This is a genomic window from Streptomyces chryseus, assembly GCF_014650755.1.
Classification (GTDB): Bacteria; Actinomycetota; Actinomycetes; order Streptomycetales; family Streptomycetaceae; genus Streptomyces; species Streptomyces chryseus.
In genome coordinates this window covers 57,099-114,234 of sequence record NZ_BMVO01000016.1, presented here as the reverse complement: position 1 = coordinate 114,234, position 57,136 = coordinate 57,099, and the positions used below count along the sequence as shown (strand labels likewise).

The window sequence follows — 57,136 nt, the reverse complement described above, 5'->3', positions numbered from 1 at the left end:
ACCACACCCTCGCCCACCTGAAGCACTTCCGTCTTCACCACACCGAGCTTGCTCAGCGCGGAACGCGTGCTCTTGATCTCCTCCTCGGCGGTGTCGCCCTTGAGGGCGAGCATCTCCCCGTAGGGACGCAGCAGGGGAACCCCCCAGCCGGCCAGCCGGTCCAGCGGGGCGACCGCCCGCGCCGTCACCACATGAACCGGCGGCAGCTTCCCGAGCACTTCCTCCGCTCGGCCACGCACCACCGTCACGTGCTCAAGACCCAGCAGCTCGACGACCTCCTGAAGGAAGTTCGTACGCCGCAACAGCGGCTCCAGCAGCGTGATCTTCAGGTCCGGGCGCACCAGCGCCAACGGGATGCCCGGGAGCCCGGCCCCCGAACCCACATCGCAGACCGTGACACCTTCCGGGACCACCTCGGAGAGCACCGCGCAGTTCAGCAAGTGCCGTTCCCACAGCCGCGGCACCTCACGAGGACCGATCAGCCCTCGCTCGACGCCGGCGTCCGCGAGCAGTTCCGCGTACCGGACGGCCGCTGGAAAGAACTCGCCGAATACCGTCCGTGCCTCTTCAGGCGCCTGGGGAAGCTCTGCTTCCTCCGTCACGGGGACCGTCCTTCCGTACCGCGCTATCCGAACTGATGGGTGACTAACAGGCTGACAAAGATCGGCCCCGCCTGCGAACAGACGGGGCCGACAGACGACGGGGCCGGTCAGGCCGGGAGAACGACGACGAAGCGCTCCGGCTCTTCGCCCTCGGACTCGCTGCGCAGACCAGCGGCCGCGATCGCGTCGTGCACGACCTTGCGCTCGAACGGCGTCATCGGGTCGAGCTGCACCGGCGCACCGGTGCTCCTCACCTCGCCGGCCGCCTTGGCACCGAGCTCAGCGAGCTCCTCGCGCCGCCTGGCCCGGAAACCCGCGATGTCCAGCATCAGCCGGCTGCGGTCCCCGGTCTCACGGTGCACAGCCAGACGCGTCAGCTCTTGCAGAGCCTCCAGCACCTCACCGTCGCGGCCCACGAGCTTCTGCAGATCACGGCTGCCCGTGTCACTGATGATCGACACCGCGGCCCGGTCGGCCTCGACGTCCATGTCGATGTCCCCGTCGAGGTCGGTGATGTCGAGCAGACCCTCGAGGTAGTCGGCCGCGATCTCCCCTTCCTGCTCGAGGCGGGTCAGGGTGTCGCTACCCTCAGCGGCCACGGAGGTGGTGCCTTCCGTCACGGGATGGACTCCTTATTACTTCTTGGACGGGTGCTTGGGCCGCTGCTGGCCCTTGCGCTGCCCGGACTTGGCTTGGCGTGCGGAACCGGAAGAAGGCTTACCGGCCGTCTTCGGCTTGTCCTCCGGCTCTTCCTTCTGCAACGAGGTCTTCGCCGCGGACTCTGCGGCGGCGGCCTGGCGCTGCGCCTTGGTCAGCCGCTTGGGCTGCTGCCGCTTCGGGCCGGAGTCCGCCGTCGTGCCGCTCTCGGCCTCGACCTCGGGCTCACCCTTGGCCACCGTGCCGTCGGCCTGAACCGTCAGCCGCGCCATCCCCAGGCCCTTGACGAACCTGCGCTCGGCCTCGTTGCGCTCACGGCCCTTGGCCGCGATCTGCTTGATCACGTTGCGCTCACGCCGGCTGCGGACCTTGCCGTGCCTCACGATCGACTTCTGCATCCGCTCCAGCAGCTGCGCCTGCGCCTTGCTGCCCGGAGTGGGGTTCCCGTGGATCACGTACATCTGCTGGCCCATGGTCCACACGTTGGTGGTCAGCCAGTAGACGAGGACACCGACGGGGAAGTTGATGCCCATGACGGCGAACATGACCGGGAAGATGTACATCAGCATCTTCTGCTGCTGCATGAACGGCGTCTTGACCGACAGGTCGACGTTCTTCGTCATCAGCTGGCGCTGCGTGTAGAACTGCGACGCCGACATCAGGACGATCATGACCGCGGTGACGATGCGCACATCGGTCAGCGAAGCCTGGAGAGCGGCGACCTTCTCCTCGCTGTCCATGAACTTCGCCGCGATCGGGGCGCCGAAGATGTGGGCCTCACGGGCGCTGTCGACCAGGTTCTGATTGAGCACGCCGATCTCGTCACCCGAGGAGATCTTGCTCAGCACGTGGTACAGGGCGAAGAAGAACGGCGACTGCGCCAGGATGGGAAGGCACGAGGACAACGGGTTGGTACCCGTCTCCTTGTACAGCTTCATCATCTCTTCGGACTGACGCTGCTTGTCGTTCTTGTAGCGCTCCTGGATCTTCTTCATCTCAGGCTGGAGCGCCTGCATGCCACGCGTCGACTTGATCTGCTTGACGAACAGCGGGATCAGACAGATACGGATCAGCACCACCAGGGACACGATGGACAGACCCCAGGCCCAGCCCGTGTCAGGCCCGAAGATCGCCCCGTACATCGTGTGGAACTGGACGATGACCCAGGAAACTGGGGTGGTGATAAAGCTGAACAGACTGGCAATCGTGTCCACTAATCAGGCTCCTTGAGCATTGGGCGAGGTCTCTGCGGCCGGGTTGATCTCAGCGGCGGAGTGTTGCCCGCCCTTGCTGCCGCGGTCACCGCTCCACGCATTGCGCAGCACTTCGTGCCAACGCGGACGTGCGCGCGGCGGAACATGGTCCACACCACCCGGCGACCACGGATTGCACCGCAGAATGCGCCAGGCGGTCAGGGCCGTGCCCTTGACCGCACCGTGCCGGTCGATGGCCGTGAACCCGTAGTGGGAACACGACGGGTAGTACCGGCAGACAGGCCCGAGCAACGGACTGATCGTCCACTGGTACAGCTTGATCAGAGCCAGCAGCGGGTACTTCATCGCGCGCCCCCTCCCAGCAACCGCTCAAGCGCGGCATCCAGGTCTCGGGCCAGCTGTGCATGATCGGCATCGCCTGATCCGGGCAATGCCCGTACCACAACCAGGCTACCGGGGGGCAGCTCCGACAGACGGTCCCGGACCAGGTGGCGAAGCCTGCGCTTCACCAGGTTCCGTACGACAGCATTGCCAACGGCTTTGCTGACGACGAAACCCGCACGCGGCCGGGGAACGCTCTCCCCAGGCGCGTGCGGGTCCGTTGCACCGCTAGTTCGCAGGTGGACGACGAGGAGCGGGCGCCCGGCCCGGCGTCCTCGGCGTACCGCGGTCGCGAAGTCCTCGCGCCGCCTCAGCCGATTCTCGGTAGGCAGCACGTCATGACCTGTAGGTGATCAGGCGGAAAGGCGCGTGCGGCCCTTGGCCCGGCGAGTCGCCAGGATGGCGCGACCGGCACGCGTCCGCATGCGAAGACGGAAACCGTGGGTCTTGGCACGACGACGGTTGTTCGGCTGGAAGGTGCGCTTGCTCACTCGGGGGCTCCAGAAGTGGTGTGGTGGCGGGGCATCGCCTGGCTGTCACCGTGCGCCCACGAGGAAGCTCGCAACGCCCGTGTGCACCGCTTCACGATCACAGACCGTGATCTTTGCCCATCGGAGGCAGGCGGCAGCAGCCATCGACAACTCGACCTGGTCACGGTACGCGCGGCTACGCCATCCGGTCAAACCGACCCGTCACCAGGGTCGACTGTGCACAGGCTGTGGACAACAACTTGATGCACGCGACGACCCCCGACTACCGTGCATGAACTTGGATTCTTATCCGTTGTGTCCTTGCCTGTCCTTCCCATCCCGTCCCGAGAACCACACCTTCGTGGGACCTGTGAGAGAGCGTGCCCTGTGGCTGACGTACCTGCCGATCTTGCCGCAGTGTGGCCACGAGTGCTGGAGCATCTCCTCGGAGAGGGCCAGCAGGGCATCGAGCCCAAGGACAAACAGTGGATCGAGCGCTGCCAGCCGCTCGCCCTGGTCGCCGACACCGCGCTGCTCGCCGTGCCCAACGAATGGGGCAAGCGCGTCCTCGAAGGCCGGCTGGCGCCGCTGATCAGCGAGACGCTGAGCCGCGAGTGCGGCCGCCCGATCCGGATCGCGATCACCGTCGACGACTCCGCCGCGGAGCCCGCCCCCCAGCAGCAGCCCCCGCACGAGTCGCACGAGTCGTACGACTCCTACGGGCACCGGCCGCAGGCGGACGACCTGCCGACCGCCCGGCCGGCGTACCCCGACTACCGCCAGCCCCGCCAGGAGCAGGGCTCCTGGCCCCGCCCGCCGGACGACCACGGCTGGCAGCAGCCGCGGCTCGGCGGATTCCAGGAGCGCGACCCGTACGCCACACGCCCTCCCGAGCACGACTACCGGCAGCAGCCGCCCGGGCGCCAGCAGTACGAGCAGCCGCGCTACGACCAGCCGCGTCACGACCGCCCCGAGCGCCGCGACCACCAGGACCATCCGGCCCCGCACCGCGGCGGCCCCGGCTCCTCGATGCAGTCGGGCGGCGGCGCCCCCGGCCCCCTCGCGGCGCAGGCCTCCACTCCGGGCCCCGGCGAGCCGCACGCCCGCCTCAACCCGAAGTACCTCTTCGACACCTTCGTCATCGGCTCGTCGAACCGCTTCGCGCACGCGGCCGCCGTCGCGGTGGCCGAAGCGCCGGCGAAGGCGTACAACCCGCTGTTCATCTACGGGGAGTCCGGGCTCGGCAAGACGCACCTGCTGCACGCGATCGGGCACTACGCGCGGAGCCTCTACCCGGGCACCCGCGTGCGCTATGTGAGCTCCGAGGAGTTCACCAACGAGTTCATCAACTCCATCCGCGACGGCAAGGGCGACGCGTTCCGCAAGCGGTACCGCGACGTCGACATCCTGCTCGTCGACGACATCCAGTTCCTGGCGAGCAAGGAGTCGACGCAGGAGGAGTTCTTCCACACCTTCAATACGCTCCACAACGCGAACAAGCAGATCGTGCTGTCCTCGGACCGGCCGCCCAAGCAGCTGGTGACCCTGGAGGACCGGCTGCGCAATCGGTTCGAGTGGGGTCTGACCACCGACGTGCAGCCGCCGGAGCTGGAGACGCGCATCGCGATCCTCCGCAAGAAGGCGGTGCAGGAGCAGCTCAACGCCCCGCCGGAGGTACTGGAGTTCATCGCGTCCCGGATCTCGCGCAACATCCGCGAGCTGGAGGGCGCGCTGATCCGGGTGACGGCGTTCGCGTCGCTCAACCGGCAGCCGGTGGATCTCGGGCTCACCGAGATCGTGCTCAAGGACCTGATCCCCGGTGGCGAGGACGCGTCGCCCGAGATCACGGCGGGCGCCATCATGGCGGCCACCGCGGACTACTTCGGGCTGACGGTGGAGGACCTCTGCGGGTCGTCCCGCAGCCGTGTGCTCGTCACGGCGCGGCAGATCGCGATGTACCTGTGCCGTGAGCTCACGGATCTCTCGCTGCCGAAGATCGGCGCGCAGTTCGGTGGCCGCGACCACACGACGGTGATGCACGCCGACCGCAAGATCCGCGCTCTGATGGCGGAGCGGCGCTCCATCTACAACCAGGTCACGGAGCTCACGAACCGCATCAAGAACGGCTGACGCGAGGGCTCCGGCACCCCGCAGCACGCTCCGAAGGGCGCCCAGGGACGAACTCCCCGGGCGCCCTTCGGCGTTCCGTGCCTTCGCGGTGTTCGAATATCTGCCGGCGGGGGTCCGTTCTCCACAGAACAGGGCAGGATGTTCCGTCCACACCCTGGGGACTGGGAAGTTGTCCAGATTGGGTCCACAGGTGCGGTTCCTGAGACTTCATCGGCCCAGGTCAGGTGGTTGTGGATTTGTGGTCAAGCTTCGTCCACAGGGTGTGGACAGAAAAACTGTCCACAGGGCGGTCGGTCGCTTGTCCACCGGCGGCCCACAGGCTGGGGCACCTTGTGCACAGCTAATCCACACCTCTGTCCACTGTTCGGCAACGAAACACGCGCTCTCACCGGCGCGAGTGAAAGCCGTCACACCGAGGAGGTCGGTTGGGCTGTGGGGAACGTGGGTAAAGCTGGGGACAGCGCTGGGGAGAAGTGACCCCTGCCTGTGCACCGTGTGTGTGTAACTTTCCGGCGTCCACAGAAACGCCGAGTTGTCCACCGGCTCCACCCACAGGTGCGGTGGACAAAAAACTGGGTCTGACCTGCGCAAACGGGGTTATCCACCGTTTCCACAGGCCCTACTACTACTCCCACTAAGAGTTAGCCCGGAAATCGCTTGGAAGAGGGCCCTGTGCACAACTCGGCCCCGGAGCCGGCGACGCCTCTCGCCACGACTTGACCCCGAGCCGCACCGACTGTCGGTGCCGTGCGTCAGACTGGTCCCCGGCAACACAGCCAGACGACCCCAGACCACGACGGCCAGCAGGGCGAGCCAGCAACAAGCAGGAGGCGGTTCCGGTGAAGATCCGGGTTGAGCGCGATGTACTCGCGGAGGCGGTGGCCTGGACGGCTCGCAGCCTTCCGGCCCGTCCGCCGGTGCCCGTCCTCGCGGGCCTTCTTCTGAAGGCGGAGGACGGCGCGCTGAGCCTCTCCGGCTTCGACTACGAGGTGTCGGCGCGGGTCTCGGTCGAGGCGGACGTGGAGGAGGACGGCACCGTTCTCGTCTCCGGCCGGCTGCTCGCCGACATCTGCCGCGCCCTGCCGAACCGCCCGGTGGAGATTTCCACAGACGGTGTACGGGCGACCGTGGTCTGCGGCTCCTCGCGGTTCACCCTCCACACGCTTCCTGTGGAGGAGTACCCGGCGCTGCCGCAGATGCCGACCGCGACCGGCACGGTCCCGGGTGAGGTCTTCGCCTCCGCCGCCGCGCAGGTCGCCATCGCCGCGGGCCGTGACGACACGCTGCCGGTGCTGACCGGTGTGCGCATCGAGATCGAGGGCGACACGGTCACCCTGGCCTCCACCGACCGCTACCGCTTCGCGGTCCGCGAGTTCATGTGGAAGCCGGAGGACCCGGAGGCGTCGGCCGTCGCGCTGGTGCCCGCGAAGACGCTGCTGGACACCGCCAAGTCGCTGACCAGCGGTGACACGGTCACGATCGCGCTGTCGAGCTCCGGTGCGGGTGAGGGTCTGATCGGTTTCGAGGGCGCGGGCCGGCGTACGACGACCCGTCTGCTCGAGGGCGACCTGCCGAAGTACCGCACGCTCTTCCCGACCGAGTTCAACTCGATCGCCGTCATCGAGACCGCCCCGTTCGTCGAGGCCGTCAAGCGTGTGGCGCTGGTGGCCGAGCGGAACACCCCGGTGCGGCTGAGCTTCGAGCAGGGCGTGCTGATCCTGGAAGCGGGTTCGAGCGACGACGCACAGGCTGTGGAGCGGGTCGACGCGAACCTGGAGGGCGACGACATCTCGATCGCCTTCAACCCGACCTTCCTGCTCGACGGTCTGAGCGCGATCGACTCGCCGGTCGCCCAGCTGTCGTTCACGACGTCGACGAAGCCGGCGCTGCTCAGCGGCAGGCCCGCGGTCGATGCCGAGGCGGACGAGGCGTACAAGTACCTGATCATGCCGGTGCGGCTGTCGGGCTGACGGTCCCTGCGGGGCCCCGGGGGCCGGGCGTAGGCTCGGTCCCGGGTACGAATCGCCACAACGCTTAAGGAATCTCTGATGGAGCTCGGTCTCGTCGGCCTCGGCAAAATGGGCGGCAACATGCGTGAGCGCATCCGCCGCGCAGGCCACACCGTCATCGGTTACGACCGCAACCCGGACGTCGCCGATGTCCACAGCCTTGAGGAGCTTGTGGCCAAGCTCAAGGGCCCGCGTGTGGTGTGGGTGATGGTGCCGGCGGGTGCCGCGACGCAGTCCACGGTCGACGAGCTGGCCGAGCTGCTGGAGCCGGGTGACGTGGTCGTGGACGGCGGGAACTCGCGCTGGACGGACGACGAGAAGCACGCGGAGGAGCTGGGCCGCAAGGGCATCGGTTTCGTCGACTGCGGTGTCTCGGGTGGTGTCTGGGGCCTGGAGAACGGCTACGCGCTGATGTACGGCGGCGACGCCGAGAACGTCGCGAAGGTCCAGCCGGTGTTCGACGCGCTGAAGCCGGCGGGTGACTTCGGTTCGGTGCACGCGGGCAAGGTGGGTGCCGGGCACTTCGCGAAGATGGTTCACAACGGCATCGAGTACGCGATGATGCAGGCGTACGCCGAGGGCTGGGAGCTGCTGGAGAAGGTCGACTCCGTCACCGATGTGCGTGAGGTCTTCCGGTCCTGGCAGGAGGGGACGGTCATCCGTTCCTGGCTGCTGGACCTGGCAGTGAACGCGCTGGACGACGACGAGCACCTGGAAGGTCTGCGTGGGTTCGCCGCGGACTCGGGTGAGGGCCGCTGGACGGTGGAGGCGGCGATCGACAACGCGGTGCCGCTGCCCGCGATCACGGCGTCGCTGTTCGCGCGGTTCGCGTCGCGTCAGGACGACTCGCCGCAGATGAAGATGATCGCTGCTCTGCGCAACCAGTTCGGTGGTCACGCGGTCGAGTCGACGAAGAAGTAGTTCAGAGCTGGGAGAAGGTCGGCGTACGCCATGCACGTGACGCATTTGTCGTTGGCCGACTTCCGCTCGTACGCCCGGGTCGAGGTCCCTCTCGATCCGGGCGTTTCTGTCTTTGTGGGGCAGAACGGGCAGGGAAAGACCAATTTGGTCGAGGCGGTCGGTTATCTGGCGACGCTCGGCAGTCACCGGGTGGCTTCGGACGCTCCGCTGGTGCGGATGGGCGCGGAGCGGGCGGTGATCCGGGCCGCGGTGACGCAGGGCGAGCGGCAGCAGCTGGTGGAGCTGGAGCTGAATCCGGGGCGGGCGAATCGGGCGCGTATCAACAGGTCGTCGCAGGTCAGGCCGCGTGATGTGCTGGGGATCGTGCGGACGGTGCTGTTCGCGCCGGAGGATCTGGCTCTGGTGAAGGGTGATCCGGGTGAGCGGCGGCGGTTCCTCGACGAGCTGGTGACGGCGCGGTCGCCACGGATGGCGGGGGTGCGGTCGGACTACGAGCGGGTGCTGAAGCAGCGGAACACGTTGTTGAAGTCGGCGGCGATGGCGCGTCGGCACGGTGGCCGGTCGATGGACATGTCGACGCTTGACGTGTGGGACCAGCATCTGGCGCAGGTGGGTGCGGAGCTGTTGGCGCAGCGGCTGGATCTGATCGCGACGTTGCGGCCGATGACGGACAAGGCGTACGAGCAGTTGGCGCCGGGCGGGGGTCCGGTGGCGTTGGAGTACCGCAGTTCGGTCGGTGAGGGTGTGGGCGCGGGGCTGTCGCGTGAGGAGTTGTACGGGCTGTTGCTGGCGGCGTTGGCGCAGGCGCGGAAGCAGGAGATCGAGCGGGGTGTGACGCTGGTCGGTCCGCATCGGGATGATCTTGTGTTGAAGCTGGGGCAGTTGCCGGCCAAGGGTTATGCGAGTCATGGCGAGTCGTGGTCGTACGCGTTGTCGCTGCGGCTTGCTTCGTACGATCTTCTGCGTGCCGAGGGCAATGAGCCGGTGCTGGTGCTGGACGACGTGTTCGCGGAGCTGGACGCGCGGCGGCGGGAGCGGTTGGCGGAGCTGGTGGCGCCGGGTGAGCAGGTGCTGGTGACGGCGGCGGTGGACGACGACGTGCCGGGGGTGTTGTCGGGGGCGCGGTATGCGGTGTCCGGCGGCGAGGTGGTGCGGGTATGAGCGGGTTGGGCGAGGCCCGTGGGGCCCGTGGGGCTGGTGGGGCTGGTGGGTCGAGTGGTGCTGGTGGGATGAGCGGGGCCGGCGGGGGGTCGTCTCAGGAGCCGCTGCGGGTGCCCGGGCAGGGGTCGGCGCCGGAGGTGCCCCAGTCGACGGGGGTGGATCTGGCGCGGGTGGCGCTGCGTGCGGCGAAGGAGCAGGCGCGGGCGCGGGGTGCGGCGGCGCAGCAGCGGAGTCAGGCGCGGCGTGGTGGTGGGCTGCGGTCGGGTTCGGGTGCGGACGGTCGTGATCCGTTGGCGTTGGGGGCGGCGCTGGACCGGTTGAAGACGGAGCGCGGCTGGGAGATGCCGATGGCGGTCGGCGGTGTGATGGGCCGGTGGCCGGAGATCGTGGGTGGGGATCTGGCGAAGCACTGTGTGCCGCAGCGTTATGACGAGGACGAGCGGGTTCTCACGGTGAGTTGCGATTCGACGGCGTGGGCGACGCAGTTGCGGTTGATGCAGCGGGAGCTGTTGAAGCGGCTGAACGCGGATCTGGGCCGGGACACGGTGCGGGTGATCAAGATTCTGGGGCCGGGTGGTCCGCCGCGTCGTTTCGGTGCGCTGCGGGCGCCGGGGAGTACGGGTCCGGGGGACACGTACGGCTGAGGAGCGGGTGGGCGTGTGAGGTGTCCCTCACGGTGATGGGTCCTTGACAGCTGGAAGCGCTGGGTGCCCGTGTGAGCCTCCTGGAGCCCCTTCCCGGATATGGGGAGTCGGGCGGCGCTGGTTCAGGACGGCACATGGGGACTCAGGTACCGGCAAACCCCCATGAGTGTCCGAGCTACCGGTAGACTGGTGGAGAATCCCGCCCGCGTGCGGGACACGTCGACTTATACAGAACGACGCAGCCGGTCCCGTTTGTCGCGGAGTCGGCTCGTGCTGTGCCAGAAAGGGCGCTTCGTGGCCGATTCCGGCGACCCCAACGAGAACATTCCGTCCACTGATGCCGGCAAGGGCGGCGAGGCCACACCCCAGGGCTCTCCGTCGTACGACGCCAGCGCGATCACCGTCCTCGAGGGTCTGGACGCGGTCCGCAAGCGCCCCGGCATGTACATCGGCTCGACCGGTGAGCGTGGACTTCACCACCTTGTGCAAGAGGTCGTCGACAACTCCGTCGACGAGGCCCTCGCCGGTCACGCGGACACGATCGACGTCACGATCCTGGCCGACGGTGGCGTGCGCGTCGTCGACAACGGTCGCGGCATCCCGGTGGACCTTCACCCGGTGGAGAAGAAGCCGGCCGTCGAGGTCGTGCTGACGGTCCTGCACGCGGGCGGCAAGTTCGGCGGTGGCGGTTACGCCGTGTCCGGCGGTCTGCACGGTGTGGGTGTGTCCGTGGTCAACGCGCTGTCCACGCGGCTCGCGGTGGACATCAAGCGGGACGGTTTCCGCTGGACGCAGGAGTACAAGCTCGGTGTGCCCACCGCGCCGCTCGCCCAGCACGAGGCGGTCGGGGATTCGGGTACGACCGTGACGTTCTGGGCGGACCCGGATGTCTTTGAGACGACGGAGTACTCCTTCGAGACGCTCGCGCGCCGGTTCCAGGAGATGGCGTTCCTGAACAAGGGCCTGACGCTGACGCTGACGGACGAGCGCGAGTCGGCCAAGGCGACGATGAACGCCGACGACCCGGACGCGGAGGCGGCGGACGAGCAGCCGGCGAGGACGGTGAAGTACCACTACGAGGGCGGCATCGTCGACTTCGTGAAGTACTTGAACTCGCGCAAGGGTGAGCTGATTCACCCGACGGTGATCGACGTCGAGGCCGAGGACAAGGAGCGTCTGCTCTCGGTCGAGATCGCGATGCAGTGGAACTCGCAGTACACGGAGGGTGTGTACTCGTTCGCGAACACGATCCACACGCATGAGGGCGGTACGCACGAGGAGGGTTTCCGGGCGGCGCTGACGGGTCTGGTCAACCGGTACGCGCGGGACAAGAAGCTGCTGCGCGAGAAGGACGACAACCTCACGGGTGAGGACATCCGCGAGGGTCTGACGGCGATCATCTCGGTGAAGCTGGGTGAGCCGCAGTTCGAGGGGCAGACGAAGACCAAGCTGGGCAACACGGAGGCGAAGACCTTCGTGCAGAAGGTCGTGCACGAGCACCTCAACGACTGGTTCGACCGTAATCCGAACGAGGCGGCGGACATCGTCCGCAAGTCGATCCAGGCGGCCACGGCCCGTGTCGCGGCCCGTAAGGCGCGTGATCTGACGCGTCGCAAGGGTCTGCTGGAGAGTGCTTCGCTGCCGGGCAAGCTGTCGGACTGCCAGTCGAACGATCCGACGAAGTGCGAGATCTTCATCGTCGAGGGTGACTCCGCCGGTGGTTCGGCGAAGTCCGGGCGCAATCCGATGTATCAGGCGATCCTGCCGATTCGCGGCAAGATCCTGAACGTCGAGAAGGCGCGGATCGACAAGATCCTGCAGAACACCGAGGTCCAGGCGCTGATCAGTGCTTTCGGCACCGGTGTGCACGAGGACTTCGACATCGAGAAGCTTCGCTATCACAAGATCATTCTGATGGCGGACGCCGACGTCGACGGTCAGCACATCAACACGCTGCTGCTGACGTTCCTGTTCCGCTTCCTGCGGCCGCTGGTCGAGGCGGGGCACGTGTACCTGTCGCGTCCGCCGCTGTTCAAGATCAAGTGGGGCCGGGACGACTTCGAGTACGCGTACTCGGACCGTGAGCGCGACGCGCTCGTCGAGCTCGGCAAGCAGAACGGCAAGCGGATCAGGGACGACTCGATCCAGCGCTTCAAGGGTCTCGGTGAGATGAACGCCGAGGAGCTGCGCATCACCACGATGGACGTGGACCACCGTGTTCTCGGCCAGGTGACCCTGGACGACGCGGCGCAGGCCGACGACCTGTTCTCGGTGCTGATGGGTGAGGACGTCGAGGCGCGGCGCTCGTTCATCCAGCGCAACGCCAAGGACGTCCGCTTCCTCGACATCTGAGTCGGCCGTGCAAGCCACCAGCCGCAGCTCGAAAGGACTTTGACCAGCAATGGCCGACGAGAACACCCCTGTCCCCGTGACGCCCGAAGAGGTGCCGCCCGTCGAGGGTGTGGGCATGCGTGTCGAGCCCGTGGGGCTCGAGACGGAGATGCAGCGTTCGTATCTCGACTACGCGATGTCCGTCATCGTGTCGCGTGCGCTGCCCGACGTGCGGGACGGTCTGAAGCCCGTGCACCGCCGTGTGCTGTACGCGATGTACGACGGCGGTTACCGGCCCGAGAAGGGCTTCTACAAGTGCGCCCGTGTCGTCGGTGACGTCATGGGTACGTACCACCCGCACGGCGACTCCTCGATCTACGACGCCTTGGTGCGCCTGGCGCAGCACTGGTCGATGCGCATGCCGCTGGTGGACTCCAACGGCAACTTCGGTTCCCCGGGCAACGACCCGGCCGCGGCGATGCGGTACACCGAGTGCAAGATGATGCCGCTGGCCATGGAGATGGTCCGGGACATCGACGAGGAGACCGTCGACTTCCAGGACAACTACGACGGCCGCAACCAGGAGCCGACGGTTCTGCCGGCGCGGTTCCCGAACCTGCTGATCAACGGTTCGGCTGGTATCGCGGTCGGTATGGCCACGAACATCCCGCCGCACAACCTGCGGGAGGTGGCGGCGGGCGCGCAGTGGTTCCTGGAGAACCCGGAGGCGGGGCACGAGGAGCTCCTGGACGCGCTGATGGAGCGCATCAAGGGCCCCGACTTCCCGACCGGCGCGCTGGTGGTGGGCCGTAAGGGCATCGAGGAGGCGTACCGGACGGGCCGCGGCTCGATCACGATGCGCGCGGTGGTGGCGGTCGAGGAGATCCAGAACCGCCAGTGCCTGGTGGTGACGGAGCTTCCGTACCAGACCAACCCGGACAACCTGGCGCAGAAGATCGCCGACCTGGTGAAGGACGGCAAGGTCGGCGGGATCGCGGACGTCCGTGACGAGACGTCTTCGCGTACGGGCCAGCGCCTGGTCATCGTGCTGAAGCGGGACGCGGTCGCGAAGGTCGTCCTGAACAACCTGTACAAGCACACCGATCTCCAGACGAACTTCGGCGCGAACATGCTGGCGCTGGTCGACGGTGTGCCGCGCACGCTGTCGCTGGACGCGTTCATCCGGCACTGGGTGACGCACCAGATCGAGGTCATCGTCCGGCGTACGCGCTTCCGGCTGCGCAAGGCGGAGGAGCGGGCGCACATCCTGCGCGGTCTGCTGAAGGCGCTGGACGCGATCGACGAGGTCATCGCGCTGATCCGGCGCAGCCAGACGGTCGACGTGGCGCGTGAGGGCCTGATGGGCCTGCTGGAGATCGACGAGATCCAGGCGAACGCGATCCTGGAGATGCAGCTGCGCCGGCTGGCGGCGCTGGAGCGCCAGAAGATCGTCGCGGAGCACGACGAGCTCCAGGCGAAGATCAACGAGTACAACGCGATCCTCGCCTCGCCGGAGCGTCAGCGGCAGATCATCAGCGAGGAACTGGCAGCGATCGTCGACAAGTTCGGTGACGACCGCCGTTCCAAGCTGGTGCCCTTCGACGGTGACATGTCCATCGAGGACCTGATCGCCGAGGAGGACATCGTCGTCACGATCACGCGTGGCGGCTATGTGAAGCGTACGAAGACGGACGACTACCGCTCGCAGAAGCGCGGCGGGAAGGGCGTGCGCGGTACGAAGCTGAAGGAAGACGACATCGTCGACCACTTCTTCGTGTCGACGACGCACCACTGGCTGCTGTTCTTCACGAACAAGGGCCGGGTGTACCGGGCGAAGGCGTACGAGCTGCCGGACGCCGGCCGGGACGCGCGCGGTCAGCACGTGGCGAACCTGCTCGCTTTCCAGCCGGACGAGCAGATCGCGCAGATCCTGGCGATCCGTGACTACGAGGCGGCGCCGTATCTGATCCTGGCCACCAAGGGCGGCCTGGTGAAGAAGACGTCGCTGAAGGACTACGACTCGCCCCGTTCGGGTGGCGTCATCGCGATCAATCTGCGGGAGACCGCGGACGGCAGCGATGACGAGCTGATCGGTGCGGAGCTGGTGTCGGCCGAGGACGACCTGCTGCTGGTCAGCCGCAAGGCGCAGTCGATCCGCTTCACGGCGACCGATGACGCGCTGCGTCCGATGGGCCGTGCGACGTCGGGTGTGAAGGGCATGAGTTTCCGTGAAGGGGACGAGCTGCTCTCGATGAATGTCGTGCGGGCCGGTACGTTCGTGTTCACCGCGACCGATGGCGGGTACGCGAAGCGGACCCCCGTGGACGAGTACCGGGTCCAGGGTCGTGGTGGTCTGGGCATCAAGGCCGCCAAGATCGTGGAGGACCGTGGGTCGCTGGTCGGCGCGCTGGTGGTGGAGGAGACGGACGAGATCCTCGCCATCACGCTCGGCGGTGGTGTGATCCGTACGCGAGTCAACGAAGTCAGGGAGACGGGCCGTGACACCATGGGCGTCCAACTGATCAACCTGGGCAAGCGCGATGCCGTCGTCGGTATCGCTCGCAACGCCGAGGCCGGTCGTGAGGCCGAAGAGGTGGAGGGCCCCGAGGGGGCCGACACCGACGCGGTCGAGGGCGATGCGGTCGAGGTTGCCGAATCCGCCGAGGGCGCAGCGCCTTCGGCCGGTGAGCACGAGGAGTAAGAGCGTGAGTGGAGCCACGGGCGCCGGAGCGGCCGCTTCCGAATCTGGAGCACCCGGTGCCCGTGGCTCTGCCGCGGACTCCCAGGGGGGGACTGTGACCGATACGCGGGGAACCCAGCCGCAGAGTTACGACGGGTACGGGAACGGGCCGCTGCCGAGCGAGCGCGAGCCGCAGGGCCAGACGGCGCAGCCGTATCACCCGCCGCAGGCGTACCCCTCGCCGCAGGCCGACGGTGCGGGTGGGACGCAGGGCGGGCCGCAGTGGGCCGGGCAGCAGCCGGGTGTCGCCGCGGTGCGTCTGCCGCGTACGGGGGCGCGTACGACGCCGCGTACGCGCAAGGCGCGGCTGCGGGTGGCCAAGGCCGACCCGTGGTCGGTGATGAAGGTGAGCTTCCTGCTCTCCATCGCGCTGGGCATCTGCACGGTGGTGGCCGCGGCCGTGTTGTGGATGGTCATGGACGCGATGGGCGTTTTCTCGACGGTGGGCGGGACGATCAGCGAGGCGACGGGCTCCAACGAGAGCAACGGCTTCGACCTGCAGTCTTTCCTGTCGTTGCCGCGCGTGTTGATCTTCACGTCGGTCATCGCGATGATCGACGTGGTGCTGGCCACGGCGCTCGCGACGCTCGGCGCGTTCATCTACAACCTGTCGGCGGGGTTCGTCGGGGGCGTCGAGCTGACGCTCGCCGAGGACGAGTAGCGGGTCGGCGGAACCGATTTTGGTACTGCCCCCGAGGTGCGCTAATCTTCAGGGGCAGCGCGGGGCTATAGCTCAGTTGGTTAGAGCGCATCCCTGATAAGGATGAGGCCACAGGTTCAAATCCTGTTAGCCCCACCGCGGACCTGAAAAGGTCGAAGGCCCGGCAGATCGAAAGATCTGCCGGGCCTTCTGCTGTGTGGAGTGGGTGAGTTGGCGCGGGTATCTAGGTCACCGATCGGTATCGGTCGGTGTGTATAGTCGGGCGCCAGAAGTCTCCTACGTCAAGGAAAGACGAGGTCGCGCGGTGAAGAAGCTTCTCCTGGTCGCACTGGCCGCCATCGGCGGGCTCCTCGTGTACCGCCAGATCCAGGCGGATCGCGCCGAGCAGGATCTGTGGACGGAGGCGACTGACTCCGTGCCCGCAGGTTCGGGTGTGTGAGACCCAGTAGTCCCAGTACTGAACCCCGGTCGCTGAAGCGGCCGGGGTTTTGTGCTGCCCTGGGGCCGAACGGGTTGTGGTGGGTTGTTGTCGGACCGTGACGGCACACTTCTTGTATTCACCCCAGCAAATCACTAGCTTGCATGAGCAAAGCGAGGGAGTGGTGGGGCAGTCGGCGCAGACAGCGCTGGGGCCTGCGGGGCAGGATGGACCGGCGAGACGACGAGGGGGGCGCGTGATGGGGCAGCGCGGCAGGGGCAGGGTGGCGCCGGCGGTGGCGGCGGCGCTGTGCGCGGTGGCGGCGCTGCCGGCGCAGGCGCGGGCCGCCGACGAGGCCGGCTCGTACACCTTCGATCCGTCGGCGGAGCGGGTCGAGGGGGCCGCGAGCAACACCGACGCCCGGCGGCTGAGGGCGGGGGGCACGTACCGGGACGCGATCGGGCCGGGCGGCAGGCTCTTCTACCGCCTGGAGCTCGACGCGAAGTCCCACGCCTACGTGTCGGCTACGGCCGTGCCGCGGCCGGGCACGAAGGTCTCGTTCGACGACGAGCTCAAGGTGACGCTCCAGGACCGCGACGGCGACGCGTGCGGATACGACACCGCCCGGTTCGGCTCCGCGCGGTTCGCGCGCCCGCTCGGGACCTACGCGCACCGGACCATCGAGAAGGACGGGCCCTGCCAGGAGCGGGACAGCTACTACGCGCTGATCGAGCGGAGTGGCGCCGCCGGTTCGTCGAGCGACCCGTGGGAGCTGGAGATCCGGCACGTGACGGAACCGGGCGTTCGGCCGGGCGGGCCGACCGAGGCGCCGGAGGACTGGCCCAGCGGCCCGCCCGCGCCGCCCGTCACCCAGGCCCGGGAACGCAGGGGCGGGACGAGTTTCCACGGTGCGACCGGGCTGGAGCAGGGCGAGTGGCGTGACCGGATCAGGCCCGGCGAGACGCTGTTCTACAAGGTGCCGGTCGACTGGGGGCAGCAGCTCTTCGCCCGTGCGGACGTCGGCAGCACGGCGGGCGACGGGTACGTGGCCCACGCGCTGACCATGGCGCTGTACAACCCGGCGCGGGGGCTGGTCGACCGTGCGAACGACGTCTCGTACAGCGGCAGGCAGAAGTCGACGGCGCTGGACCCGCTGCCTCCGGTGGCGTACGAGAACCGCTTCGACTCCTCCGACTCGGTCAACGGCATGCGGTTCGCCGGCTGGTACTACCTGAAGGTCAGTCTGAGCCCGGAGGTCGCGCGGGACTTCGGCCCGCAGGCCCTCGGGCTCTCGCTGCGGCTGAACGTCGAGGGCGGCGAGGGCGAGGGCGCGCCCGCCTACGCCGGGGCGCCCGGCGAGTTCCAGGTCACCGACGAGGACCGGGGCGCGGCGGAGCAGGGGCGGAGCCGGCCCGTCGCGGCGCGCGGCGACACGATGCGGCTCGTCGCGGCCGGCGGGATCGGGGCGGGCACCGTGCTGGTGCTCGGGCTCGGGGCGTGGACGTTCGTCGCCCGGCGGCGCGCGGCGGCGTGGGCGCGGGCCGCCGGACCGGGGCCGGGCGCCGGGGCCGGTCCCGGCCAGGACAGCGGTGCGCCCACGGGGTACGGGCCGCCGGCCTCCTGGTAGGGCGCCGAGCCCGGGGAAGGGCTCAGCGCCGGGTCAGCTCCGGATCAGCGCCCAGAAGCCCACCGCGAAGCAGACCAGCGCCAGCAGCAGCACCGGGACCGTCACCTTCGGGGGTGGTCCCGGACGCCTGTGCGGCGCCTGCGCGGGGGTGTGGGCGCCGCGCGGGACCGGCGGGCCGGGAGGGGGAGCCTCCGGGCCCTGGGCGGTGTAGGGGCGAGTGAGGGGGTCCGCGTCGTGCGCCGGGGCCCCGCCCCGCGCGGCGCCCGGGTGGGGGGAGTGCGCGTGGGCGGGCCGGGGTGCGGAGGCGGGGGGCGTCGGCGGCTGGGCCGGGCGCGGGGGCCGTTGCGGCGGCGCGAGGGGGAAGCCGCCGGCCCCGGTCACGGTCGTCGGCTGCGGTACGGGCTGTCCCGCCCGGTGGCCGGTGCCCGGGTCGTCCTGGGTGTGGCCCGGTCCGTGGCCCGTTACGCCGCCGCGGGGGCCCGGCGCGCCCGGGACGGGGCCGTCGGGGCCGAAGCCGGGCGGGAGCGGGCCGATCTGGTCGAACACCTCCACCGGCTCGTCCCCCGGCCCCGGGTCGGGCAGCATCTCCACGGCCGCCGTCAGCGCCTTGCGCGCGCCCGTGGCCGTACGGAACCTGGCCTGCGGGTCGGGCTGCAGCATCCCGGCGATGACCTGCCACAGCGGCTCCGGGATGCCCTGCGGGGCGCCCGGTGTGCCGTACGTGGCGAAGTGCTCCACCAGGCCCTGGGCGTCCGGTTTCTGACCCTGGACCAGGTACAGGGCGACGAGGCCGACGGCGAACAGGTCGGCCGGGAAGTCCGGCTCGGCGCCCATCAGCTGCTCGGGCGCGAAATAACCGGGCGTACCCACCACGTAGTCGGTCTCGGTGAGCCGGGGCTCGCCCTTGCGCATCGAGATGCCGAAGTCGGACAGCCGCAGGTGCGGCCGCCCGGTGCCGGTGGCCTCCAGCAGGACGTTGGCCGGTTTGATGTCGCGGTGCACGACGCCCTCGGCGTGGACGGCGGTCAGGCCGGCGAGAAGCTGGTCGAGCAGCGTGCACACGAAACGGGGCGGCAGCGGGCCGTAGTCGCCGATCAGATGGGCCAGCGACCCGCCGCTCACCAGATCCATGGTGAACAGCACCTTGTCGTCGTCGGCGGCCCAGCTGGCCGGGGCGAGGACATGGGGATGGTCGATCCGTACGGCCTGCTCGCGCACGAACCGCAGCAGCGTGTGCGCGTCGCTCTGCTGGAGTACCTTGGCCGCGACGTACCGGCGGCGCCGGTGGTCCCAGGCCCGCCAGACCGCGCCCACACCGCCGCGTCCGATCGGGTCGACCAGCTCGTACCGCCCGGCGAAGATCTCACCCATGCGCTGTGCCCGCTCCCCGGTCCGCCGTGCTTCAGCTCTGGTGCGCCTCGTAGTGGGCGACCGCGTCGGCGGTGCGGCCCGCTCCGTACACCCGCAGGAACTCCGCCAGTTCGGGATGCGTGGGGGCGAGCGTGTCCGCCGCGTCTATGATGTCGCCGGCCGCCGCCACCGAGCGCAGCAGTGACTGGATCTCGCGCACCACGCGCCGCACGGTCGGCGCGCCCGAACTGGCCGTCGTCTGACTGGTGTTGCTGAGCACCGAACCACCCTGGGACTTCTTGATCTCTTCCATCCGGTCGGTGGCCTCGGCAGCGCTGACGCTGCCGTCGGCGACCTGCCCGGCCAGGTCCTGCAAAGCCTGTACGCGCTGCACCACGGCCGGGTTTCCGATCTTCGCGCGCTGGCCGCTCATCAGCTGCGAGAGCATGGGCGCGGACAGGCCGAGCACCGCGGCAAGTCTGGCCTGATTCAGGCCCAGGTCGTCGATCAGCCGACGGAAGAGCGCCCCCAGAGGCTCCCCGTACCAACTGCGCTGAAGCTCTCTGGCTCTGGCCGTCGACTCCTGCTGCGCTGCGTCCATTGCGTCTCCCCTTCGCTGCTGCGAACCTCGCCGAGCATCTTACGGAGCGTGGTCGCGGACCGGGAGTCCTAATCCTTTTGCAGGATCAGGGGGGACACCCGGTACTCTGTTCTGCGGCGGTGGCCACGGTGCGGTCCGGCCGGTCGCCTCCACCCGTTCCCGGGGCCTTAGCTCAGTTGGTAGAGCGCTGCCTTTGCAAGGCAGATGTCAGGAGTTCGAATCTCCTAGGCTCCACAGCACAGATGCCCCTGAGGCCTGTTTCCACAGGTCACAGGGGCATCTTCGGTGTACGGCGCCGGGCGTCACAGAGCGGCGTCGCGGGCGAGCAGCGCCGCCTGCACCCGGTTCTCGCAGCCCAGCTTCGCCAGGATCCGGCTGACGTACGTCTTCACCGTGGCCTCGCTCATGTGCAGCCGCCTGCCCGCGTCCGCGTTGGACAGGCCCTCGCCGAGCAGCGCGAGGACGTCACGCTCCCGCCCGCTCAGGGCCGTGACCAGCCGCCGCGCCTCCTCCGCGCGGGCCGGGGCCCGGCCCGAGGCGAGCTGCTCGACCACGTGCCGGGTCGCCCCCGGGGACAGATAGGCGTCCCCGGCCGCGGCGGCCCGTACCGCCCGGATCAGCTCGGCCGGCGCGGAATCCTTCAGCAGGAAGCCCGCGCCGCCGCTCTCCAGGGCCCGCAGCACGTTCTCGCGCTCCCCGAACGTCGTCAGGACGATCACGCGCGCCGCCGGCACAGCCCTGCCCAGCTCGGCGAGCGCGGTGAGCCCGTCCATCACCGGCATCTGCAGGTCGAGCAGGACGACGTCCGGCGCGTGGAGGCGCGCCAGCTCGACGGCCTCACGGCCGTTCGCCGCCTCCGCGACCACCTCGATGGCCCGGTCCGAGGTGAGGATCATGCGTATCCCCGCCCGGATGAGGGGCTCGTCGTCCGCGATCACGACCCTGATGTGCGGAACCGTCACACTTACCCCCACAGCTGCCGCTCATCTACTGCACGACGTCGTACGACTTCTTCTCGATCAGCTTGCCGTCCCGGAAGCAGAAGCGGAACACCGGCTCCGCCGCGAGGCTCTCGCCGAACTCCGACGACGCGAGGACCAGGCACTCGGACCCCTCGGGCCGCGCGGGTCCCTTGTCCTTGAGGCCCGACGTCATGAAGGAGTCACCGTTCGGCAGGCTGTCGCGCACCTCCTCCTCCGACGCGCCGACCTTCACCGCCTCGTAGTCGCTCGGCTCGATCATGCCCCGCTCCGCCGACCCGGCCAGGAAGAACAGCCCGAACCCGCCCGCGACCACCAGCAGCACCAGGGCCGCCACCGCGATGCCGCAGCCCAGTACGACTCCGCTGCTCCTGCTCCCGCGCCCACCACTCATCGCCAGCTCCCTCTGCACAACGGTCCAGTCCATGACCTGACCACCGTTGCCGAGAGGGACCGCCGGCGACTGCTGCCGGAAGTCGTCCTCCACGTCGACCAAAGGCGCCGCGCCCGTACCCGGCGCCAGGCCGTCGGCGCCGTACGGCAGGACGCCCGCGACCCGGAAACCCCCGCCGTCGGTACGGCCCGCGTGGACCATGCCGCCGACCAGCCGGGCCCGCTCCCGCAGCCCGGTCAGGCCCTGGCCGCCGCTGACGACGTCACCTGGGTCCGCCGGGGCCGGGCCGTTCGCGATCTCCACCACCAGCGAGTCCGGCTCGTACCGCAGCTCGACGTTGATCGCCGCGCCCGGGGCGTGCTTGTACGCGTTGGTCAGCGCCTCCTGCACGATCCTGTACGCCGCGTGGTCCGCCGCCGCCGCCAGCGGCCGCCGGCTGCCCGCGCACCGCAGCTCGACGGCGTTCCCGGCCGCCCGCGCCGCCGCCACCAGGCCCTCGATGCCCGCGGCCCCCCGCGCCGCCGGATGCGGGTCCTCGACCGGCGGCAGGCCCGGGGCGGTCGCCGCCTCGTCGCGCTCCACCCCGTCCCGCAGGATGCCGACGACCTCACGCAACTCGTGCATCGCCGCCACCGAGGCGTCACGCAGAACGCCGACGCCCTCGCGCTGGCGGTCCGTCAGTGCCGGATCGACCTCCAGGGCGCCCGTGTGCACGGAGATCAGCGCCAACTGGTGGCCCAGGCTGTCGTGCATGTCCTGGGCGATCCGCTGCCGCTCGCGCAGCCGCGCCTGCCCGGCCACCATGGCGCGCTCGCGCAGCAGTTGGGCGTTGTGCTCCTGGAGGGCGTGCAGCAGGGTGCGCCGCTGCGTCCAGTAGCGGCTGGCCAGGCCGGGGACGACCGTCGTCGCGAGGAAGTACAGGGTGCTGAACATGATCAGCGACAGCGGGGAGAAACGCGGCAGCTCGGACGCCGCGGCGACGACGATGTTCAGGACGCACGACGCGGTGAACGCCGCCAGCGCCTTCCCCGCCCCCGGGATCCGCCGCCCCGCCGACCACCCCGCCACGATCAGCAGCGGCCCGAACCCGGCCAGCTCGCCCGCCGCCCCGCCCGAGACCACCAGCACCGTCGCCGGCAGCCGGCGGCGCAGCAGCGACAGCACCGCGACGGCCACAGCGGTGGCGGACTGCACGAGAACCGCACTGCCCATCAGCTCCTGCGTGCCGGCCGCCAGCAGCGCCAGCACCGCCGCCAGCACGCACTCGCCCGCCGTGCGCCGGGCCGGCCAGGGCTCCGGGCCCGCCAGCCACCGCCGGCCGGCCCTGATCTTCGATGACACGTCCACGGTCGCACTCTAGGCAGCCGGTCAGGAGGGCCGCCGCACACTTTCGTCGCCCCCCGCCGCTACGAAAGAGAACGCGGGTCCGCCACGCACAAGGGTGCCGGGAGACCCGAAGGCCACCCGGCACCCTTGTGCGTACCGCCGTCCGTTACCTGACGTCAGTCGTTCTTCCTGTCGCGCTCGGCGGCCTCGGCCTCAGCCTCCGCCTGCTTGGCCTGGACCTCCGGGTCCAGCACCTGACCGCTGCCGTCGACCGAGGTCAGCGGCGCACGGTCGGACACCTCCGTGGCGGCCGGGGGCTCGACCAGCCAGTCCGGGTTGGCCTGCTTGTCCCACCACTTCCACGCCGCGAAGGCGCCGGCCGCCAGCACGCCGAACACGGCGACGCCCTTGGCGGCACGGCCGGCCCTCGCCCGCCGCTCGTGCCGCTTGACGAGCTTGCGGATGTCCTTCGCCGTCACCTGGCCGCGCAGGGCCGCCACGGCGGCCGCACTGCGCGCGGCGGCCTGCTCGCGCACCGGCAGCGACACCGCGATCGCGTGCTCCACCCGAGGGACGGTGTACTCCGCGGCCTGCCGGGCCGCGTGCCGGGTCCGCACCGCCGCGCGCTGCGCGGCGACGTCGACCTTCGGCGGCACGTGGGTACGGGCCTGCTCGATGTACGGCGCGACATGCGCGCCGTACTGGACACGGGCCTGACGAGCGGCCTTGGACACTTTCGGCGCGAGCCTTACGCGGGCGTCGTGCGCATATTGCGTGGCCTGTTCCTTGGCCGTACCGGCGTAGGGCGCCACCACTTCCGCGGCGTGCAGCACGCTCTCCTTCGCCGATTCGGATGCGGCGCGCACGCTGTCGATGCGGGTCACTGGATCCTCCTCCTTGGTGGCGGTTCGGTATATCGCCTGTCCACCCATTTCGAAATCATGCCCTTCCCGGGCCAACACGGCACGTGCGGACGGGCATCCGGGTCATGGGGCGGCGACTGGGGCAATCCCCGGGCTCTCGGGGCAAGGCGGTGCAAGGGGGTCTCGGGCACGACAATGCCACGCTTCGGCGTTCCGTGTGGCGGTTCGGCGGCTACTCGTCGTAAACCGGGCGTGGGAGGATCGACAGACGCTTCAGGAAAGACTCATTGGAAGGCAGAACGTGGCCGAGCAGCTTTACGCCACCCTCAAGACCAGCCAGGGCGACATCGAGATCCGGCTCCTGCCGAACCACGCCCCGAAGACGGTCAAGAACTTCGTGGAACTCGCCCGGGGTGAGCGGGAGTGGACGAACCCCGAGACGGGGCACAAGACCACGGACCGGCTGTACGACGGCACCGTCTTCCACCGGGTGATCGGCGACTTCATGATCCAGGGCGGCGATCCCCTGGGCAACGGCACCGGCGGCCCCGGCTACGAGTTCAAGGACGAGTTCCACCCCGACCTCGCCTTCGACCGTCCCTACCTGCTGGCGATGGCCAACGCGGGACCGGCCACGAACGGCTCGCAGTTCTTCATCACCGTGTCGCCGACGATGTGGCTGACCGGCAAGCACACCATCTTCGGCGAGGTCGTGGACGCCGCGAGCCAGAAGACCGTGGACACCATCGTCTCCGCGAAGACCAACCCGCGCACCGCCCGCCCGCTCACCGACGTCGTCATCGAGTCGGTCGTCGTGGAGACCCGCTGAGGAACCCGCCGGGAGGCCGCCGGGAAGTCTTCGGGAGGCCGCTGGGAGGCCGTGCGGGGGGCCGCCGGGAACCAAAGCGCCCCGCCCGTCCGTAGTGGATACGCGGGGCGGAGCGGTGAGCCGGACCGCCAAGAGCCACACCTAGGGAACCGGGGACGGACCGATGGATCACTGCTACCGGCATCCGGGCCGCGAGACGGGCATCCGCTGCACGCGCTGCGAACGCCCGATCTGCCCGGAGTGCATGATCAGCGCGTCGGTCGGTTTCCAGTGCCCCGACTGCGTCCGCGAAGGCTCCGGTACGGGCCACGCCCCGGCCGCGAGCCGTCCGCGCACGGTCGCGGGCGGCACGGTCGCCGCCGACCCCCGGCTGGTGACGAAGGTCCTGCTGGCGATCAACGTGGCGCTGTTCGTCGCGGTGCTGGCGCGCGAGAGCCTCGTCAACGATCTCGCGCTGGTCGGACTGGCGTTCAGCGGTACGGACCTCCAGGTCGTCGGGGTCGCGGACGGCGAGTGGTACCGCCTGGTCACGGCGATGTTCCTGCATCAGGAGGTGTGGCACATCGGGTTCAACATGCTGCTCCTGTGGTGGCTCGGCGGTCCGCTCGAAGCGGCGCTCGGCCGCGCCCGGTACCTGGCGCTCTACCTGCTGTCCGGTCTCGCCGGCAGCGCGTTCACGTATCTCCTGGCCGCCCCGAACCAGCCGTCGCTCGGTGCCTCGGGCGCGATCTACGGACTCTTCGGCGCGACCGTGGTCCTCATGCGGCGCATGAACCAGGACATGCGGCCGATCCTGGTGCTGCTGGGCCTGAACCTGGTCCTGACTTTCGTCCTGAGCGGCATCGCCTGGCAGGCCCACGTGGGCGGTCTCGCCGCCGGCGTTCTCATCGCGGTCGCCATGGTGCACGCCCCCCGCGCGCGCCGGACGCTGGTGCAGTACGGGACGTGCGGGCTCGTCCTGCTCGCCACCGCGGGGCTCGTCGTGGCGCGTACCGCGATGCTCACCTGAGCGCCGGGGGCGGCGATTGAGGGTCAGTTGTCCACAGCGAACGCCGGACCTTGTGCATTCAGGGGGAAAGTGCGGGAACAGCTGTGCCCCTCGTCGCTGAACTGGCTTTTTCCCAGGCAGGACAAGGGGCAGGCCGTAACTCCCTCATGCCCCGGAAGGCCTAGGCAGTCACACCGGCGTCAACACCCTGTGAGTTATCCACAGATCGTCTGACCTTTCCCCACCGTGTGGACAACGCTGTGGATAACCTCTGGTCAGAGCTTGCGCGTGGCGTTTACTTCCACTGAGTGGAGACGCCGAAGCCGGCCGCGATGAAGCCGAACCCGACCACGATGTTCCAGTTGTCCAGGCTCTGGACCGGCAGGTCGCCCTCGGTCACGTAGAAGACCACGATCCAGGCGAGCCCGATGAGGAAGAGCGCCAGCATCACCGGAGCCACCCAGCTGCGGTTGGTGAGCCTGATGGCCGTCGCCTGCTTCGAAGGCGCCGGCGGCGGCGTGAAGTCTGACTTCTTGCGGATACGTGACTTCGGCACGAGGGACTCTCCTGTCGATGCGCTGCGTTACCGCGCAGAGAACTTGGCTGGTGCCCGGTGCGGGAGCAACGGGGAGCACTGCCTCCCCCGGGCGTCCGTTAGCGTAGTGCTTCCGCGGCGTCGAAGGAGATAAGGGTACGTTGAGCAATTCTGCCGACTCCCCCACCGAACCCGCCCGGCGGCCCGCCCTGCGGCCGGTCAGACTGCTGACGGCGGGGGTCTTCGCGCTCGCCGGGCTGATCTTCGTGACGAGCTTCAACACGGCCAAGGGCACCAATATCCGCACGGACGACTCGCTGCTCAAGCTCTCCGACCTCATCGACCAGCGCAGTCACAAGAACAAGGAGCTGGGCGACTCGACGGCGGCCGTGCGCCGCGACGTCGACGCGCTCGCGGAGCGCGGTGACAGCAGTACGCGGGCCGAGGACGCGAAGCTGAAGGCGCTGGAGGCGGCAGCCGGCACCAAGAAGCTGTCCGGCGCCGGCCTCACCGTCACGCTCGACGACGCCCCGCCGGACGCCACGGCCAATCCGGGCTACCCCGAGCCCCAGCCGAACGACCTGGTCATCCACCAGCAGGACCTCCAGGCGGTCGTCAACGCCCTGTGGCAGGGCGGCGCCGAAGGCATCAGGGTCATGGACCAGCGGCTGATCTCCACCAGCGCGGTGCGCTGCGTCGGCAACACCCTGATCCTCCAGGGCCGTGTCTACTCGCCGCCGTACAAGGTCACCGCGGTCGGCGACCGCGACGATCTCCAGCGGGCGCTCACGGCCTCCACGGCGCTGCAGAACTACCAGCTGTACGTGAAGGCGTACGGCCTCGGCTGGAAAGTCGACGAGCACGAGGCGATGACTCTTCCCGGTTACTCGGGCACAGTGGATCTCCACTACGCGAGGCCCGTCGAGTAAACGGGGGGAGCCGATGTCGGGGCGACTGTCGGGGCGGCCGTCGGCCGGGATGTCGGTGCGCCTGATCGTCCGGACGTTCAGCGAGCTGTGCCTCACCGTCGGCAGCGTGATCGTGCTGTTCGTCGTGTACGTGATGTTCTGGACCGGGATCAAGGCCGCCGACGCGAGCGACGGGCAGATCGACAGGCTCCAGGACAGCTGGGCCCGCGGCCCCGTGCGGCCCGCCGCTCCCGACCCCGCCGGTCCCGAGCAGGCCCCGCCCGCCCCGGCGGCGTACGCGCCGGGCCGGCCCTTCGCCGTGATGTACGTGCCGCGATTCGGCAGGGACTGGGACTGGCCCGTGCTGGAGGGCACGCGGACCGGGACGTTGAAGAAGGGGCTCGGCCACTACGCGGGGACCGCGCGGCCCGGCGAGACGGGGAACTTCTCCGTCGCCGGCCATCGTCGTACCCACGGCGACCCCTTCAAGGACTTCCCCAGGCTGCGGCCCGGCGACGCGGTGGTGCTGACGGACGGGACGACCTGGTTCACGTACCGCGTCGAGAACAGGCCGTACCGGACCGTCCCGGGCGACGTCGGGGTGATCGACGCCGTTCCCCGCAAGGCCGGTTTCGACGGCCCCGGGCGCTACCTGACGCTGACGACCTGCGAGCCGGAGTGGGGCAGCAGCCACCGGCTGGTCGTGTGGGCGCATCTCGACGCCACCCAGCCCGTGGAGGACGGCCGGCCGCGCGCATTGAGCGGCTGACCCACGAGCCCCCGCCGTCGCCCTTTACTCTGGGTTTCGACCGAACGGAAGGGACAGCATGTACGGCTGGATCTGGCGGCATCTGCCGGGCAACGTAGGGGTGCGGGCGTTGATCTCGCTCGTACTGGTCCTGGCGGTCGTCTACGCACTGTTCCAGTACGTCTTCCCGTGGGCGGAGCCGCTGCTCCCGTTCAACGATGTGACGGTCGACGGGGAAGGAGGGGCTCGCCAGTGAGCGCACGGATCCTGGTGGTCGACAACTACGACAGCTTCGTCTTCAACCTCGTCCAGTACCTCTACCAGCTCGGCGCCGAGTGCGAGGTGCTGCGCAACGACGAGGTGGCGCTGAGCCACGCCCAGGACGGCTTCGACGGCGTGCTGCTGTCGCCGGGCCCCGGCACCCCCGAACAGGCGGGCGTCTGCGTCGACATGGTGCGGCACTGCGCGTCGACCGGCGTGCCGGTCTTCGGCGTCTGCCTGGGCATGCAGTCGATGGCGGTGGCGTACGGCGGTGTCGTCGGCCGCGCGCCCGAGCTGCTGCACGGCAAGACGTCCCCCGTGACGCACACGGGCGCCGGCGTCTTCGCCGGGCTGCCCTCGCCCTTCACGGCGACGCGCTACCACTCGCTGGCGGCCGAACCCGAGGCGCTGCCCGCCGAGCTGGAGGTCACCGCACGGACGGCCGACGGGATCATCATGGGGCTGCGCCACCGGGACCTGGCGGTCGAGGGCGTGCAGTTCCACCCCGAGTCGGTACTGACGGAACACGGGCACCTGATGCTGGCCAACTGGCTTGCGCGGTGCGGGTATCCGGGAGCGGTCGAGCGGGCGGCCGGGCTCGCGCCGGTGGTGGGCAAGGCCGTCGCGTGACGGCGCTCCGCCCCGAACACGACGCCGGCCGGGAAGCCTCGTACGAGCAGGGCGCGTACGGGGCGGCGGGCGCGTTCGAGGCGGCGGTGGACCAGCTCGCGGATCCGCTGAACGATCCGCTGCCGGGGCAGGAGCGGCCGGGAGCGGAAACGGCTCCCGGGGCCACCCCGGAGGGGGCCTCGCCGTGGTTCCGGTCGTCGACGGTGCCGCAGGGGCAGACGCAGGGTCCGGGCGCGCAGGCAGTGGGGTACGGACAGCGGCCGTACGAGCCACTGCGGCAGCCGGGCCCGGCTGTGCCGGGACAGCACGCGGCCGGACAGCAGGTGCCCCGACAGGCCGCGCCTCAACAGGCCGCACCCGGGCAGCACGTGCCCCCACAGGCCGCGCCCCGACAACCCCCGCAGCACCTGCCGGGGCAGCCCGGAGCCGTGCGGCCCGCCCAGGAGGCCGTACAAGCGGCCCAGCAGCCTCTCCGGCGGCCTCAGGAGCCGTACGGCGGCCAGGGCCGTCCCGGGGCCGGGTACGGCGGCCGAACGCCCGCCCCGGCCCCCGCCCCGGCCCCCGAGCCGACACCCGCACCCGTGCCCGCGTCCGTACCCACTCCCGTGTACGACGACGAGACGTACGACGACGAGACCGTCGCCCTGCGGACGGACGACACCCGGCGAATAGCGGCCGCCGGCCCTCAGCAAGGCACGCGGTCCGGCCCGCCGCCCGTGACCGGCGGCCGCGCGGAGCGCCGCAGGGCCGCCAAGGGCAGGGGGAGCCGTGGCAAGGGCCCCGAGCGGAAGGCCGGGAGCGCGGCGGAGGCGGCCCCTGAAGCGCCGCTCTCCCGGGTGGAGGCCAGGCGCGCCGCCCGCGCCGCCAAGGACAGCCCGGCGGTCGTCGCCAGTCGCTTCTTCGGCGAGATGTTCATCTCGCTGGGCGTGCTGATGCTGCTGTTCGTGACGTACCAGCTGTGGTGGACGAACGTCCGCGCCGATCTGTTCGCCGGCAAGGAGGCGGACAAGATCCAGGAGGGCTGGGCGAACGGGCGGGGGCCCGGGGCGTTCGAACCGGGCCAGGGCTTCGCCATCATGCACATTCCCAAGCTGGACGTCGTCGTCCCGATCGCCGAGGGCATCGACAAGAAGCGGGTCCTCGACAACGGCATGGTGGGCCACTACGCGGAGGGCGAGCTCAAGACGGCGATGCCGTCGGACAAGCAGGGGAACTTCGCGGTCGCGGGCCACCGGAACACGCACGGTGAGCCGTTCCGGTACATCAACCAGCTGGAACCGGGCGATCCGATCGTCGTCGAGACGCAGGACACGTACTACACGTACGAGATGGCGAGCATCCTGCCGCAGACCGCGCCCTCCAACGTGAGCGTGATCCGTCCGGTGCCGCCGGGTTCCGGCTTCACGCGGCCCGGCAGGTACATCACGCTGACGACGTGCACGCCTGAATTCACGAGTACGTACCGAATGATCGTGTGGGGCAAGATGGTCGACGAACGGCCGCGCAGTAAGGGGCAACCCGACGCGCTCGTCGGCTGACAACGAGCCGGCCGGACGGCAGAGACTCAGGACGGGGACGGGTGCGGTGGCAGCCAGGACGACCGAGCAGGACGAGCAGACCGGCACGCCCGTGCCCGCGTCCGCACCCGCGGGCGGGGCGAGGAAGCGTGGGCGTGTCGCGGGCACGGTGAGCCTCTTCGGCGAGCTGTTGATCACGGCGGGCCTGATCCTCGGCCTGTTCGTCGTCTACTCGCTGTGGTGGACGAACGTGCTCGCCGACCGCGACGCGGACCAGCAGGGCAATGAGGTGCGCGACCGGTGGGCGGGCGGGCCCGGGGCCCTCGACACCAAGGACGGCATCGGCTTCCTTCACGTACCCGCGATGAAGAACGGCGAGGTGCTGGTCAGGAAGGGCACCAACGCCAAGGATCTGAACCGGGGTGTCGCCGGTTACTACACGGACCCGGTCAAGTCGGCGCTGCCGGCCGACAAGAAGGGCAACTTCTCGCTGGCGGCGCACCGGGACGGGCACGGCGCGAAGTTCCACAACATCGACAAGCTCAAGGACGGCGACGCGATCGTCTTCGAGACGAAGGACACCTGGTACGTGTACAAGGTGTACGCGAAGCTCCCCGAGACGTCGAAGTACAACGTGGACGTCCTGAAGCCGGTCCCGAAGGAGTCGGGCAAGAAGAAGCCGGGCCGCTACATCACGCTCACCACGTGCACGCCGGTCTACACGTCGAAGCACCGGTACGTCGTGTGGGGCGAGCTGGAGCGTACGGAGAAGGTGGACCGACACCGCACACCGCCGGCGGAACTCGGCTAGCGTTGTCCGCACACGAGCCGGGCCCGAAGCCGCAACTTCGACTTGCGACTTCGGGCCTTTCGTGGTCTTCCGACAGGGTTGGGCTTGGAACTCCGCCCGCGCGCTACAGCAGCCCTCGGGTGAACACGGGCGGATCCTTTCCGCCGATGTGTGCGGGGTCGAGGGCTCACGGTGCAGCCGACGCTTGGCCCTCTTCGAGCGGCTTTCCCGTCACTGCGTCGACAGCGAGGGTTGGTCCTTCCTTGTTTCCGACTCCGGTGGGAAAGAGCCAAACAACTTGCCATTCCTTGCCGGTGTCGCTGCGTGCGATCGCCAGACCGTCGCCGATCTGGGTGACCTCGCTGGGGAGTCCCGGGCTCTTCCGGAGATTAGATTTTGCCTGCGCCTCGGTGAGCTTCGGTTTGGGCAGTTCATCCGGGTCAGCCAGGTCACGGACCAGAAGATCGCTGACCTGGCCCTTCAAGTCGATGGCAATATCCAACCGCATGGGCATCAATATCCCGTTCACTACCTTGCGCCACGAGAAGGCCCAACCCAGTCGTCCATCGGCGATGGCGTAGCTTTCCACTTTCGATCCCTTCAAGGCGAACGGGTAGCGTTCAGCAACATAACGCCGAGCTATTCCTCGCGCATCCGTTTCTTTCGCAGGTGGCTTTACTTCGCCGCCCACAGGGAACGAGCCGACGTCGGCAGGTTGGATGCCTTTCTGGTACGAGACGAGGCTGACATTGAATTCGCGTTGCTTGGGCCAGGACAGATGGGCCATTCCTCCCTTCAAGCCGACGTACACGATGTGGGCAGTGGGATCGTAGGAGATCTTGCCAATCTTGTAGTGGTCACCGAAGGCCTGGCGTACATGGGTACGGGCAGCTTTCCGCATATCAGGCGTGACGTACTGGATGCTGCTGTCGTTGACCGCCGGGGTGACCCACAGGGCGACCGTGGTGGCGTTCAGGGCGAATGCCGCGCTGATGACCCAAACTACGGATCGCGGGTGGTGGCGGAAGCTGACCGGTGCCGACTGACTGATATGCACGGTTGCCCACGCCGCCAGCATCCCGAGAAGCGCACCAGCCGTGCTGGCTACGAAGTCGCTGGCCTCACATGTTTGTGCGAGGGGCGGCACCATTGCCTGTGCCACTTCGACGGTGGCGGAAAGCGCCGATGCCCCGGCGGTAACTGCCACTGGGCGCCGGCTTGCAAGTAGACCGAAAAACCCCACAGCAAGGAAGAGTACGGCGTTCAGAAGGCCCTGGTCGCTGAGGAACGCCCCGGTCGGCTGCCAATTGAAGGTGCAGGTGCGCAGGGCGGTTCTGCTAGAGCCGGAGAACGCCAAACACGGGACGCCGACGAGACTGGCCAAAAGGAGGGCGCTGGATCGGGGGTAGGGGAGGCGGCTGCGACCGAAGAAGTAAGTGATGCCCGCAGCCAGGAGACACAGTGCGACCGATACCGCAGCGAGCGTATGCTGGTCAACGAAGAAGGCTTTTAGCATGGCAACTTTCGAGCAGAAGCTGAAGCGCCTCTCCCCCTCGGTTCTGGGGGGGGGAGAGGCGTAGATCGAACGGCTCAGATCAACACTTGCCGGTGAATGGCGTTTTGTAGACAGTGCCGCCCGACTCCATCAGGCCCTGTGTGTTTCGGCAGTTAGCCAGGTTGTTGTTGAAGTTCTTGCTCCACTTGCTCGTCCCGGAAGACTGGTTGCCCCATGCGCCCCACTGCGTGCTCTGACCAGTGAAGGGTCCACTGGATCCGAGACGACGGGAAATCGAGCCACCGCCACTCTTGTAGTAGTCAGTAACGACGCGCATCGTGTAGTTGCTGCCGTTGAGGTAGATGTGGTGGCCAAGAATCCCGTTGGACAGCTTCGTGCAGGTGTTCTGCTTGTCGATGTAACCACTGTCGGGGCAGCTGGTGTAGGCCTGCGCCGGGGTAGCGGCGAGCAGGCTTCCGCCGACGACCAGCGTGGCGAGTGCGCCAACAGCACGTGTCTTACGCCCAGCAACTGAAAAGCTCACGATTCTCCCGTTTGGTTGAGACTCGAACTGCCTGCATTCGCAGAGACGTTCGATGATGTGAACCAAGGTATGACGGGGATAAATCAAGAAACAAGCTATTTGATCTTGTTGTCCGAAAATCGCAAATGGCTGACTTCCGACCACTGGGCCTGTGGTGATGTGCATGTCCGGCGTTCGCGTACTGCCTTCAGAATTGGCTCGTTCGGTAGGCTGTCGGTCGGGGTGGGGATCGTTGAGCGGCTGGTGCTGGATGAGTTGTGGGAGCTGTTCCAGAGGGTGGTGCCGGAGGCGCCGTCGCGGTCTCAGGGCGGTGGCCGGCGCCGACATGGTGACCGGGAGGTGTTGGCAGCGATCGTGTTCGTGGCAACGTCAGACTGCCCGGGGCGGCAATTGCCTTCCGCGTCGTTCGGGCCGTCGGGGGCGACGGCTCATCGGCGATTTGCCGATTGGACGAAGGCCAGGGTGTGGGCGAAGCTACACCGCTTAGTCCTCGATGAGCTTGGTCTCCGTGTGAGTTGGGCTGGTCCCGCTGTGCGATCGAGTCGGTGAACATGCGGGCCCTGAAAGGGGCGGATACGACCACGACATCTATCGGCGCCGCCTGCGCGAGCGCGGCATCACACCGAACATCGCCCGACGCGGCCAGCCACATGGCTCGGGCCTGGGCAAGGTCCGATGGGTCGCCGAATCCGCTATCGCCTGGCTCCACGGCCCCCGGCGCCTACGAATCCGTTGGGAAGTACGCGACGACACTTCCTCCAGCTCGCACATGGCATGAGCCTCGCCCGCGCAAAACCCAGCTTTCTGAAAGCACCCCTAAGAGCAATACCACTGACTTAACGTGACCCGCGAGTCGCTGACCTGCAACGATGTAGCGGTTGGCGTGCCTTGGTAGGCAGCAAAGTCACCGGCATTGCCCCTAAGAGACCTTCAGGCGTGCACCGATCAGGTGGGCTACGCTGAGGCACCTTATCGCCCCGGCGGAGTGTAACGTCGCAGCACCACTAGATCCGCTCTGCCACCACAAACATGTCAACGTCGGTAAAACCGACGGATGACGGAGTGATCAACTGCTGCACCGCCGACCGGACCCTGAGTTCAGTGTCCGACGGCGGCGCACCAGCGGTATGCCGGGGTCAGTCGCTCTCGCCGTTGCGGCCGAACGCGCCGCCGAAGAGGCCGCCGGCGTCGTTGCCGCCGTTGTTGCCGCCGTTGTTGCCTCCGTTGTCTCCGCCGCCGTCACCGCCGCCGCCGGCGGTGGTGAGGTTGACCGCGGTGCCCTTGGGGACCTGCTGGCCGACCGCGGGCTGGGGGAGGACGACGATGGCGTCGTCGTCCTGCGGGCCCGTGATCGTGCCGACGGTCAGTTCGGCGTCCTCGATCGCCTTGCGGGCGTCCTTGAGCTTCTGGCCGGTCACGGCCGGCACCGCGACCTGCTCCGGCTGGGCCGGGGCCTTCGCGACGGTCAGGGTGACGGTGCCGCCCTTGTCGGTCTGGCTGTTGCCCACCGGGTCCTGCTTGATGACCGTGCCCGGGGCCTCGGTCGATTCCTCTTCGGCGCGCGAGACCTGGAAGCCGAGGTCGGTGAGCTGCTTGCTGGCCGCCTCGAAGGGCTGGCCGACCACGGGCGGGACATCGGCCTTGGTGGACTTGGCGATGGACAGGGTGATCGTCTCGCCCTTCTCCGCCTTCGTGCCGCCCTCGGGGTCCTGGTCGATGACCGTGCCGACGGTCTTCTCGGACTCGACCTGCTTGGTGTCGACCTCGAAGCCCTTGGCCTCCAGGTTCTGCGTCGCCCGGTCCTTGGACTGCTCGGTCACGTCGGGGACCTCGACCTTCGGGGCGCCCGTGGAGACGACGACCGTGACGGTCGAGCCCTCCTTGACCTCCTGGCCGCTGTCCGGGGACTGGCTGCAGATCTTGCCCTGCGGCTGGTCCTCGCACTCCTTGCGGTCCCCGACCTTCACGGTGAGGTCGGCGTTCGTGCCGAGTTCCTTCGCTTCGGCGAGCGTCTCGCCGACCAGGGGCGGCACGGTGCGGTTGTCCTTGTCGGAGTCGCCGCCGAAGAGGGCTCTGCCGATCAGGATCGCGCCGACGAGGACGAGGACGCCCGCGAGGACGAGCAGGATCGTCGAGGTGTTCTTCTTCTGCTGCCTGCGGCGGTCCGGGCGGTCGTCGTAGCCGTAGCCGCCGTCGTCGGGGTTGACCGGCGGCAGCATTGACGTCGGTGCGCCGCCGCCGTCGGCCGAGCGCAGCGCCGTGGTGGGCTGGTCGTCGCCGTGGCCGCCGTAGCCGCCGTATCCGACCGAGCCGAGGGCCGAGGTGGCCGCGACGGGCTGGCCGTCGAGGCAGGCCTCGATGTCGGCGCGCATCTCGTCGGCGGACTGGTAGCGGTAGTCGGGGTCCTTGACCAGCGCCTTCAGGACGATGGCGTCCATCTCGGGCGTGATCTCGGGGTCGAAGTTCGACGGCGGCTGCGGCTCTTCCCGTACGTGCTGGTAGGCGACCGCGACCGGGGAGTCTCCGATGAACGGCGGCCGTACGGTGAGCAGCTCGTAGAGCAGGCAGCCGGTGGAGTAGAGGTCGGAGCGGGCGTCGACCTGCTCGCCCTTGGCCTGCTCCGGGGAGAGGTACTGGGCGGTGCCGATGACCGCGGCGGTCTGCGTCATGGTCATGCCGGAGTCGCCCATGGCGCGGGCGATGCCGAAGTCCATGACCTTGACCTGGCCGGTGCGCGTCAGCATGACGTTCGCCGGCTTGATGTCGCGGTGGACGATCTGGGCGCGGTGCGAGTACTCGAGCGCCTGGAGGATGCCCACGGTCATTTCCAGGGTGCGCTCGGGCAGCAGCTTGCGGCCGGAGTGCAGCAGCTCACGCAGGGTCGACCCGTCGACGTACTCCATCACGATGTACGGGATGGAGACGTTGTCGACGTAGTCCTCGCCGGTGTCGTAGACCGCGACGATCGCCGGATGGTTCAGCGAGGCCGCCGACTGGGCCTCGCGGCGGAACCGGGCCTGGAAGGACGGGTCGCGGGCGAGATCCACCCGCAGCGTCTTCACGGCGACGGTGCGGCCGAGCCGGGTGTCGTGCGCGATGTAGACCTCGGCCATGCCACCACGGCCGAGCACCGAGCCCAGCTCGTACCGGCCGCCGAGGCGACGCGGCTCTTCCATAGCTAATCCAGCCCTCTCCGTCTGTCCCGACCGCACCTGTGTGTGGTCCGGCGGTGTGCTGTCGCGCATACGGTACCGGGCGGGCCGTATCAGGTCCGCCCGTGACTGCCGGCCGAGACCCGACCGGTGCCGCGACGTGGGCGTACGCGGCCGTCAGGTGACCGGCGTCACTTCTGCCTGTCGAGCACCGCCCGCATCACGTCCTTCGCGATGGGGGCCGCGAGGCCGCCGCCGGAGATGTCCTCGCGGTTCGCGGCGTCGTCCTCGACGACGACGGCGACCGCGACGGGCGAGCCCTTGTCGGTCTTGGCGTACGAGATGAACCAGGCGTACGGCTTCTCGCTGTTGTCGACGCCGTGCTGGGCGGTGCCGGTCTTGCCGCCGACGGTGACGCCGGGGATCTTGGACCGGGTACCGGTGCCCTCGTTGACGACCGTCTCCATCATTTCCTGGAGCTTCTGGGCGTTCTCCGGGGAGAGCGGGGTGCTCATCTCCTCGGGGCTCGTCTTCTCGAGGACGTCCAGGTTGGGGTCGGTGAGCCGGTCGATCATGTACGGCTTCATCAGCTTGCCGTCATTGGCGATGGCGGCGGTCACCATGGCCATCTGGAGCGGGGTGGCGGCGGTGTTGAACTGGCCGATGGAGGAGAGGGCCGTCTGGGCCTTGTCCATGTCCTTGGCGAAGACGCTCGCGTTGGAGCGGACGGGCACGAACTGCTGCTCGTTGAAGCCGAACTTCTCCGCGGTCTCCAGCATCTTGTCGTTGTCGAGGTCGGCGCCGATCTTGCCGAAGACGGTGTTGCAGGACCACTGGAGGGCGACCCGGAGGCTGGCGTTCTTGCAGGGGTGGTCGCCGTCGTTCACCAGGTTCTTGGTGGACAGCGGCAGTCGCCACGGCAGCGGCGAGTCGGTCTTGTCGTCGATGTCCTCGTACAGGCCGTGCTCCAGGGCGGCGGCCGCGGTGATGACCTTGAAGGTGGAGCCGGGCGGGTACGTCTCGCGCAGGGCGCGGTTCGTCATCGGCTTGTCCGGGTCCTTCTCGTACTTCTGCCAGTTCTTGACATCTTCCTCGGTGTTGCCCGCGACCTTCGAGGGATCGTACGAGGGGGTGCTGGCCAGGGCGAGGATCGCGCCCGTCTGGGGGGCGATCGCCGCGACGGCGCCCTTTCGGCCGCCCAGCCCCTTGAAGGCGGCGCGCTGGGCGGCGCCGTTCAAGGTGGTGACGACGTTACCGCCTTGCTTCTTGTCACCGGTGAACATCGAGAGCGTGCGGTCGAAGAAGAGGCGGTCGTCGGTGCCAGTGAGGATGTCGTCCTCGAGGGACTCGATCTGGTTGGAGCCCATCCGCTGAGACGTGAAGCCGGTGACCGGCGCCCACATCGGGCCGTCCTTGTACGTCCGCTGGAACTTGAAGTCGCCGCTCTTGGACTCCTTGGACCCGGTGACCGCCTTGCCGTCGACGACGATGTCGCCCCGCTTGTGGGCATAGCGCTCGATCATCACGCGGCGGTTGTTCTCGTTCTTCGCGAGATCGTCGGCCTTGACGTACTGGATCCAGTTGACGCGTACGAGCAAAGCGAGAACGAGAAGGCCGCAGAAGATCGCGACGCGACGCAGGGGCTTGTTCACGGGCGGACCACCTGGGTCATTTCGGCATCAGGGGAGGGTGCGGGTACGGGGGCGGGCCGACGAGCCGTGTCGCTGATGCGCAGAAGAATGCCGATCAGCGCCCAGTTGGCGATGACGGAGGAACCGCCTGCCGCGATGAAGGGCATAGTCATACCGGTCAGTGGAATCAGCCCCATGACACCGCCGGCGACGACGAAGACCTGGATGGCGAAGGCCCCGGAAAGGCCGATCGCGAGTAGCTTCCCGAAAGGGTCGCGAGCGGCGAGTGCCGTGCGTACACCGCGCTCGATGACCAGGCCATAGAGGAGCAGCATCGCCATGAGGCCTGTGAGCCCCAGCTCTTCGCCGACCGTTGCGAGAATGAAGTCGGAGTTTGCGGCGAACCCGATCAGATCGGAGTCGCCCTGGCCGAGCCCTGTGCCGAACATTCCGCCGGAGCCGAAGGCCATCAGCGACTTGGCGATCTGTTCACTGGCTGCCAGCTTGCCGTAACCGGCGAAGGGGTCGAGCCAGGCATCGACGCGCTGCTGGACATGTGGTTCGAAGGTGGCGACACCGACCGCGCCGGCCGCAGACATCAGGAGGCCGAAGACGATCCAGCTCGTGCGCTCGGTGGCGACGTACAACATCACTACGAATAGGCCGAAAAACAGCAACGAGGTGCCGAGGTCGGTCTCGAAAACCAGGATCAGGATTGACAGAGCCCAAATGACGAGGATCGGTCCCAGGTCGCGACCGCGGGGCAAGTACATGCCCATGAAGCGGCGGCTGGCGAGTGCGAGCGCGTCACGCTTGACCATCAGGTAGCCGGAGAAGAACACCGCGATAATGATCTTGGCGAACTCGCCGGGCTGGAGGGTGCCGACGCCGGGAATGTTGATCCAGATCCTGGCGCCATTCACGGCGGGGAAAAACATGGGCAGAACGAGCAGGATCAGTGCCACGACCATGGAGATGTAGGTGTAGCGCTGGAGGATGCGGTGATCCTTCAACAGCATGAGTACGCCTACCAGCAGGGCGACGCCGACTGCCGAGAAGATCAACTGTTTCGTGGCTGCAGGGGCGAAGGTCTCCAGCGCCTGGAACCGCTTCGACTGGTCGAGCCGCCAGATCAGTGCGAGGCCGATCCCGTTGAGAAGGGTCGCGAGAGGCAGCAACAGCGGGTCGGCGTACGCGGCGAACTTGCGCACGGCCAAGTGTCCGACGCCTGCGAGCAGGGTCAGGCCGAGGCCGTACCCCAGCATGCCGGACGGCAGTTCGCCGTTGAGGGCCAAGCCTACATTGCCATACGCGAAGACGGCGATGACGACGGCGAAGATCAGTAGGAGCAGCTCGGTGTTGCGCCGGCTCGGCGCTTCGATCGCGCCGATGGTGGTCGTGTTGGTGACAACGCTCATGGTTGGTAAGGCCCCCTACGGCTTTACGGCTTACCGCACTGCGAGACCAGCTTCTGCTCTTCCTCGGAGAGGCTGGGGCCAGGAGTGGGCGTAGCTGTAGCCGTCGGAATCTTGTGGGTCTCGATGGTCTGGGTCGTGGCGCCGGAACCGGTCGTGCCGCCCGCCTCGCCCTCGCCCGTACGCGCGTCGTTCTCTCGCTCCGCCTTTTCGCGCTCCGCCTTCTCGCGCGCCGCGTTCTCGCGCTCGATCCTGCGGCGCTCCTCGTCCTTCTTGCACGCGGAGGCCTGGGTGCCGAGTTCGGTGACCTTCTCCCGCGCGTCGGCGAGGCTGCCCTCGGTGATGGTCGCCTCGACCTGCTTCTGCTGGTAGGGCGGGAGGTACTTGAGTTCGATCTCGGGGTGGTCCTTCTCGACCTTCGAGAGGGAGACCCAGGCGAGGTCCTGGCTGATGCCCCGGTAGAGCGCGACGTGCTTCTCGTTGGCGCCGACGTAGTACTGGGTCTGGGTCCAGCGGTATCCGCCGTACAGACCGCCGCCGACGACGGCGAGCGCGAGCACGATGTAGAACGATCTCTTCAGCCACTTGCGCCCGGTGCGCGGCTTGGTGAAGTCCTCGTCGCTGTACGCGCCGAAGGCTCCGTCGGGGGCCGCTCCGTAACCGCCGTTGTCACCGCTGCCGGGAGGGCCGAAGGCGCCGCCCGGTGCGGGCTGCGGAGGCACGGGCCGGCCGAGGCCCGCCGCGCGGCCCGCGGGGGTCTGCATGGCACCGCCGTCGTGCGCCTGGAGCTGGTTCTCGGCGACCGCGCCGACCACGACCGGGGTGTCGTTGAGCTGCCCGGCCAGGGTGTCGTTGCCGTCGACGTCCAGGACGTCCGCGACGATGCAGGTGATGTTGTCGGGGCCGCCGCCGCGCAGCGCGAGCTGGATGAGCTCCTGCACGGTCTCCTGGGGGCCGTGGTAGCTGGCGAGCGTCTCCTCCATCGTCTGGTGGGAGACGACGCCGGACAGTCCGTCGGAGCAGATCAGGTAGCGGTCGCCGGCCCGGACCTCGCGGATGGAGAGGTCGGGCTCCACGTGGTCGCCGCTGCCCAGCGCGCGCATCAGCAGGGAGCGCTGCGGGTGGGTGGTGGCCTCCTCCTCGGTGATGCGGCCCTCGTCGACGAGGCGCTGCACCCAGGTGTGGTCCTGCGTGATCTGGGTCAGGACGCCGTCGCGCAGGAGGTACGCCCGTGAGTCGCCCACGTGCACGAGGCCGAGGCGCTGACCGGTCCACAGCAGGGCGGTGAGCGTGGTGCCCATGCCCTCCAGCTGGGGGTCCTCCTCGACCATCATGCGCAGCTGGTCATTGGCACGCTGCACGGCGGTGCCGAGCGAGGTGAGGATGTCCGAGCCGGGTACGTCGTCGTCGAGGGTGACCAGGGTCGAGATGACCTCGGAGCTGGCCACCTCGCCGGCGGCCTGTCCTCCCATGCCGTCGGCGATGGCGAGAAGGCGGGGGCCGGCGTAACCGGAGTCCTCGTTGCCTTCCCGGATCATGCCTTTGTGCGATCCGGCGGCGAAGCGCAGTGACAGACTCATGCGCACCTCGCCCGTCGGCTCCGGGTACATCCGCACGGTGCCCACCCTCCGGTCGGGAGCCTTCGGTGATCCGCTGTCGGGACCGCCGCGGCTCGCTCGCTCCGCTCGCGCTCAATCATGACGTGGCACTACTTCCGCAGCTCGATGACGGTCTTGCCGATGCGGATCGGCGCGCCCAGCGGAATGGGGGTCGGGGTGGTGAGTCGGGTCCGGTCGAGATACGTGCCGTTGGTGGACCCGAGATCCTCGACGATCCACTGGCCGTCACGGTCCGGGTAGATCCTGGCATGACGGCTGGACGCGTAGTCGTCGTCCAGCACGATCGTCGAATCGTGCGCCCGTCCCAGCGTGACGGTCTGCCCCTGGAGGGCCACCGTCGTACCGGTGAGCGTGCCTTCGGACACCACCAGCTTGGTGGGGGCGCCGCGGCGCTGGCGCTGCTGCGGCGGCGCCGCAGCCTGTTGCTGGCGTCCGGTCTGCTGCGGCCTGGCGTCGGCGGACGCGGTGCGGCGTGAGCCGCGCTGCGTGACCCGCGTACCGAACAGATCGCTGCGGATGACCTGGACGGCCACAATCACAAACAGCCACAGAACAGCCAGGAAACCTAGCCGCATGACCGTCAGGGTCAGCTCTGACATTGCCCCCGCTTCACCCTTCGGCTTGCCGATAAACGATGGTCGTGCTGCCCACGACGATCCGCGAGCCGTCGCGGAGCGTAGCGCGGGTGGTGTGCTGTCCGTCTACCACGATGCCGTTGGTAGACCCGAGATCCTGGATCGTCGGGGGCGTTCCGGTCCGGATCTCACAGTGCCGGCGCGATACGCCGGGGTCGTCGATCCGCACGTCTGCTTCGGTGCTGCGGCCCAGCACCAGCGTCGGGCGGGACATCTGATGGCGTGTGCCATTGATCTCGATCCAGCGCCGCGTCTGCGCGCCCGGCATCGGGCCGGGTCCCGCGCCCGCCGGTCTGCCGGACACGGCGGCCGGTCCGCCGGGCCGTGCGCCGTGGGACGGCGACGACGGCGGCGGGGCCGCGGGCATGGGGGGCGCTCCGGGGGCGGCCGACGGCGGGTAGCCGTAGCCGCCGCCGCGGGGGGCGGCGGGTGCGGGGGCCTGGCGGCCGGACGCGGCGCTCTGCGGCGGGCCGGCCTGCGACGTGCTGGAGGCGAGGGTGCGGCTGCGTACGCGGTAGAGACCGGTGTCGAGGTCGTCGGCCTTCTCCAGGTGGACCTTGATGGGGCCCATGAAGGTGTAGCGCTGCTGCTTCGCGTAGTCGCGGACCAGGCCGGAGAGCTCGTCGCCGAGCTGGCCGGAGTACGGGCTGAGGCGCTCGTAGTCCGGGGTGGAGAGCTCGACGATGAAGTCGTTGGGGACGACGGTCCGCTCGCGGTTCCAGATCGTGGCGTTGTTGTCGCACTCGCGCTGGAGGGCGCCGGCGATCTCGACGGGCTGGACCTCGGACTTGAACACCTTGGCGAAGGTGCCGTTGACCAGACCTTCGAGACGCTGCTCGAAACGCTTCAGGACTCCCATGGGGCACCTCCTCCGTCGTTGTCGTCCTGGTACTGCTTACTGATCGTATCCACGCGTCGGGAAATCGGCTGGTTCCCCTTGTCTGCACAGTGGATGAGTGTCACCTCTCACAGGGATCGTAGAGGTGGCCTGCTGACAGTGTCCCGCACCCCGGGGACACTCTGGAGGAGTGGGTGAGGGGCGGCGGCGTTCCTTCGGCGTTCCCGTCGTCGTTCGCGTCCCGCGTCCTCCTCGTTCTGCCGCCTCGTTCTCCCTCTCGTTCCCCTCCTCGGGTCCCCCCGAACAACGGGTGTGAATCCACCCTGACCACCGTGCTAATCTTCTGCATGTCGTCAGGCGCTCGCACAAACCAGTGAGAGATTCGAACGGCACCACTCATGCGCGAGTGGCGGAACGGCAGACGCGCTGGCTTCAGGTGCCAGTGTCCTTAGGGACGTGGGGGTTCAAATCCCCCCTCGCGCACTTAGAGAAACCGACGAAACGGGTCTCGGCAGGTGACGGAAGTCGCCCGCGGAGGCCCGTTTCGCGTTGTCCGGGCCAGGTCCGCGCGACGGTGGCCGGCCCGCTCGCCATGGCCGCGTAGTGCGGGCCAGGAGAAGGGGGCGCGGGCGCTGAGGGGCGTGCCGGTTCTGGCGCTGGCCGCCTTCTGTCTGCGGTACGGGGTGGTGGGGAACCTGCTCGCGATCGGGCTCGCGGCCGTTCTGGCGTACGGGCCGCGCGCGTGGGCGGCCCGGGGGCGGCGGCTGTGGGGGCGGCCGCGGTGCTGGTGGCCGGGCTCGTACCGCATCTGGTGCACGCCGTACGCGAGACCGGGTCGCCGCTCGGGATGGTGCTGTCGGCGACTTCGCAGGCCAGCCGCGCGTACGTGGGGGACGGGCTCGTCCACTGCCTGGCGGTCTTTCCGTACCGGCCGGCGGGGGACCTCGGCGCGGTGGTGATGGCCGCCGGGCTGTGGGAGGCCGGGGCGGCGGCGCTTCGGGTCCGCCGGGCGCGGGGCGGTGGGCCGGGTGTGCGGGAGGCGGACCGGCGGCGGGCGATCCTGGGGATGGCCGCGGTGCTGGTTCTCGTGATCCTCGGTAGGGCGACGGACGGGGAGCCGCGGTTCGTCTACCTCGCGGTCGTCCTGCTCACCGTCCTCGGGGTGCGGGCGCCGGCGGAGCTGGCGGGCCCCGGTGTGGAGCGCGCCCGTACTGCCCTGACGGCAGCGCTGGCCGGTCTGACGGTGCTGGGGACGACGCAGGTGGTGGCGCACGGCGCGATGCCCGGGCCGACGCGGCTGGCCTGGTCGACGGTGCCGGTCGCCCGGGAGATCGGGGCGGCGGCGGGATGCGGGGTCGCGGGCGTGGGTCGCGGGCGTGCCTGGCTCGGTGGGGTGGTTCTCTCGGTGGGGTGGTGCTGTGGCGGGGTCCCCCGGGTTGTCCACAGGGGGAGACGGTTGTCGGGGGGCGGCGGTACGGTCGTGAGCAGTTGATGTTGGCGGCCGGAGGCCGGCGACGGTGTCGGCGAGGCGGGGAGGCGGCGCACCATGACCGAGAACGAGACGGTGCGGTCCGGACGGATCCCGGAGGTGCCCGGGTTCGCGCCGTGCGAGGCGGGCGTGTCCGGCGAGTCGCCGAAGGCCCAGGGCAAGGCGCTGCGGTCGCGGGTGCCCAGGGCGTCGCACGATTCGCTGGTCCTCGCCGTGCAGCGGCCCGACGCGGTGCGCGCGGTCGAGGAGTCGAGCCGCGGCCGGGTTCCCGAGCTGACACCGCTGCGGGTCGGGCGCATGGCCGCCTCCCCCTTCGCTTTCCTGCGCGGCTCGGCCGGGCTCATGGCGCACGACCTGGTGGGCACGCCGGTCACCGGGGTCGGCGCGCAGATCTGCGGAGACGCGCACGGGGCCAACTTCGGTCTGTACGGAGATGCGCGCGGCCGCCTGGTCATCGACCTGAACGACTTCGACGAGACCGTCGTCGGACCGTGGGAGTGGGACGTCAAGCGGCTGGCGACGTCACTGGTCCTGGCGGGGCGCCAGACCGGGGCCGACGAGGACGTATGCCACCAAGCGGCGTTCGACACGGTCGGGGCGTACCGGCGGACGATGCGGCTGCTGGCCAGGATGCCGGTGCTGGACGCGTGGAACGCGATCGCCGACGAGGAGCTCGTCTCGCACACCGACGCGCGGGATCTGCTCGGCACGCTGGAGCGGGTTTCGGAGAAGGCCCGTAACAACACCAGTGCGCGCTTCGCCGCGAAGGCCACGGCCGAGGGGCCCGGTGGGACGCGGCGCTTCGTGGACGCGCCGCCGGTGCTCCGGCGGGTGCCGGACCGGGAGGCTGCCGCGGTCGCCTCGGCGCTGGGCGGTTATCTCAAGACGCTGCCCGAGGACCGGCTGCCGCTGCTCGCCCGTTACGCGATCCACGACGTGGCGTTCCGGGTCGTCGGTACCGGCAGCGTGGGTACGCGGTCGTACGTGGTGCTGCTGCTCGACCACCTCGGTCAGCCGCTGGTGCTCCAGGTGAAGGAGGCGCGGGCCTCGGCGCTGACGCCGTACCTGCCGCTGGCCGGCTTCCAGGTGCCGGCGGTTGGGCACGAGGGGCGCCGGGTGGTGCTCGGGCAGAAGCGGATGCAGGTGGTCAGCGACAACCTGTTGGGCTGGGCGGAGGTGGACGGGCGGCCGTACCAGGTGCGTCAGTTCCGCAACCGCAAGGGCAGCGTGGATCCGGCGGCGCTCGGGCCCGGCGAGCTCGACGACTACGGGCGCATGACCGGGGCGCTGCTGGCGCGGGCGCACGCGCACAGCGTCGACCCCCGGCTGGTCGCCGGGTACTGCGGGAAGAACGAAGAGTTCGACGCGGCGGTGGCGCGTTTCGCGGTGGCGTACGCGGACCGTACGGAAGCGGATCACGGTGATCTGGTGGCGGCGGTCAAGGACGGGCGCATAGCCGCCGAGCCCGGGGTGTAGGGCGCGAGGTCGAGGTGCCCCTCGCGGGCTTCGTGCGGGGTCGGTGTGGCGTGGGGGTCTGCGGGGGTGTGAGCGCGGGTGCCCCGCTCGCCCGTACGCTGGTCGGGTGACTCAGGAAGCTCCCGGGGAGCCGACGACCCGGAACGACGACGCGCAGCACCCGCACGCGGCCGGTCAGGAGACCGGGCGCGCCACCGGGCCCACGGCCGACCATGACGCCGCCGGCCGGCAGGCCGCCGGTGGTGACCAGGAACCGGCCCGGGAGGCCGCCGCGGAGCGGCCGGAGGCGCGGCTGGAGAAGGCCGTGCGCGCCGCCGAGCAGGCGCTGATCGAGTTCGAGATCGCGGTGGAGACCTTCCGGGTCGAGGTGGAGAACTTTTCCCGGCTCCATCACCAGAAGCTCGGCCCGATGTACGCGCGCCTCGACGAACTGGACGCCTGCATCGCGGAGGCCAAGGCCGCCCGCACGGGCGATCCGGAGGACCGGCGCAAGGCGGACGAGGCGCGGGCGATCGTCATGCCGATGCCCGGCGTCGAAGAGCTGTTCCACGACTGGATGGACTCCGACGGCCTTTCGCCCGAGGCGTCGGCGATGCTCACCGGGCAGACCGTGCAGCCGCCGAAGCGGGTCAGGCCCACCGAGGAGGCCCGCAAGCTCTACCGCGAGCTGGCCCGCAAGGCGCACCCCGACCTCGCGCAGGACGAGACCGAGCGCAGCCGCAGGGACGAGTTCATCACGCGGGTCAACGCCGCGTACGGGCGCGGTGACGTGGACCAGCTGCGTGCGCTCGCGGAGGAGTGGGCGGCCGGGCCCGAGCCCAAGGAGCTGCAGCCGGAGCGTGACGAGCTCTACGCCCGGCTGGAGTGGCTCTCCCAGCGCAAGGAGCTGCTGTCGGTCATCGCCCAGGAGCTGGAGGAGAGCGCCATCGGGTCCATGCTGCGGATGGCGCCCGAGGATCCGGACCGGTTGCTGGAGGAGATCGCCGAGCAACTGCTCGCGCGGGTCTCCGAGCGCGAGGCCGAGCTGGCCAGACTGGTGCAGTAGGTTGCCGACGAGAGATCGCCGGACGAGGCCCCGCTGTGACGAGCACACTGAGTACACACACGGTGTTTGTACGAGAGAAGGCATGACCCATGAATTTCGCCCCACTCCCCTCCGTCGCCGCCGCCGCGGTCCCGGCCGACGGCTTCGTGCTGGACGTACGGGAGAACGACGAGTGGGCGGCCGGTCACGTCGAGGGGGCCCTGCACATCCCGATGAGCGACTTCGTGGCCCGCTTCGGTGAGCTGACCGAAGCGGCCGAGGACGGGCAGCGGGTCCACGTGATGTGCCGCGTCGGCGGCCGTTCCGCGCAGGTCACGCAGTACCTGGTGCAGCAGGGCCTGGACGCGGTCAACGTCGACGGCGGGATGCTCGCCTGGGACGGTGCGGGACGCCCCATGGTCACCGACAACGGCAGCCCGGCCTTCGTCCTCTGACCACCCCTCCGCCGGCGGTCCGCGCTCCGGTCTCCGGGGGGCCGGCCTCCCTGGGCGGGGCCGCGACCGTCGTCGGCGCCGGTTCAGCGGAGGGGGTGGGCGGCCAGCAGGTCGCCCAGTGCCTCTTCGTGCGCGGCGGCAGGGCCGAGTGACAGCTCGATCTGCTTGGCCCACGCGTGGTAGCGGTGCAGGGGATAGTCGGTGTCCGCGCCGAAGCCGCCGTGCAGATGCTGCGCGGTCTGCACGACACGGCGTACGCCGTCGGACGCCCAGATCTTCGCCACCGCCACGTCGCCCGACACCGGCAGCGCGCCCGGCGAGCGCGTGGCCAGCCGCCAGGCGGCCTGCCAGAGGGTCACTTCCATCGCGCGAAGATCGATGTAGCGGTCGGCGGCCTGTACGGCCACCGCCTGGAAGGTGGCGACGGGGAAGCCGAACTGCTCGCGCTTTCCCGTGTATTCGCTCGTCATGGCCAGTACGCGCTCACCCAGCCCCAGCGCCAGTGCGCACGTTCCGGTGGTGAGGAGATCGCGCAGCCACTCCCAGGCACCCTCGGCGTCGATCACCTCGTGGTCGCCGACCCGCACGGCGTCGAGGCGGACCTCGGCGAAGCGCTCGCCGTTGGTGGAGACCTGGTCGGCCAGGGTGACACCCGGGTGGTCGCGGGGGACCAGCGCGACCACGGCGCGGGCCGTCCCCGCCTGCTGGTCCGCGTGCGGGTCCGTGTGCGGGTCCGTGTGGGCGGGCACGGCGATCCGGTCCGCGCTCTGCGCCCACGGCACGCCCGTCTGGACCCCGTCGAGCAGCCAGGAACCGCCCTGCCGCCGCGCGGTGACGGCGAGCTCGGCCGGGTCGTGACCGGTGCGGCCGTTGGCGGCGGCCGTCAGCACCAGCTCGCCGCGGCCTGCCCGCGGCAGGATCTCCGCGGCCAACTCCGGGCTGCCGTAGGCCTGTACGGTCATCGCGACCGCGCTGTGCTCCAGAAGCGGCACCCGGGCGAGCACCTTCGCGGACTCGCGCAGCACGAGGCACAGCGCGATGGGGTCGAGGCCCGCCCCGCCGTGTTCGGCGGCCAGGACCAGGCTCAGCAGATCGGACCCGGCGAGCCCGGCCCACAGCGGCCGGTCGAAGTCGTCGGCCACCGCGCCCGGTGTCAGCGCGGGGCTCGGCACCCGGTCGGGCGCGACGCCCGAGAAGACCGCCTTCGCCGCTTCGACGGCCGCCTGCTGCTCCTCGGTGAAGGTGAAGTCCACGTCCTTGCCCTCCCGCGCCCCGGAAACCGCGCACATCCGACGTCCGTCATCTGACGGAGCGTCAAGATAGAACACGTTCCTGAAAAAGAACACAGCCCGGGAAGGAAGGGGCGCGGAAGCAGCCTGGCCCAGCACGCAGCCTGGCCCAGCACGGGGCGGCCGGCCCCGGAAAGCGGGCTCGGTGGAAGCCGGGCCTCAGCGGTCGAAGTCCAGCTCCACTTCCGCCGTCGCCGCGTGCGACTGGCAGGCCAGGACGTAGCCCGCTTCGGTCTCCTCCGGTTCCAGCGCGTAGTTGCGGTCCATCCGCACCTCGCCGGAGACCAGGAAGGCACGGCAGGTGCCGCAGACTCCGCCCTTGCAGGCGTAGGGGGCGTCCGCGCGGCTGCGCAGCACCGTCTCCAGCAGCGACTCGCCGTCCAGTACCGGCCAGTTGCCCGACCGGCCGTCGAGCGTGGCGGTGAGGGTGCTGCTCGCCGGGGCCGTCACCGGGCCGCTCGTCACCGTGGCCGTGCCGTCGTCGACGTGGAAGATCTCCTCGTGGATGCGCTTCCTCGCCACCCCGAGGGCGCGCAGCGCCCGCTCGGCCCCCTGCACGAGCCCGAAAGGCCCGCACAGGTACCAGCCGTCCACGTCCGCCACCGGCAGCAGCGCGGGCAGCAGTTCGGTCAGCCGCTCCTCGTCGAGCCGGCCGGACGGCAGACCCGCCTGCTGTTCCTCCCGCGACAGCGCGGTGACCAGCTGGAACCGGTCCGGGTAGCGGTCCTTGAGGTCGGCCACCTCTTCCAGGAACATCGTGGAGGCCGCCGTGCGGTCGCTGCGGACGAGACAGAAACTGGCGTCGGGCTCCCGCGCGAGCAGCGTGCCCGCCATCGAGAGCACCGGCGTGATGCCGCTGCCGCCGACCACGGCCGCGAAACGGCCCGGCCGTGGCTCCAGGACGAAGCGGCCCGCCGGCGCCATCGCCTCGACCGTGTCGCCGGCGCTCAGTTCCTTGAGGGCGTACGTCGAGAAGTCGCCGCCGTCGACGAGCCTGATGCCCACCCGCAGCACCGGCTCCAGCGGTGCTGCGGTGGCCGGGGCGCAGATCGAGTACGTACGGCGGATCTCCTCGCCGGCCACCACGCGGCGCAGCGCTATGTGCTGGCCGGGCGCGTGCCGGAAGGTCTCGCGGAGCTCGGGCGGCACGGTGAGGGTGACGGCCACGGAGTCGTCGGTGAGCCGCTCGACCTCGCGGACCCGGAGCGGATGGAACCCGGCCCGTCCGGCGTCTGAGGACAGCATCTACAACTCCTTGAAGTGGTCGAACGGTTCGCGGCAGGAGACGCAGCGGCGCAGCGCCTTGCACGCGGTGGAGGAGAACCGGCTGAGCAGTTCGGTGTCCGTGGAGCCGCAGTGCGGGCAGCGCACCGACAGTGTGAGGGGTACGGGGCCGCCGTCGGCGGGCTGCGGGCGCGGCGGGGCTATACCGAACTCCGCCAGCTTGCGGCGGCCCTCGGCGCTGATGTCGTCCGTCGACCAGGCCGGGGACAGCACGGTGCGCACCGAGACCTCCGGTACGCCGTGGTCGTGCAGCGCGCGTTCGATGTCCGAGGACATCGCCTCGATCGCCGGGCACCCGGTGTACGTCGGGGTCAGCTCGACCTCGACCCGGCCGGGCCCGAAGACGTGGACGGCGCGCAGGACGCCGAGCTCCTCCAGGGTCAGGACCGGCAGCTCGGGGTCGGGGACCGCGCCCGCGACCCTGCGCAGCTCGGCCTCCAGGTGCGTCTCGGTCACCATGTCGCCCCCGGGTGGCTGCGGTGCAGGTGCTGCATCTCGGCGATCATCCGCCCGAACGGTTCCGTGTGCAGGCCCTGGCGGCCGGCTCCGGCCGTCCAGGCGCCGCCGCGCGGCCCCTCGGGCACGATGAGCGTCGCCCGCTGAAGCACCGCGCCGACCGACTCCCGCCAGGCGTTCTCCAGCTTCTGCCAGTCGGCGTCGACGCCCTCGACGGGCTGGAACATCTCGCCGGTGAAGCGCCACAGCGCGTCGCAGCCCCGCTGCATCCGCTCGTGGCTCTCCGGCGTGCCGTCGCCGAGGCGCAGCGTCCAGTGCTCGGCGTGGTCCCGGTGGTAAGCGACCTCCTTGACCGCTTTCGCCGCCAGGGGCGCGAACTCGCCGTCCCCGGCCGCCAGCTGTCCGTACAGCAGCTCCTGGTAGGTGGAGAAGTAGAGCTGGCGCGCGATGGTCTGCGCGAAGTCGCCGTTCGGCTGCTCGACGAGCTGGAGGTTGCGAAAGGCCCGTTCCTCGCGGAGGTACGCCAGCTCGTCCTCGTCGCCGACGAGGGAGAGCAGGACGCGGGCCTGCCCCAGCAGGTCCAGTGCGATGTTCGCGAGGGCCACTTCCTCTTCCAGCACGGGGGCGTGGCCCGCCCACTCCCCCAGCCGGTGCGAGAGAACCAGCGCGTCGTCGCCGAGGGCGAGGGCCGCGGGTGCGGCGGTCGCCGGTACGCGGTTCACAGGTGCCGCACCCCTTCGGGGATCTCGTAGAACGTGGGGTGCCGGTAGGGCTTGTCGGCGGCCGGCTCGAAGAAGGGGTCCTTCTCGTCCGGTGAGGAGGCCGTGATCGCCGTGGACGGGACGACCCACAGCGAGACGCCCTCGGACCTGCGGGTGTAGAGGTCGCGGGCGTTGCGCAGGGCCATCTCGGCGTCCGGTGCGTGGAGGCTGCCGGCGTGGGTGTGGGACAGTCCGCGGCGCGAGCGCACGAACACCTCCCAGAGCGGCCAGTCGGAGTGGGTCATGCTGCTGCCTTCCCGTGCTTCGCGGCGTACGCGCTCGCCGCCTCCCGGACCCAGGCGCCTTCTTCGTGCGCCGTGCGCCGCTGTGAGATCCGCTGCTCGTTGCAGGGACCGTTGCCCTTCAGTACGTCCCAGAACTCGTCCCAGTCGATCGCGCCGAAGTCGTAGTGCCCGCGCACCTCGTTCCACCGCAGGTCCGGGTCGGGCAGGGTGAGCCCGAGCGCCTCGGCCTGCGGGACGGCGATGTCGACGAAGCGCTGGCGCAGCTCGTCGTTGGAGTGGCGCTTGATCTTCCAGGTCATGGACTGGGCCGAATGGGCCGACTCGTCGTCCGGCGGGCCGAACATCATCAGCGACGGCCACCACCAGCGGTCCACCGCGTCCTGCGCCATCGCGTGCTGCTCGGGTGTTCCGTTGCTGAGGTGGAGCAGCAGCTCGTACCCCTGGCGCTGGTGGAAGGACTCCTCCTTGCAGATCCGGACCATCGCGCGGGCGTACGGTCCGTAGGAGCAGCGGCACAGCGGCACCTGGTTGGTGATCGCGGCGCCGTCCACCAGCCAGCCGATGGCGCCGACGTCGGCCCAGGTCAGCGTGGGGTAGTTGAAGATCGACGAGTACTTCTGGCGGCCCGAGTGGAGCTTGTCGAGGAGCTCTTCGCGTCCGGTGCCCAGGGTCTCGGCGGCGCTGTAGAGGTACAGCCCGTGTCCCGCCTCGTCCTGCACCTTGGCCATCAGGATCGCCTTGCGGCGCAGCGAGGGCGCGCGCGTGATCCAGTTGGCCTCCGGCTGCATGCCGATGATCTCCGAGTGGGCGTGCTGGGCCATCTGGCGGACCAGCGAGGCCCGGTAGGCGTCCGGCATCCAGTCCCGGGGCTCGATGCGCTCGTCCGCCGCCACCGCGGCGTCGAACGCCGCCTCGTGGGCGGCCGTGCGCTCCGCCTCCGCGGCCTGCGCCTCAGCCGTCGTGCGGTGCGCAGCTGCTGTAGCCATCCGAGCCCCCTGCCGTCTCTGCCGGTGTCGTCCTTGCCGGCGTCCCGACCGACCGATCGTTCGGTCCGATGGCTTCAATGGTGAGTCGGTGGCCCGTAGGGTGTCAACCCTGTGGATAACTGTGCGGGCCGACGGTGATCGGGGCGGGATGGATTCGTACGAGGACAGGGGCGTGAGCGCCGGACGGGACGACGGTTCCGGACCGGGCGCCCCGCAGGCCCCGCGCGCACCCGGCATACCGGGGAGCGGCATCGCGGCCCTCTCCTTGCGGTACCAGGCGGTGGCGGCCCTCGCGCTCGCCGTCGTCGGGGTCGTCGCCTGCGTGCATCTCGGGATGGTCTTCCTGCACGTCGCGCCGTCCAACACCCTCACCAAGCAGAACGGTGAGGCGATCGACGACTGGGTGTACCCCGAGTTCGAGCAGAACTGGAAGCTCTTCGCTCCCAACCCGCTCCAGCAGAACATCGCCGTCCAGGTGCGGGCGCAGGTCCGCACCGCCGGCGGGCAGTGGAAGACCACCGGCTGGATCGATCTGTCCGCGCAGGACGGCGAGGCGATCCGCGGCAATCTCCTGCCGAGCCACACCGTGCAGAACGCGCTGCGGCGCGCCTGGGACTTCTACACCGCCTCCCACGACAACGCGGACAAGCCGAACGGCATGCGCGGCGCCCTCTCCGAGCGCTATGTCCGGCGCACGGTGATGCTGCGCCTCGCCCAGCAGGACCTGGGCGGCGAGATCGAGCGGATACAGGTCAGGTCCGAGACCAAGTGGGTGAAGGCGCCGTCGTGGAGCGACGAGAAGACGAACACCAGGCCGGCCCACCGGGTGCTGCCCTGGTGGACGGTGACCGAGGCGGATCTGCCGGAGGGCGCACGGAGCGCGTCGGAGGCGGCCCGGTGAGCGAGCCCGACCGTACGCCGCCCCCCACGCCGTCCCCCCGTACCTTCGTCCCCGCCCGGTCGGCGGGGGCGCGCAGGCTGGCGCGCGCCGTTCAGCGCGTCACCTCCACCGCCCTCGGGCCGTACCAGAGCGCTGTCGTGCGCATCGGGTTCTCGCTGACGTGGCTGCTCTTCCTGCTCTTCGAGTACCCGCACCGCCGTGAGCTGTACGGGCCGGACGGGCCGTGGGACTGGGACATGGCCCAGCAGCTCATAGGGAACAACCACGCCTTCACCGCGCTGATGTGGTCGCAGAGCACGGTGTGGTTCGAGATCGTCTACGGGCTCGCGGTCGTCTCCGCGGCGCTGCTGATGGTGGGCTGGCGCACCCGGACGATGTCCGTCCTCTTCATGATCGGCGTACTGTCGCTGCAGAACCGCAGCATCTTCATGGGCGACGGCGGCGACAACGTCATCCACCTCATGGCGATCTACCTCGTGCTGACCCGGTGCGGGCAGGTGTGGTCGCTGGACGCGCGGCGCGACGCCGGCCGCGCCGACCGGGTGGGGCCGGTCCTGTGGGTCGCGCTGGGGGCCTGCCTGGCCGCGGTGACGTTCACGGGCGAGATCGACGGGGGCTGGCTGCTGATCTTCTGGGGGCTGCTGGCCGTGCACGCCCTGTGGTGGGCGGCCGGGCGCTACGCCCCCGGGCAGCCGCGCATCCTGCTGGACGTCGTCACCAATGTCGTGCACAACGCCGGCCTCGTCGTGATCATGGCGGAGGTCTGCCTCGTCTATGCCACCGCGGGCTGGTACAAGATCCAGGGCTCGCGCTGGCAGGACGGCACGGCGCTCTACTACCCGCTGCACCTGGACTACTTCTCGCCCTGGCCCGGGCTGTCCGGACTGCTCGCGTCCAGCGGTGTGATCGTGATGCTGCTGACGTACGGGACGGTGGTCGTCCAGGTCGCCTTCCCCTTCACGCTGTTCAACCGGCGGGTCAAGAACGTCCTGCTCGCGGTCATGATCGCCGAGCACGCGGCGATCGCCGTCCTGCTCGGGCTGCCCTTCTTCTCGCTCGCGATGATCGCCGCCGACGCGGTCTTCCTGCCGACCGGCTTCCTGCGGCGCGTCGGTCACCGGGCGGCGCGGGTGCGGCCGCGTCGCGGTGATGTGGAGGCGGCCCCGGTGGAACGGGGACCGCGGGAGGAGCAGGTCCGTACGCTCGTCGAGTGAAAGCCCTGGCCACGGGCTCCCCGTAGGCTGAGGCCATGACTGAGGACGTGGCCGAGGACGTGACCGAGGCCGTGATGCGGCAATGGCGTGAGGCCGCTCCGAGCGCCGTTCTGCTGGACGGCTTCCATGCCCTGAAGCACGCCTTGCGCTTCGGCGCGGACGTGCGGCTGACCCTCGCGAGCGACCGGCGCGCGGTGCTGGCGCTCGCCCGGGAACTGGCCGACGACCTGTCGGGGGTGCTCGCGCGGTCCGTCGTCGAGATTCCGGCCGACGCCCTGCGCGAGCTGGTCCCCAGGATTCACACGACGGCGGTGGCCGCACTGGCGGTCCGGCGGGACGCCGACGCGAACGCGCAGACGCTTTCCCGGCTGCCGAGGCCGGCCCCGATCGTCGTGCTGGACAACCCCCGCAATCTCGGCAACGTCGGAGCGGTCGTCCGGCTGGCCGCCGGTTTCGGCGCCACGGGCGTCGTCACGACCGGAGACATGGACCCGTGGCACCCCAACGTCGTACGCGCGGGTGCCGGGCTCCACTACGCCACGGCCGTCGAGCGCAGGAGCATCGACGCGCTGCCGCCGGGCCCGCTGTACGTCCTGGACCCGGAGGGCGAGGACATCCGGTCGGTGGACATCCCCGACGACGCCCTCCTGGCCTTCGGCTCGGAGCGCCACGGCATCTCACCGGAGCTGCGCGCCCGCGCGACCAGGCTGGTCGCCCTGCCCATGCGGCCGCAGGTCTCCAGCTACAACCTGGCGACCAGTGTGGCCATGACGCTGTTCCACTGGGGCGGGCCGCCCGCCGCCGCCCCCGCGTGAGCGGGACGACGACGGGCCGGTGACCGGCCGGGGGCCGAGGTGGTTATGCCTGGCGGCGTACCTCGACCATCCGGAAGCGGTTGGCGACGAAGGCCGCGTCGCACAGCGCGGCGTTGGCCGCCGGGTTGCCGCCCGAGCCGTGGAAGTCGGAGAACGCCGCCGTCTGGTTGACGTAGACCCCGCCCGTGAGGTTCAGCGAGAGCTGCGCCGACTCCTCCAGGCAGACCTCCTCGACGGCGGCCTCCGTGACCTGCGAGGTCGTGTACGCGCCGACCGTCATGGCGCCCTTCTCCCGCACCGTACGGCGCAGCAGCTCCAGGCCGTCCTCGGTGGAGTTGACGGCGACCGCGAAGGAGACCGGGCCGAAGCACTCGGACATGTAGGCCGCTTCGGCGTCCGGCTTGGCACCGTCGAGCTTGACCATGACCGGCGTACGGACCACCGCCTCGGGGAAGTCCGGGTTGGTGATCTCCCTCGAAGGCAGAGCGACTTCGCCCAGCTCCGCCGCGGCTTCGAGGCGGGCCTTGACGTCGGGATTGACCAGGGCGCCCAGCAGCGCGTTCGCGCGGGCGTCGTCGCCCAGGAGTCCGGCGACCGAGGCCGCGAGGTCGGCGACCACCTCGTCGTAGGACTTCTCGCCCGCGTCGGTCGTGATCCCGTCCCTCGGGATCAGGAGGTTCTGCGGGGTGGTGCACATCTGCCCGCTGTAGAGCGACAGGGAGAACGCCAGGTTGGACAGCATCCCCTTGTAGTCGTCCGTGGAGTCGATGACGACCGTGTTGACGCCGGCCTTCTCCGTGTAGACCTGGGCCTGGCGGGCGTTGGCCTCCAGCCAGTCGCCGAAGGAGGTGGACCCGGTGTAGTCGATGATCCGGATCTCTGGGCGGGTCGCGAGGGTCTTCGCGATGCCCTCGCCGGGGCGCTCGGCCGCCAGGGCCACCAGGTTCGGGTCGAACCCGGCCTCGCCGAGGACCTCGCGGGCGACCTGGACCGTGAGGGCCAGCGGGAGCACCGCGCGGGGGTGCGGCTTGACCAGGACCGGGTTGCCGGTGGCCAGCGAGGCGAAGAGGCCGGGGTAGCCGTTCCAGGTGGGGAAGGTGTTGCAGCCGATCAGGAGCGCGATGCCGCGCGGCACGGCGGTGAAGGACTTGCTGAGGTTGAGCGGGTCGCGCTTGCCCTGCGGCTTGGACCACTCGGCCGCGCCGGGGGTGCGGGTCTGCTCGGCGTACGCGTACGCCACGGCCTCCAGGCCGCGGTCCTGCGCGTGCGGGCCGCCCGCCTGGAACGCCATCATGAACGCCTGGCCGCTGGTGTGCATGACCGCGTGCGCGAACTCGTGCGTACGGGCGCTGATGCGCGACAGGATCTCCAGGCAGACCAGGGCGCGGTTCTCGGGGCCGGCCGCCCGCCAGGCGCCCATGCCCGCCCGCATCGCCGGCAGCAGTACGTCGAGGTCGGCGTGCGGGTACTCGATGCCCAGGTCCGGGCCGTACGGCGAGACCTCTGTGCCCGTCCAGCCGTCGGTGCCGGGCTGGTCGAGTGCGAAGCGGCTGCCCTGAAGGGCCTGGAAGGCCGCGAGTCCTTCGGCGGCGCCGAGACTGCCGTTCTCGCCGTAGGCCTTGGGGTGCTCGGGGTGCGGGGACCAGTAGGCCCGCGTGCGGATCACGTCGAGCGCCTGGTCGAGCGTGGTCCGGTGCTTCTCGGACAGCTGGGAAGTGGTGAGTTCGGCGGCCACGGCGGACCAACTCCTCGTCGAGCTGGGCAGGGACAGGCGGACACGAGATACAGTAACCGAACGATCGGTCGGGACAAGAGGGCCCGGTAAAACCTGTGGACAACTCGTACGGGAGGATCGGGTCATGACAGCTATCGATCGAGCCCGCACCGTCGCCGTCGTCGGCACCGGCACCATGGGTCAGGGCATCGCCCAGGTCGCTCTTCTGGCCGGTCACCCGGTGCGGCTGTACGACGCGGGCCCCGGCAGGGCCGCCGAGGCCGCCGAGGCCGTGGGCGCCCGTCTGGACCGGCTGGTCGAGAAGGGCAGGCTCGACCGGCAGGGCGCGGACGCCGCGCGCGCCCGGCTGCACACCGCAGGGGACCTTGCCGAGCTCGCGGACGCCGCGCTCGTCGTCGAGGCGATCGTCGAGCACCTGCCGGTCAAGCAGCAGCTCTTCACCGCGCTCGAAGCGGTCGTCGCCGACGACTGCCTCCTGGCCACCAACACCTCCTCCCTCTCCGTCACGGCCATCGCGGGCCCCCTGAGGAACCCCGGCCGTTTCGTGGGCCTGCACTTCTTCAACCCCGCGCCGCTGCTGCCCCTCGTCGAGGTCGTCAGCGGCTTCGCGACGGACGAGAAGAGCGCCACGCGCGCGTGGGCGACGGCGGCCGCCTGGGGCAAGACCCCGGTCCGGTGCGCCGACACCCCCGGCTTCATCGTCAACCGCATCGCCCGCCCCTTCTACGCCGAGGCCTTCGCGGTGTACGAGGAGCAGGGCGCGGACCCGGCCACGATCGACGCCGTGCTGCGCGAGTCCGGCGGCTTCAGGATGGGTCCGTTCGAGCTGACCGACCTGATCGGGCAGGACGTCAACGAAGCCGTCAGCCGGTCGGTGTGGGAGTCGTTCTTCCAGAGCCCCAAGTTCGTGCCCTCCCTCGCCCAGCGCCGCCTCGTCGAGTCGGGGCGGCTGGGCCGCAAGTCGGGCCACGGCTGGTATCCGTACGGAACG

At 69.7% G+C, this 57,136-nt stretch carries 53 protein-coding genes, 3 tRNA genes and 2 pseudogenes (2 of these 58 only partly in view); 31 read left to right on the top strand and 27 right to left on the bottom strand.

Features of this window, described 5'->3' with window-relative positions; translation table 11 throughout:
- The 6 genes from rsmG to rpmH all read right to left on the bottom strand — a co-directional run.
- A protein-coding gene (rsmG, locus tag IE185_RS22625) for a 16S rRNA (guanine(527)-N(7))-methyltransferase RsmG (protein WP_138895761.1) crosses the window boundary here: on the bottom strand, positions 1-602 show its 5' portion. The gene continues 115 nt to the left of window position 1, outside the view; 602 of the gene's 717 nt are visible here — the first part of the coding sequence; its start codon is at positions 600-602; its stop codon lies off the left edge, out of view.
- 107 nt (positions 603-709) lie between these two features.
- Positions 710-1,222, bottom strand: coding sequence for a Jag family protein (locus IE185_RS22620; protein WP_138895762.1), 513 nt, complete (start codon positions 1,220-1,222; stop codon positions 710-712).
- A gap of 15 nt (positions 1,223-1,237) precedes the next feature.
- Positions 1,238-2,473 (bottom strand): membrane protein insertase YidC, encoded by a 1,236-nt coding sequence (gene yidC / locus IE185_RS22615; RefSeq protein ID WP_138895763.1) that lies wholly within the window; start codon positions 2,471-2,473, stop codon positions 1,238-1,240.
- Between the two features lie 3 nt (positions 2,474-2,476).
- Positions 2,477-2,818 carry a membrane protein insertion efficiency factor YidD gene (yidD, locus tag IE185_RS22610; RefSeq protein ID WP_138895764.1) on the bottom strand — a complete coding sequence of 114 codons (342 nt, stop codon included), beginning with the start codon at positions 2,816-2,818 and terminating at the stop codon, positions 2,477-2,479.
- A complete protein-coding gene (rnpA, locus tag IE185_RS22605) occupies positions 2,815-3,189 on the bottom strand; it encodes a ribonuclease P protein component (RefSeq protein WP_138895765.1) in 375 nt (124 codons plus the stop codon). Before rnpA ends, yidD begins: the two co-directional genes overlap by 4 nt.
- 18 nt (positions 3,190-3,207) lie before the next feature.
- Positions 3,208-3,345 carry a 50S ribosomal protein L34 gene (gene rpmH, locus IE185_RS22600; protein WP_019707372.1) on the bottom strand — a complete coding sequence of 46 codons (138 nt, stop codon included), beginning with the start codon at positions 3,343-3,345 and terminating at the stop codon, positions 3,208-3,210.
- Between the two features lie 366 nt (positions 3,346-3,711).
- Between rpmH and dnaA the strand changes: the two genes are divergently transcribed.
- From dnaA to IE185_RS22545, 11 genes are all read left to right on the top strand, one after another.
- A complete protein-coding gene (dnaA, locus tag IE185_RS22595; RefSeq protein ID WP_138895766.1) occupies positions 3,712-5,454 on the top strand; it encodes a chromosomal replication initiator protein DnaA in 1,743 nt (580 codons plus the stop codon).
- An 839-nt stretch (positions 5,455-6,293) separates the two neighbouring features.
- A complete protein-coding gene (gene dnaN, locus IE185_RS22590; protein WP_138895767.1) occupies positions 6,294-7,424 on the top strand; it encodes a DNA polymerase III subunit beta in 1,131 nt (376 codons plus the stop codon).
- A gap of 78 nt (positions 7,425-7,502) precedes the next feature.
- The gene (gene gnd, locus IE185_RS22585; RefSeq protein WP_138895768.1) at positions 7,503-8,384 is read left to right on the top strand and encodes a phosphogluconate dehydrogenase (NAD(+)-dependent, decarboxylating); all 882 of its coding nucleotides are present in this window, start codon (positions 7,503-7,505) and stop codon (positions 8,382-8,384) included.
- 30 nt (positions 8,385-8,414) lie between these two features.
- A complete protein-coding gene (gene recF, locus IE185_RS22580; RefSeq protein ID WP_138895769.1) occupies positions 8,415-9,545 on the top strand; it encodes a DNA replication/repair protein RecF in 1,131 nt (376 codons plus the stop codon).
- Between the two features lie 68 nt (positions 9,546-9,613).
- On the top strand, positions 9,614-10,189 hold the full coding sequence (locus tag IE185_RS22575; protein WP_189715849.1) for a DciA family protein: 576 nt from the start codon (positions 9,614-9,616) through the stop codon (positions 10,187-10,189).
- 270 nt (positions 10,190-10,459) lie between these two features.
- On the top strand, positions 10,460-12,541 hold the full coding sequence (gyrB, locus tag IE185_RS22570) for a DNA topoisomerase (ATP-hydrolyzing) subunit B (RefSeq protein WP_138898088.1): 2,082 nt from the start codon (positions 10,460-10,462) through the stop codon (positions 12,539-12,541).
- Positions 12,542-12,590: 49 nt separating this feature from the next.
- The gene (gene gyrA, locus IE185_RS22565; RefSeq protein ID WP_138898087.1) at positions 12,591-15,221 is read left to right on the top strand and encodes a DNA gyrase subunit A; all 2,631 of its coding nucleotides are present in this window, start codon (positions 12,591-12,593) and stop codon (positions 15,219-15,221) included.
- Between the two features lie 94 nt (positions 15,222-15,315).
- A complete protein-coding gene (locus IE185_RS22560) occupies positions 15,316-15,921 on the top strand; it encodes a DUF3566 domain-containing protein (protein WP_138909295.1) in 606 nt (201 codons plus the stop codon).
- Positions 15,922-15,982: 61 nt separating this feature from the next.
- Positions 15,983-16,056, top strand: a tRNA-Ile gene (locus IE185_RS22555).
- A gap of 169 nt (positions 16,057-16,225) precedes the next feature.
- Positions 16,226-16,360: a DLW-39 family protein gene (locus IE185_RS33240; RefSeq protein WP_003958712.1), complete on the top strand. Its 135-nt coding sequence runs from the start codon at positions 16,226-16,228 to the stop codon at positions 16,358-16,360.
- A 238-nt stretch (positions 16,361-16,598) separates the two neighbouring features.
- Positions 16,599-17,966 carry a hypothetical protein gene (locus IE185_RS22545; protein ID WP_229843641.1) on the top strand — a complete coding sequence of 456 codons (1,368 nt, stop codon included), beginning with the start codon at positions 16,599-16,601 and terminating at the stop codon, positions 17,964-17,966.
- A gap of 33 nt (positions 17,967-17,999) precedes the next feature.
- Here IE185_RS22545 and IE185_RS22540 read toward each other — a convergent pair whose 3' ends face one another.
- On the bottom strand, positions 18,000-19,337 hold the full coding sequence (locus tag IE185_RS22540; RefSeq protein ID WP_189715845.1) for a serine/threonine protein kinase: 1,338 nt from the start codon (positions 19,335-19,337) through the stop codon (positions 18,000-18,002).
- Positions 19,338-19,368: 31 nt separating this feature from the next.
- Complete coding sequence (locus tag IE185_RS22535) at positions 19,369-19,917, bottom strand: helix-turn-helix domain-containing protein (RefSeq protein ID WP_069927922.1); 549 nt, start codon at positions 19,915-19,917, stop codon at positions 19,369-19,371.
- Positions 19,918-20,078: 161 nt separating this feature from the next.
- Between IE185_RS22535 and IE185_RS22530 the strand changes: the two genes are divergently transcribed.
- Positions 20,079-20,151: transfer RNA gene (locus tag IE185_RS22530), tRNA-Ala, on the top strand.
- 68 nt (positions 20,152-20,219) lie between these two features.
- On the opposite strand, the gene IE185_RS22525 is transcribed toward IE185_RS22530, so the two are convergent.
- From IE185_RS22525 to IE185_RS22515, 3 genes are all read right to left on the bottom strand, one after another.
- Positions 20,220-20,879 carry a response regulator transcription factor gene (locus IE185_RS22525; protein WP_138898706.1) on the bottom strand — a complete coding sequence of 220 codons (660 nt, stop codon included), beginning with the start codon at positions 20,877-20,879 and terminating at the stop codon, positions 20,220-20,222.
- Positions 20,880-20,904: 25 nt separating this feature from the next.
- Positions 20,905-22,638, bottom strand: a complete 1,734-nt coding sequence (locus IE185_RS22520; RefSeq protein WP_229843637.1) for a sensor histidine kinase — start codon at positions 22,636-22,638, stop codon at positions 20,905-20,907.
- A 155-nt stretch (positions 22,639-22,793) separates the two neighbouring features.
- Complete coding sequence (locus tag IE185_RS22515) at positions 22,794-23,501, bottom strand: DUF5324 family protein (RefSeq protein ID WP_138898451.1); 708 nt, start codon at positions 23,499-23,501, stop codon at positions 22,794-22,796.
- A gap of 280 nt (positions 23,502-23,781) precedes the next feature.
- Between IE185_RS22515 and IE185_RS22510 the strand changes: the two genes are divergently transcribed.
- Entirely contained in the window at positions 23,782-24,309 is a 528-nt protein-coding gene (locus IE185_RS22510) for a peptidylprolyl isomerase (RefSeq protein ID WP_138898452.1), read from the top strand.
- A gap of 163 nt (positions 24,310-24,472) precedes the next feature.
- Entirely contained in the window at positions 24,473-25,318 is an 846-nt protein-coding gene (locus IE185_RS22505; RefSeq protein WP_138898453.1) for a rhomboid family intramembrane serine protease, read from the top strand.
- A gap of 274 nt (positions 25,319-25,592) precedes the next feature.
- Here the strand turns inward: IE185_RS22505 and crgA are convergent, their stop codons facing one another.
- Entirely contained in the window at positions 25,593-25,853 is a 261-nt protein-coding gene (gene crgA, locus IE185_RS22500; protein WP_138898454.1) for a cell division protein CrgA, read from the bottom strand.
- Positions 25,854-25,993: 140 nt separating this feature from the next.
- Here crgA and IE185_RS22495 point away from each other — a divergent pair, with 140 nt between their 5' ends.
- The 6 genes from IE185_RS22495 to IE185_RS22470 all read left to right on the top strand — a co-directional run bounded on the left by IE185_RS22495 (position 25,994) and on the right by IE185_RS22470 (position 30,707).
- Positions 25,994-26,761, top strand: a complete 768-nt coding sequence (locus tag IE185_RS22495; protein WP_138898455.1) for a DUF881 domain-containing protein — start codon at positions 25,994-25,996, stop codon at positions 26,759-26,761.
- 49 nt (positions 26,762-26,810) lie between these two features.
- Positions 26,811-27,509, top strand: a complete 699-nt coding sequence (locus IE185_RS22490; protein ID WP_189715858.1) for a class E sortase — start codon at positions 26,811-26,813, stop codon at positions 27,507-27,509.
- Positions 27,510-27,567: 58 nt separating this feature from the next.
- Entirely contained in the window at positions 27,568-27,744 is a 177-nt protein-coding gene (locus tag IE185_RS22485; protein WP_167519138.1) for a hypothetical protein, read from the top strand.
- The gene (locus IE185_RS22480; protein WP_138899485.1) at positions 27,741-28,379 is read left to right on the top strand and encodes an aminodeoxychorismate/anthranilate synthase component II; all 639 of its coding nucleotides are present in this window, start codon (positions 27,741-27,743) and stop codon (positions 28,377-28,379) included. The genes IE185_RS22485 and IE185_RS22480 overlap by 4 nt, the downstream gene beginning before the upstream one ends.
- 242 nt (positions 28,380-28,621) lie before the next feature.
- Positions 28,622-29,917: a class E sortase gene (locus tag IE185_RS22475; RefSeq protein ID WP_444545113.1), complete on the top strand. Its 1,296-nt coding sequence runs from the start codon at positions 28,622-28,624 to the stop codon at positions 29,915-29,917.
- 46 nt (positions 29,918-29,963) lie between these two features.
- The gene (locus IE185_RS22470) at positions 29,964-30,707 is read left to right on the top strand and encodes a class E sortase (RefSeq protein ID WP_189715842.1); all 744 of its coding nucleotides are present in this window, start codon (positions 29,964-29,966) and stop codon (positions 30,705-30,707) included.
- Between the two features lie 166 nt (positions 30,708-30,873).
- Here the strand turns inward: IE185_RS22470 and IE185_RS22465 are convergent, their stop codons facing one another.
- Positions 30,874-32,202 (bottom strand): VanZ family protein, encoded by a 1,329-nt coding sequence (locus IE185_RS22465; RefSeq protein ID WP_138896284.1) that lies wholly within the window; start codon positions 32,200-32,202, stop codon positions 30,874-30,876.
- A gap of 79 nt (positions 32,203-32,281) precedes the next feature.
- On the bottom strand, positions 32,282-32,890 hold the full coding sequence (locus IE185_RS22460; RefSeq protein WP_170198323.1) for a hypothetical protein: 609 nt from the start codon (positions 32,888-32,890) through the stop codon (positions 32,282-32,284).
- A gap of 57 nt (positions 32,891-32,947) precedes the next feature.
- Here IE185_RS22460 and IE185_RS34110 point away from each other — a divergent pair.
- Positions 32,948-33,294 (top strand): annotated as a pseudogene (locus IE185_RS34110) (transposase); the annotation flags it as partial.
- Positions 33,295-33,296: 2 nt separating this feature from the next.
- Positions 33,297-33,476, top strand: a pseudogene (locus IE185_RS34105) (IS5/IS1182 family transposase); the annotation flags it as partial.
- Positions 33,477-33,861: 385 nt separating this feature from the next.
- On the opposite strand, the gene pknB reads toward IE185_RS34105, so the two are convergent.
- The 6 genes from pknB to IE185_RS22425 all read right to left on the bottom strand — a co-directional run bounded on the left by pknB (position 33,862) and on the right by IE185_RS22425 (position 42,036).
- Entirely contained in the window at positions 33,862-35,901 is a 2,040-nt protein-coding gene (pknB, locus tag IE185_RS22450; RefSeq protein WP_138896282.1) for a Stk1 family PASTA domain-containing Ser/Thr kinase, read from the bottom strand.
- Positions 35,902-36,068: 167 nt separating this feature from the next.
- On the bottom strand, positions 36,069-37,529 hold the full coding sequence (locus tag IE185_RS22445; RefSeq protein WP_138896281.1) for a peptidoglycan D,D-transpeptidase FtsI family protein: 1,461 nt from the start codon (positions 37,527-37,529) through the stop codon (positions 36,069-36,071).
- Positions 37,526-38,926, bottom strand: a complete 1,401-nt coding sequence (locus IE185_RS22440; protein ID WP_138896280.1) for an FtsW/RodA/SpoVE family cell cycle protein — start codon at positions 38,924-38,926, stop codon at positions 37,526-37,528. Before IE185_RS22440 ends, IE185_RS22445 begins: the two co-directional genes overlap by 4 nt.
- A gap of 23 nt (positions 38,927-38,949) precedes the next feature.
- The gene (locus tag IE185_RS22435; protein ID WP_138896279.1) at positions 38,950-40,503 is read right to left on the bottom strand and encodes a Stp1/IreP family PP2C-type Ser/Thr phosphatase; all 1,554 of its coding nucleotides are present in this window, start codon (positions 40,501-40,503) and stop codon (positions 38,950-38,952) included.
- Positions 40,504-40,631: 128 nt separating this feature from the next.
- Entirely contained in the window at positions 40,632-41,141 is a 510-nt protein-coding gene (locus IE185_RS22430) for an FHA domain-containing protein FhaB/FipA (RefSeq protein ID WP_138896278.1), read from the bottom strand.
- Positions 41,142-41,151: 10 nt separating this feature from the next.
- On the bottom strand, positions 41,152-42,036 hold the full coding sequence (locus IE185_RS22425; RefSeq protein ID WP_189715840.1) for an FHA domain-containing protein: 885 nt from the start codon (positions 42,034-42,036) through the stop codon (positions 41,152-41,154).
- Between the two features lie 379 nt (positions 42,037-42,415).
- Between IE185_RS22425 and IE185_RS22420 the strand changes: the two genes are divergently transcribed.
- The 5 genes from IE185_RS22420 (at position 42,416) to IE185_RS22400 (ending at position 46,459) form a co-directional block, all read left to right on the top strand.
- A tRNA-Leu gene (locus IE185_RS22420) sits at positions 42,416-42,498 on the top strand.
- A 259-nt stretch (positions 42,499-42,757) separates the two neighbouring features.
- Positions 42,758-43,507: a hypothetical protein gene (locus tag IE185_RS22415; protein ID WP_189715838.1), complete on the top strand. Its 750-nt coding sequence runs from the start codon at positions 42,758-42,760 to the stop codon at positions 43,505-43,507.
- A gap of 54 nt (positions 43,508-43,561) precedes the next feature.
- On the top strand, positions 43,562-44,980 hold the full coding sequence (locus tag IE185_RS22410; protein WP_138899036.1) for a DUF2252 domain-containing protein: 1,419 nt from the start codon (positions 43,562-43,564) through the stop codon (positions 44,978-44,980).
- A 106-nt stretch (positions 44,981-45,086) separates the two neighbouring features.
- Positions 45,087-46,025, top strand: a complete 939-nt coding sequence (locus tag IE185_RS22405; RefSeq protein ID WP_138899035.1) for a J domain-containing protein — start codon at positions 45,087-45,089, stop codon at positions 46,023-46,025.
- A gap of 89 nt (positions 46,026-46,114) precedes the next feature.
- The gene (locus IE185_RS22400) at positions 46,115-46,459 is read left to right on the top strand and encodes a rhodanese-like domain-containing protein (protein WP_138904719.1); all 345 of its coding nucleotides are present in this window, start codon (positions 46,115-46,117) and stop codon (positions 46,457-46,459) included.
- Positions 46,460-46,542: 83 nt separating this feature from the next.
- Here the strand turns inward: IE185_RS22400 and IE185_RS22395 are convergent, their stop codons facing one another.
- From IE185_RS22395 to paaA, 6 genes are all read right to left on the bottom strand, one after another.
- Entirely contained in the window at positions 46,543-47,712 is a 1,170-nt protein-coding gene (locus IE185_RS22395) for an acyl-CoA dehydrogenase family protein (protein WP_189715856.1), read from the bottom strand.
- 195 nt (positions 47,713-47,907) lie between these two features.
- Positions 47,908-48,993: a 2Fe-2S iron-sulfur cluster-binding protein gene (locus IE185_RS22390; protein ID WP_138898040.1), complete on the bottom strand. Its 1,086-nt coding sequence runs from the start codon at positions 48,991-48,993 to the stop codon at positions 47,908-47,910.
- Positions 48,994-49,491 (bottom strand): 1,2-phenylacetyl-CoA epoxidase subunit PaaD, encoded by a 498-nt coding sequence (paaD, locus tag IE185_RS22385; protein WP_138898041.1) that lies wholly within the window; start codon positions 49,489-49,491, stop codon positions 48,994-48,996.
- Positions 49,485-50,210, bottom strand: coding sequence for a 1,2-phenylacetyl-CoA epoxidase subunit PaaC (gene paaC / locus IE185_RS22380; RefSeq protein ID WP_138898042.1), 726 nt, complete (start codon positions 50,208-50,210; stop codon positions 49,485-49,487). Before paaC ends, paaD begins: the two co-directional genes overlap by 7 nt.
- On the bottom strand, positions 50,207-50,494 hold the full coding sequence (gene paaB, locus IE185_RS22375; RefSeq protein WP_138898043.1) for a 1,2-phenylacetyl-CoA epoxidase subunit PaaB: 288 nt from the start codon (positions 50,492-50,494) through the stop codon (positions 50,207-50,209). The genes paaC and paaB overlap by 4 nt, the downstream gene beginning before the upstream one ends.
- Complete coding sequence (gene paaA, locus IE185_RS22370) at positions 50,491-51,480, bottom strand: 1,2-phenylacetyl-CoA epoxidase subunit PaaA (protein WP_138898044.1); 990 nt, start codon at positions 51,478-51,480, stop codon at positions 50,491-50,493. The genes paaB and paaA overlap by 4 nt, the downstream gene beginning before the upstream one ends.
- 172 nt (positions 51,481-51,652) lie before the next feature.
- Between paaA and IE185_RS22365 the strand changes: the two genes are divergently transcribed.
- The 3 genes from IE185_RS22365 to IE185_RS22355 are packed head-to-tail and all read left to right on the top strand — an operon-like array spanning position 51,653 to position 54,410.
- Complete coding sequence (locus IE185_RS22365; protein ID WP_373303744.1) at positions 51,653-52,381, top strand: DUF5819 family protein; 729 nt, start codon at positions 51,653-51,655, stop codon at positions 52,379-52,381.
- Complete coding sequence (locus tag IE185_RS22360) at positions 52,378-53,595, top strand: HTTM domain-containing protein (protein ID WP_373303743.1); 1,218 nt, start codon at positions 52,378-52,380, stop codon at positions 53,593-53,595. Before IE185_RS22365 ends, IE185_RS22360 begins: the two co-directional genes overlap by 4 nt.
- A gap of 35 nt (positions 53,596-53,630) precedes the next feature.
- Positions 53,631-54,410: a TrmH family RNA methyltransferase gene (locus IE185_RS22355; protein WP_229843636.1), complete on the top strand. Its 780-nt coding sequence runs from the start codon at positions 53,631-53,633 to the stop codon at positions 54,408-54,410.
- A gap of 43 nt (positions 54,411-54,453) precedes the next feature.
- On the opposite strand, the gene paaN is transcribed toward IE185_RS22355, so the two are convergent.
- Positions 54,454-56,145 (bottom strand): phenylacetic acid degradation protein PaaN, encoded by a 1,692-nt coding sequence (gene paaN, locus IE185_RS22350; protein ID WP_138897726.1) that lies wholly within the window; start codon positions 56,143-56,145, stop codon positions 54,454-54,456.
- A 124-nt stretch (positions 56,146-56,269) separates the two neighbouring features.
- Between paaN and IE185_RS22345 the strand changes: the two genes are divergently transcribed.
- Positions 56,270-57,136: the 5' portion of a 3-hydroxyacyl-CoA dehydrogenase gene (locus IE185_RS22345; RefSeq protein WP_138897725.1), read on the top strand. The gene runs 642 nt beyond the window's last position; the window shows 867 of its 1,509 coding nt (coding positions 1-867); its start codon is at positions 56,270-56,272; its stop codon lies beyond the right edge, outside the window.

What these genes read in the sequence shown, in the direction of transcription:
- yidD (WP_138895764.1), bottom strand. Translation starts at nt 2,818, where the DNA reads ATGAAGTACCCGCTGCTGGCTCTGATCAAGCTGTACCAGTGGACGATC.
- gnd (WP_138895768.1), top strand. Translation starts at nt 7,503, where the DNA reads ATGGAGCTCGGTCTCGTCGGCCTCGGCAAAATGGGCGGCAACATGCGT.
- recF (WP_138895769.1), top strand. Translation starts at nt 8,415, where the DNA reads ATGCACGTGACGCATTTGTCGTTGGCCGACTTCCGCTCGTACGCCCGG.
- IE185_RS22575 (WP_189715849.1), top strand. Translation starts at nt 9,614, where the DNA reads ATGAGCGGGGCCGGCGGGGGGTCGTCTCAGGAGCCGCTGCGGGTGCCC.
- gyrA (WP_138898087.1), top strand. Translation starts at nt 12,591, where the DNA reads ATGGCCGACGAGAACACCCCTGTCCCCGTGACGCCCGAAGAGGTGCCG.
- IE185_RS22545 (WP_229843641.1), top strand. Translation starts at nt 16,599, where the DNA reads ATGGGGCAGCGCGGCAGGGGCAGGGTGGCGCCGGCGGTGGCGGCGGCG.
- IE185_RS22540 (WP_189715845.1), bottom strand. Translation starts at nt 19,337, where the DNA reads ATGGGTGAGATCTTCGCCGGGCGGTACGAGCTGGTCGACCCGATCGGA.
- IE185_RS22535 (WP_069927922.1), bottom strand. Translation starts at nt 19,917, where the DNA reads ATGGACGCAGCGCAGCAGGAGTCGACGGCCAGAGCCAGAGAGCTTCAG.
- IE185_RS22505 (WP_138898453.1), top strand. Translation starts at nt 24,473, where the DNA reads ATGGATCACTGCTACCGGCATCCGGGCCGCGAGACGGGCATCCGCTGC.
- IE185_RS22490 (WP_189715858.1), top strand. Translation starts at nt 26,811, where the DNA reads ATGTCGGTGCGCCTGATCGTCCGGACGTTCAGCGAGCTGTGCCTCACC.
- IE185_RS22485 (WP_167519138.1), top strand. Translation starts at nt 27,568, where the DNA reads ATGTACGGCTGGATCTGGCGGCATCTGCCGGGCAACGTAGGGGTGCGG.
- IE185_RS22465 (WP_138896284.1), bottom strand. Translation starts at nt 32,202, where the DNA reads ATGCTAAAAGCCTTCTTCGTTGACCAGCATACGCTCGCTGCGGTATCG.
- IE185_RS22460 (WP_170198323.1), bottom strand. Translation starts at nt 32,890, where the DNA reads ATGCACATCACCACAGGCCCAGTGGTCGGAAGTCAGCCATTTGCGATT.
- pknB (WP_138896282.1), bottom strand. Translation starts at nt 35,901, where the DNA reads ATGGAAGAGCCGCGTCGCCTCGGCGGCCGGTACGAGCTGGGCTCGGTG.
- IE185_RS22440 (WP_138896280.1), bottom strand. Translation starts at nt 38,926, where the DNA reads ATGAGCGTTGTCACCAACACGACCACCATCGGCGCGATCGAAGCGCCG.
- IE185_RS22435 (WP_138896279.1), bottom strand. Translation starts at nt 40,503, where the DNA reads ATGAGTCTGTCACTGCGCTTCGCCGCCGGATCGCACAAAGGCATGATC.
- IE185_RS22430 (WP_138896278.1), bottom strand. Translation starts at nt 41,141, where the DNA reads ATGTCAGAGCTGACCCTGACGGTCATGCGGCTAGGTTTCCTGGCTGTT.
- IE185_RS22425 (WP_189715840.1), bottom strand. Translation starts at nt 42,036, where the DNA reads ATGGGAGTCCTGAAGCGTTTCGAGCAGCGTCTCGAAGGTCTGGTCAAC.
- IE185_RS22410 (WP_138899036.1), top strand. Translation starts at nt 43,562, where the DNA reads ATGACCGAGAACGAGACGGTGCGGTCCGGACGGATCCCGGAGGTGCCC.
- IE185_RS22400 (WP_138904719.1), top strand. Translation starts at nt 46,115, where the DNA reads ATGAATTTCGCCCCACTCCCCTCCGTCGCCGCCGCCGCGGTCCCGGCC.
- IE185_RS22390 (WP_138898040.1), bottom strand. Translation starts at nt 48,993, where the DNA reads ATGCTGTCCTCAGACGCCGGACGGGCCGGGTTCCATCCGCTCCGGGTC.
- paaD (WP_138898041.1), bottom strand. Translation starts at nt 49,491, where the DNA reads ATGGTGACCGAGACGCACCTGGAGGCCGAGCTGCGCAGGGTCGCGGGC.
- paaB (WP_138898043.1), bottom strand. Translation starts at nt 50,494, where the DNA reads ATGACCCACTCCGACTGGCCGCTCTGGGAGGTGTTCGTGCGCTCGCGC.
- paaA (WP_138898044.1), bottom strand. Translation starts at nt 51,480, where the DNA reads ATGGCTACAGCAGCTGCGCACCGCACGACGGCTGAGGCGCAGGCCGCG.
- IE185_RS22355 (WP_229843636.1), top strand. Translation starts at nt 53,631, where the DNA reads ATGACTGAGGACGTGGCCGAGGACGTGACCGAGGCCGTGATGCGGCAA.